Annotated in this window: 50 protein-coding genes and 2 pseudogenes (1 of these 52 running past the window's edge); 28 read left to right on the top strand and 24 right to left on the bottom strand. The window is 71.1% G+C overall.

Going from position 1 to position 57,464, the window contains the following annotated elements:
- The 3 genes from ACWCPI_RS35060 to ACWCPI_RS35050 all read right to left on the bottom strand — a co-directional run.
- A protein-coding gene (locus tag ACWCPI_RS35060) for an L-threonylcarbamoyladenylate synthase (RefSeq protein ID WP_451041996.1) crosses the window boundary here: on the bottom strand, positions 1-309 show its 5' portion. It extends 663 nt beyond the left edge of the window; 309 of the gene's 972 nt are visible here — the first part of the coding sequence; its start codon is at positions 307-309; its stop codon lies off the left edge, out of view.
- Between the two features lie 313 nt (positions 310-622).
- Positions 623-1,249 carry a GyrI-like domain-containing protein gene (locus ACWCPI_RS35055; protein WP_451041995.1) on the bottom strand — a complete coding sequence of 209 codons (627 nt, stop codon included), beginning with the start codon at positions 1,247-1,249 and terminating at the stop codon, positions 623-625.
- A 283-nt stretch (positions 1,250-1,532) separates the two neighbouring features.
- Entirely contained in the window at positions 1,533-2,690 is a 1,158-nt protein-coding gene (locus ACWCPI_RS35050) for an FAD-dependent monooxygenase (protein WP_451041994.1), read from the bottom strand.
- An 88-nt stretch (positions 2,691-2,778) separates the two neighbouring features.
- Here ACWCPI_RS35050 and ACWCPI_RS35045 point away from each other — a divergent pair, with 88 nt between their 5' ends.
- Positions 2,779-3,336 carry a TetR/AcrR family transcriptional regulator gene (locus tag ACWCPI_RS35045; RefSeq protein WP_451041993.1) on the top strand — a complete coding sequence of 186 codons (558 nt, stop codon included), beginning with the start codon at positions 2,779-2,781 and terminating at the stop codon, positions 3,334-3,336.
- Between the two features lie 118 nt (positions 3,337-3,454).
- Here the strand turns inward: ACWCPI_RS35045 and ACWCPI_RS35040 are convergent, their stop codons facing one another.
- Entirely contained in the window at positions 3,455-3,691 is a 237-nt protein-coding gene (locus tag ACWCPI_RS35040; RefSeq protein ID WP_451041992.1) for a hypothetical protein, read from the bottom strand.
- On the opposite strand from ACWCPI_RS35040, the gene ACWCPI_RS35035 reads away from it, so the two are divergent.
- Positions 3,675-5,021, top strand: a complete 1,347-nt coding sequence (locus ACWCPI_RS35035; RefSeq protein WP_451041991.1) for an extracellular catalytic domain type 1 short-chain-length polyhydroxyalkanoate depolymerase — start codon at positions 3,675-3,677, stop codon at positions 5,019-5,021. The genes ACWCPI_RS35040 and ACWCPI_RS35035 overlap by 17 nt on opposite strands.
- Positions 5,022-5,214: 193 nt before the next feature.
- Here ACWCPI_RS35035 and ACWCPI_RS35030 read toward each other — a convergent pair whose 3' ends face one another.
- On the bottom strand, positions 5,215-6,342 hold the full coding sequence (locus ACWCPI_RS35030) for an outer membrane protein assembly factor BamB family protein (RefSeq protein ID WP_451041990.1): 1,128 nt from the start codon (positions 6,340-6,342) through the stop codon (positions 5,215-5,217).
- Between the two features lie 720 nt (positions 6,343-7,062).
- On the opposite strand from ACWCPI_RS35030, the gene ACWCPI_RS35025 reads away from it, so the two are divergent.
- The 10 genes from ACWCPI_RS35025 (at position 7,063) to ACWCPI_RS34980 (ending at position 17,354) form a co-directional block, all read left to right on the top strand.
- Positions 7,063-7,230: a hypothetical protein gene (locus tag ACWCPI_RS35025; RefSeq protein ID WP_451041989.1), complete on the top strand. Its 168-nt coding sequence runs from the start codon at positions 7,063-7,065 to the stop codon at positions 7,228-7,230.
- Between the two features lie 247 nt (positions 7,231-7,477).
- Positions 7,478-8,944 (top strand): radical SAM protein, encoded by a 1,467-nt coding sequence (locus tag ACWCPI_RS35020; RefSeq protein WP_451041988.1) that lies wholly within the window; start codon positions 7,478-7,480, stop codon positions 8,942-8,944.
- A 104-nt stretch (positions 8,945-9,048) separates the two neighbouring features.
- Positions 9,049-10,932 carry a carbamoyltransferase C-terminal domain-containing protein gene (locus ACWCPI_RS35015; protein ID WP_451041987.1) on the top strand — a complete coding sequence of 628 codons (1,884 nt, stop codon included), beginning with the start codon at positions 9,049-9,051 and terminating at the stop codon, positions 10,930-10,932.
- A 50-nt stretch (positions 10,933-10,982) separates the two neighbouring features.
- Positions 10,983-11,885 (top strand): phytanoyl-CoA dioxygenase family protein, encoded by a 903-nt coding sequence (locus ACWCPI_RS35010; RefSeq protein ID WP_451041986.1) that lies wholly within the window; start codon positions 10,983-10,985, stop codon positions 11,883-11,885.
- The gene (locus ACWCPI_RS35005; protein WP_451041985.1) at positions 11,878-13,143 is read left to right on the top strand and encodes an MFS transporter; all 1,266 of its coding nucleotides are present in this window, start codon (positions 11,878-11,880) and stop codon (positions 13,141-13,143) included. Before ACWCPI_RS35010 ends, ACWCPI_RS35005 begins: the two co-directional genes overlap by 8 nt.
- Before the next feature lie 22 nt (positions 13,144-13,165).
- Entirely contained in the window at positions 13,166-14,101 is a 936-nt protein-coding gene (locus tag ACWCPI_RS35000; RefSeq protein WP_451041984.1) for an NAD(P)/FAD-dependent oxidoreductase, read from the top strand.
- Positions 14,102-14,155: 54 nt separating this feature from the next.
- Positions 14,156-15,073 carry an SGNH/GDSL hydrolase family protein gene (locus tag ACWCPI_RS34995; RefSeq protein ID WP_451041983.1) on the top strand — a complete coding sequence of 306 codons (918 nt, stop codon included), beginning with the start codon at positions 14,156-14,158 and terminating at the stop codon, positions 15,071-15,073.
- Between the two features lie 11 nt (positions 15,074-15,084).
- Positions 15,085-15,273 carry a hypothetical protein gene (locus ACWCPI_RS34990; protein WP_451041982.1) on the top strand — a complete coding sequence of 63 codons (189 nt, stop codon included), beginning with the start codon at positions 15,085-15,087 and terminating at the stop codon, positions 15,271-15,273.
- Position 15,274: 1 nt separating this feature from the next.
- Complete coding sequence (locus ACWCPI_RS34985; protein WP_451041981.1) at positions 15,275-17,164, top strand: carbamoyltransferase family protein; 1,890 nt, start codon at positions 15,275-15,277, stop codon at positions 17,162-17,164.
- Positions 17,142-17,354, top strand: coding sequence for a hypothetical protein (locus ACWCPI_RS34980; RefSeq protein ID WP_451041980.1), 213 nt, complete (start codon positions 17,142-17,144; stop codon positions 17,352-17,354). The genes ACWCPI_RS34985 and ACWCPI_RS34980 overlap by 23 nt, the downstream gene beginning before the upstream one ends.
- On the opposite strand, the gene ACWCPI_RS34975 is transcribed toward ACWCPI_RS34980, so the two are convergent.
- Positions 17,323-17,946, bottom strand: a complete 624-nt coding sequence (locus ACWCPI_RS34975; RefSeq protein ID WP_451041979.1) for a class I SAM-dependent methyltransferase — start codon at positions 17,944-17,946, stop codon at positions 17,323-17,325. The two genes, ACWCPI_RS34980 and ACWCPI_RS34975, sit on opposite strands and share 32 nt — an antisense overlap.
- Positions 17,947-18,272: 326 nt before the next feature.
- Here ACWCPI_RS34975 and ACWCPI_RS34970 point away from each other — a divergent pair, with 326 nt between their 5' ends.
- From ACWCPI_RS34970 to ACWCPI_RS34955, 4 genes are all read left to right on the top strand, one after another.
- Entirely contained in the window at positions 18,273-18,698 is a 426-nt protein-coding gene (locus ACWCPI_RS34970) for a WXG100 family type VII secretion target (protein ID WP_451041978.1), read from the top strand.
- Between the two features lie 64 nt (positions 18,699-18,762).
- On the top strand, positions 18,763-20,379 hold the full coding sequence (locus ACWCPI_RS34965) for a WXG100 family type VII secretion target (protein ID WP_451041977.1): 1,617 nt from the start codon (positions 18,763-18,765) through the stop codon (positions 20,377-20,379).
- Between the two features lie 17 nt (positions 20,380-20,396).
- The gene (locus ACWCPI_RS34960) at positions 20,397-20,846 is read left to right on the top strand and encodes a protease inhibitor I42 family protein (RefSeq protein ID WP_451041976.1); all 450 of its coding nucleotides are present in this window, start codon (positions 20,397-20,399) and stop codon (positions 20,844-20,846) included.
- Positions 20,847-20,863: 17 nt separating this feature from the next.
- Complete coding sequence (locus ACWCPI_RS34955) at positions 20,864-21,253, top strand: hypothetical protein (protein ID WP_451041975.1); 390 nt, start codon at positions 20,864-20,866, stop codon at positions 21,251-21,253.
- Positions 21,254-21,364: 111 nt separating this feature from the next.
- Here ACWCPI_RS34955 and ACWCPI_RS34950 read toward each other — a convergent pair whose 3' ends face one another.
- The 3 genes from ACWCPI_RS34950 to ACWCPI_RS34940 all read right to left on the bottom strand — a co-directional run bounded on the left by ACWCPI_RS34950 (position 21,365) and on the right by ACWCPI_RS34940 (position 24,748).
- On the bottom strand, positions 21,365-23,065 hold the full coding sequence (locus tag ACWCPI_RS34950; RefSeq protein ID WP_451041974.1) for an oleate hydratase: 1,701 nt from the start codon (positions 23,063-23,065) through the stop codon (positions 21,365-21,367).
- Positions 23,066-23,131: 66 nt separating this feature from the next.
- Positions 23,132-23,506, bottom strand: a complete 375-nt coding sequence (locus ACWCPI_RS34945) for a hypothetical protein (protein ID WP_451041973.1) — start codon at positions 23,504-23,506, stop codon at positions 23,132-23,134.
- Between the two features lie 27 nt (positions 23,507-23,533).
- On the bottom strand, positions 23,534-24,748 hold the full coding sequence (locus ACWCPI_RS34940; protein WP_451041972.1) for a globin domain-containing protein: 1,215 nt from the start codon (positions 24,746-24,748) through the stop codon (positions 23,534-23,536).
- Positions 24,749-25,739: 991 nt separating this feature from the next.
- Between ACWCPI_RS34940 and ACWCPI_RS34935 the strand changes: the two genes are divergently transcribed.
- Positions 25,740-26,732, top strand: a complete 993-nt coding sequence (locus ACWCPI_RS34935; RefSeq protein ID WP_451041971.1) for an Acg family FMN-binding oxidoreductase — start codon at positions 25,740-25,742, stop codon at positions 26,730-26,732.
- 249 nt (positions 26,733-26,981) lie between these two features.
- Here ACWCPI_RS34935 and ACWCPI_RS34930 read toward each other — a convergent pair whose 3' ends face one another.
- Positions 26,982-28,697, bottom strand: a complete 1,716-nt coding sequence (locus tag ACWCPI_RS34930) for a sensor histidine kinase (RefSeq protein ID WP_451041970.1) — start codon at positions 28,695-28,697, stop codon at positions 26,982-26,984.
- Positions 28,698-28,806: 109 nt separating this feature from the next.
- A pseudogene (locus tag ACWCPI_RS34925) lies at positions 28,807-29,088 on the bottom strand (glyceraldehyde 3-phosphate dehydrogenase NAD-binding domain-containing protein); the annotation flags it as partial.
- A 229-nt stretch (positions 29,089-29,317) separates the two neighbouring features.
- Here ACWCPI_RS34925 and ACWCPI_RS34920 point away from each other — a divergent pair.
- The 3 genes and pseudogenes from ACWCPI_RS34920 to adhE all read left to right on the top strand — a co-directional run bounded on the left by ACWCPI_RS34920 (position 29,318) and on the right by adhE (position 32,644).
- A complete protein-coding gene (locus ACWCPI_RS34920; protein ID WP_451041969.1) occupies positions 29,318-29,635 on the top strand; it encodes a universal stress protein in 318 nt (105 codons plus the stop codon).
- Positions 29,607-29,761: pseudogene (locus tag ACWCPI_RS34915) on the top strand (putative PEP-binding protein); the annotation flags it as partial. The gene ACWCPI_RS34920 and the pseudogene ACWCPI_RS34915, both read left to right, overlap by 29 nt.
- A 228-nt stretch (positions 29,762-29,989) precedes the next feature.
- On the top strand, positions 29,990-32,644 hold the full coding sequence (gene adhE, locus ACWCPI_RS34910; protein WP_451041968.1) for a bifunctional acetaldehyde-CoA/alcohol dehydrogenase: 2,655 nt from the start codon (positions 29,990-29,992) through the stop codon (positions 32,642-32,644).
- Between the two features lie 311 nt (positions 32,645-32,955).
- Here adhE and ACWCPI_RS34905 read toward each other — a convergent pair whose 3' ends face one another.
- From ACWCPI_RS34905 to ACWCPI_RS34860, 10 genes are all read right to left on the bottom strand, one after another.
- On the bottom strand, positions 32,956-33,252 hold the full coding sequence (locus ACWCPI_RS34905) for a universal stress protein (protein WP_451042034.1): 297 nt from the start codon (positions 33,250-33,252) through the stop codon (positions 32,956-32,958).
- 106 nt (positions 33,253-33,358) lie between these two features.
- Positions 33,359-33,628, bottom strand: a complete 270-nt coding sequence (locus tag ACWCPI_RS34900) for a hypothetical protein (RefSeq protein WP_451041967.1) — start codon at positions 33,626-33,628, stop codon at positions 33,359-33,361.
- Positions 33,629-33,851: 223 nt separating this feature from the next.
- A complete protein-coding gene (locus ACWCPI_RS34895; protein WP_451042033.1) occupies positions 33,852-34,544 on the bottom strand; it encodes a response regulator in 693 nt (230 codons plus the stop codon).
- Between the two features lie 330 nt (positions 34,545-34,874).
- On the bottom strand, positions 34,875-35,768 hold the full coding sequence (locus ACWCPI_RS34890; RefSeq protein ID WP_451041966.1) for a universal stress protein: 894 nt from the start codon (positions 35,766-35,768) through the stop codon (positions 34,875-34,877).
- A gap of 248 nt (positions 35,769-36,016) precedes the next feature.
- The gene (locus tag ACWCPI_RS34885; RefSeq protein WP_451041965.1) at positions 36,017-36,637 is read right to left on the bottom strand and encodes a CBS domain-containing protein; all 621 of its coding nucleotides are present in this window, start codon (positions 36,635-36,637) and stop codon (positions 36,017-36,019) included.
- Positions 36,638-36,797: 160 nt separating this feature from the next.
- Positions 36,798-37,649, bottom strand: coding sequence for a universal stress protein (locus ACWCPI_RS34880; protein WP_451041964.1), 852 nt, complete (start codon positions 37,647-37,649; stop codon positions 36,798-36,800).
- A gap of 40 nt (positions 37,650-37,689) precedes the next feature.
- Positions 37,690-38,469: a pyruvate formate-lyase-activating protein gene (gene pflA, locus ACWCPI_RS34875; protein ID WP_451041963.1), complete on the bottom strand. Its 780-nt coding sequence runs from the start codon at positions 38,467-38,469 to the stop codon at positions 37,690-37,692.
- A 53-nt stretch (positions 38,470-38,522) separates the two neighbouring features.
- A complete protein-coding gene (gene pflB / locus ACWCPI_RS34870) occupies positions 38,523-40,793 on the bottom strand; it encodes a formate C-acetyltransferase (RefSeq protein ID WP_451041962.1) in 2,271 nt (756 codons plus the stop codon).
- A 601-nt stretch (positions 40,794-41,394) separates the two neighbouring features.
- A complete protein-coding gene (locus tag ACWCPI_RS34865) occupies positions 41,395-42,591 on the bottom strand; it encodes a cation:proton antiporter (RefSeq protein ID WP_451041961.1) in 1,197 nt (398 codons plus the stop codon).
- Positions 42,592-42,594: 3 nt separating this feature from the next.
- Positions 42,595-43,074: a cation:proton antiporter regulatory subunit gene (locus tag ACWCPI_RS34860; RefSeq protein WP_451041960.1), complete on the bottom strand. Its 480-nt coding sequence runs from the start codon at positions 43,072-43,074 to the stop codon at positions 42,595-42,597.
- 574 nt (positions 43,075-43,648) lie between these two features.
- Between ACWCPI_RS34860 and ACWCPI_RS34855 the strand changes: the two genes are divergently transcribed.
- The 4 genes from ACWCPI_RS34855 to ACWCPI_RS34840 all read left to right on the top strand — a co-directional run bounded on the left by ACWCPI_RS34855 (position 43,649) and on the right by ACWCPI_RS34840 (position 50,819).
- Positions 43,649-46,489 (top strand): cation-translocating P-type ATPase, encoded by a 2,841-nt coding sequence (locus tag ACWCPI_RS34855; RefSeq protein WP_451041959.1) that lies wholly within the window; start codon positions 43,649-43,651, stop codon positions 46,487-46,489.
- Positions 46,490-46,861: 372 nt separating this feature from the next.
- Complete coding sequence (locus ACWCPI_RS34850) at positions 46,862-49,555, top strand: bifunctional acetate--CoA ligase family protein/GNAT family N-acetyltransferase (RefSeq protein WP_451041958.1); 2,694 nt, start codon at positions 46,862-46,864, stop codon at positions 49,553-49,555.
- 15 nt (positions 49,556-49,570) lie between these two features.
- A complete protein-coding gene (locus tag ACWCPI_RS34845; protein WP_451041957.1) occupies positions 49,571-50,305 on the top strand; it encodes a CBS domain-containing protein in 735 nt (244 codons plus the stop codon).
- 16 nt (positions 50,306-50,321) lie between these two features.
- On the top strand, positions 50,322-50,819 hold the full coding sequence (locus ACWCPI_RS34840) for a flavodoxin domain-containing protein (RefSeq protein ID WP_451041956.1): 498 nt from the start codon (positions 50,322-50,324) through the stop codon (positions 50,817-50,819).
- Positions 50,820-51,132: 313 nt separating this feature from the next.
- Here the strand turns inward: ACWCPI_RS34840 and ACWCPI_RS34835 are convergent, their stop codons facing one another.
- The 3 genes from ACWCPI_RS34835 to ACWCPI_RS34825 all read right to left on the bottom strand — a co-directional run bounded on the left by ACWCPI_RS34835 (position 51,133) and on the right by ACWCPI_RS34825 (position 53,315).
- Positions 51,133-51,999 carry a GNAT family N-acetyltransferase gene (locus ACWCPI_RS34835; protein ID WP_451041955.1) on the bottom strand — a complete coding sequence of 289 codons (867 nt, stop codon included), beginning with the start codon at positions 51,997-51,999 and terminating at the stop codon, positions 51,133-51,135.
- Positions 52,000-52,456: 457 nt separating this feature from the next.
- Positions 52,457-52,735, bottom strand: a complete 279-nt coding sequence (locus ACWCPI_RS34830; RefSeq protein ID WP_451041954.1) for a hypothetical protein — start codon at positions 52,733-52,735, stop codon at positions 52,457-52,459.
- A 142-nt stretch (positions 52,736-52,877) separates the two neighbouring features.
- Positions 52,878-53,315, bottom strand: a complete 438-nt coding sequence (locus ACWCPI_RS34825; protein WP_451041953.1) for a hypothetical protein — start codon at positions 53,313-53,315, stop codon at positions 52,878-52,880.
- Between the two features lie 393 nt (positions 53,316-53,708).
- On the opposite strand from ACWCPI_RS34825, the gene ACWCPI_RS34820 reads away from it, so the two are divergent.
- The 4 genes from ACWCPI_RS34820 to ACWCPI_RS34805 all read left to right on the top strand — a co-directional run bounded on the left by ACWCPI_RS34820 (position 53,709) and on the right by ACWCPI_RS34805 (position 57,182).
- Positions 53,709-54,803, top strand: coding sequence for a pentapeptide repeat-containing protein (locus ACWCPI_RS34820; protein ID WP_451041952.1), 1,095 nt, complete (start codon positions 53,709-53,711; stop codon positions 54,801-54,803).
- Positions 54,804-55,244: 441 nt separating this feature from the next.
- Positions 55,245-55,412: a hypothetical protein gene (locus ACWCPI_RS34815; protein WP_451041951.1), complete on the top strand. Its 168-nt coding sequence runs from the start codon at positions 55,245-55,247 to the stop codon at positions 55,410-55,412.
- 341 nt (positions 55,413-55,753) lie between these two features.
- Positions 55,754-56,119 carry a MerR family transcriptional regulator gene (locus ACWCPI_RS34810; protein ID WP_351095532.1) on the top strand — a complete coding sequence of 122 codons (366 nt, stop codon included), beginning with the start codon at positions 55,754-55,756 and terminating at the stop codon, positions 56,117-56,119.
- A 46-nt stretch (positions 56,120-56,165) separates the two neighbouring features.
- Entirely contained in the window at positions 56,166-57,182 is a 1,017-nt protein-coding gene (locus ACWCPI_RS34805; protein WP_451041950.1) for an NADPH:quinone oxidoreductase family protein, read from the top strand.
- The last annotated feature ends 282 nt before the right edge of the window (positions 57,183-57,464 follow it).

Below are 57,464 nucleotides of genomic sequence, written 5' to 3'. Positions count from 1 at the left end.
CGTCGCCGCGAGCGGCACACGTCGCCCGCGTTTCAGCACCAGTGTCAGCGGCCCCGGCCAGAAGCGTTCGGCCAACAGCCGTGCCGTCGCGGGCACGTCCTCGACCCAGTCGCCCAGGTGCTCGGCGCCGCCGATGTGGACGATCAGCGGATGAGTGGGCGGGCGCCCCTTGACTTGGAAGACGCGCCCGACGGCCGCGGGGTCCTCGGCGTTGGCGCCCAGCCCGTACACGGTTTCGGTCGGCAGGGCCACCAGGCCCCCGGCGCGCAGCACACCGGCCGCCTTTTCGATGTCACTGGTTGTTGCCATCACGAGCGCAATCCTCCCACTGATCCGCTCGGCCCAGGGCCGACGGCGGACCGGTGAGCCCAACCGGCTCGGGTGCGGGCGACCGGTGCGGGTGGCAGCAGACGCAGCCCGGCCGCCGCGAGGTCGCCCGGCAATGCAGGCGCCTCGACGCGGGCGGCCGTCTGGTACCGGCTGATCTCGGCTCCCGCGCCGCGAAGCGGAAGCGGCCGTACGACGGAGCCTGGAGCGCAGCACCACCGCCCCCGTGGTTCCGGCCGAGCGCTTCTACGGCCTCGCGTGCGTGCATCGGCATCACCGGACACGCCGACGTCCCTCACCCGGACTGCGCTTCCACGGGTTGCCGCAGAATCGTCCTGAGCTTGGCGGGGTCGGTCCGGCGTGGGTCGCTGAGGTAGATCTCATGGTGCAACCCCGCCTCCCGCAGGTTGTGGGCGGGGAGATAGTCGTGGTGCAGCCTGCTCAGGATCGGTGTCTCGTCGTCGTAGGGGCCGATGTGCAGAACCTGGGCGCTGGTGCCCTCGTGCAGGGTCTGTGAACGAACGGCCGCAGCAGCCGGAAGATTCTTCTTGCTCAGGACGGTGCGCTTGGCGTCTTCGATCATCTCGCCGGGGAGCCAGTCGGGCACGTTGATGAGGAGTCTCCAGTGCCAGTTGTCCTTGAGCCTGGCCAGGAAGTCGCCCATGTCGTCCGCCCACCACAGACCCTCCAGCGGGCCCACGACGAAGTCCTTGCCGAGGTCGCCTTTGCCCGCGAACTTGGCGGTGTAGGCGACCGCGTAGAGCGCCTCGACCGCCTGGCGGTACGAGGCGCTGGTGTTCGGGTCGCCGTGCCCGTCGATGGCGAGGAAACGGAGCTCGGGGATGTCGACGAGTTCCCAGTCGGTGTTCTTGGGCGCGTAGCACTGCTTGAACCGGCGCTTGACGTCGTACTTGGTGGTCATACCGAGGACCCTCCCTGTGCGGAACCGTCACCAGGGAAGCTGTCCTGCTCCGCCCTCGGCACCAGGCGGCGGGGCCTCTCGCCCGGCAGCGCCCTCGCGGCACCTTCCGACTCGCGCCACCTCCCGACGCGCCGACCGCTCGCCTCGCCCCTCTCGGGTTGCGGTGCAGGATCCATGAACCAGGCTGTGACACGCAGGTGTGAGTGCATCTCGTCATCCTCGCGGTGATCACCGTTCCACGTCCGCCGTACCGGAGATGTTGTGGGGTGGTCGGCCGGCGTGGTCAGCCCAGGACCGGAGGTGCCCAGTCGGCATGTCGCACGATGGCGCGGACGGTCACGCGGGAGGGGGCCAGCCGCAGAGCCGTGTTCCGTAGGGCGACGGCCAGGGGGTGCGTCAGCCGTTGGCCCATCCGCCCGGCTTGGCGGGCGGCGCGCGCGACTGACTGGCTGCGCGGGCGGCGCTCCCTGTCGTAACGGGCCAACGCCGATTCGATGGTGGGCTCGGTGGTGAGCGCGGAGGCCAGCGCGGCCGCGTCCTCCAGTGCCTGGCAGGCACCCTGACCGAGGTTCGGGGTCATGGCGTGGGCCGCGTCACCGAGCAGGGCGATCCGGCCTGCGGTGAAGGCGGGCAGAGGCGTCGCCAGCTCGTGGATGTCGTGGTGCAGGACGGCCTCGGGCCGGGTGGCGTCCAACAGCGTGGGGATCGGATCGTGCCACTCGCCGAACAGGCCACGCATCGTGCCAAGGGCGTCCGGATGCCGCACACCGGCAGGCGAGTTGAGGACCGCGTGCCACTCGGCCCTGCCGTCGGCGAAGACGATGTGGCCGAACTCGGCGCCCCTTCCCCAGGTCAGCTCGAAGTCGGTGTCCAACTGCACCGGACGCTCGGTGACGGCACGCAGCACGGTCGACCCGCTGTAGGCCGGGCCGGGGTGCTGAGGGAACAGCTGGGTGCGCAGTCGGCTGCCCACTCCGTCGGCGGCCACGACCAGATCCGCCTCCAAGACGCCGTCTCCCAGCGGTATGCGCACCCGGCTGGGATCGGAGCGGTCGACGCAGGCCACTTCGGCCCCGACCACCAGACACTCGGACGGCAGCGCCGCACGCAGCAAGTGGTGCAGCACGGCCCGGGGGATACCGACGATCGGCGTGCCCAGCTCGCGCGCGAGAGCGGTCCCGTCCATCCGGGCCAGCCAGCCGCCACCGGGGACACGGGTGCCCCCGGTGTACTGGGGCCGCGCGGCCTCGCGCACCGCCTCGCCGACGCCGAGGGCGTCCAGGGCCCGGATGCCGTTGGCGTGCAGGGAGATGCCCGCGCCCACGTCGGCCAGTACGGGGGCGCGTTCGACAACCGTCACCTCCCAGCCGATCAGGCGCAGACCGATCGCCGCAGCCAATCCGCCGATACCCCCGCCCACCACCACCGCGTTGCCGCCCATACCGGTTCTCCCTCGTCCACCCCGCCGAGATCCTTCTACGGATGTAGAAGAAGAGTACTCCGTGTCTCTACAGGTGTAGAAAAGGGAGATGTCCACAGACCGACGCACTGTCCTCGCCGATGCGGCCATCGACGTTCTCGCCGGGGCCGGAATGCGAGGACTGACCCATCGCGCGGTGGACCGTGCGGCACACCTGCCGGCCGGTACCACCTCCGCCTACTACCGAACCCGCCACGCACTGCTCACCGCAGTGGTCAGACGCCTGGTCGCCCTCGACCAGGAGGAGCTCCAGGCGGTCGGAGAACGGACGCCGGTGCCGCGCGACGCGGAGGAACTGGTGGGCCAGATCGCCGCCTTCGTCGAGCAACGCCTCACCGGGGAGGCGCGGCGACGCTCCCTCGCGCGCTACGCGTGCGCGATCGAGAGCGTGCACCAGTCGGAGCTGCGGGAGATTCTGACGCCGCGCCGGAACGCGGGACGCCAGGTCGTGCACGACTTCCTGGCAGCACAGGGCGTCGCTGATGCCGAGGAGCGTACTGTCACGCTGCTGACCTGCGTGGACGGATTGATCTTCGACCGCCTGGTCGGGGGTGGAGCCGTGTCGGAGCAGGAGATTCGCGGGCTTGTGGTGGCGGCGCTCCGATAGCCCGCATCGGCTGACGGCGGGCGGGCCCGTCTCGCCGGCGTCGGCCACGGCCATAAGTGGGAACAAGGACAGGTCAGTGGAAACCTCTGCAGGGTGTCGAAGCGCTTCACCTTATGGATCAAATCGGCGAGATTCCTCGGCGAACCAGAGGAGTGAAGCTTTGCTTCCACCAGGCATTGACACCGCATCCGGCGAAATGGGAGCGTCGAAGCGCTTCACCATCTGGTGTCGCTTCCTCCTCGTTGACCACTGCGACCGCCGTGCCTGCCACCTGGGTTTCGGCGGGCGCGGCCGGGAGTGTCGCCTCGGTCGCGCCGGATTCCTGAAAGGACAGCGTCATGTCCCAGAAGTCCAAGAAGAGACGCGTCAGAGATGTCCTGGTAGCCCTGCTGATGGGGATCTCACCGCTCTTCGCGGCGTTCGTACTGACCGGAGCCTCGGCCGCCACCGCGTCGGCCGCGTCACTGACCGAGGTGACCAACTTCGGCAGCAACCCCGGCAACCTGCGGATGTACGTCTACAAGCCCGACAGTGCTCCGGCACGTCCGGCGGTGCTGGTGGCGGTTCACTACTGCACCGGCACGGGGCCCGCCTTCTACTCCAACACGGAGTTCGCCCGCCTGGCCGACCAGCACGGGTTCATCGTCGTCTACCCGGACGCGAACGTCAGCGGGCAGTGCTTCGACGTCTCCTCGCCCCAGGCGCTCAAGCACGACGGGGGCAGTGACCCCACGAGCATCGCCCAGATGGTCCGGTACACCCTGCAGAACATGAACGCCGACGCCAACCGGGTCTACGTCACCGGCGCCTCGTCCGGCGCGATGACGACCAACGTCATGCTCGGCGCGTACCCGGACCTGTTCAAGGCCGGGGCGGCCTTCATGGGTGTGCCGTTCGGCTGCTTCGCCACCACCGACGGCTCGGGCTGGAACACTGCCTGCGCCACCGGCCGGATCAGCAAGACCCCGCAGGAGTGGGGCGACCTCGTCCGCAACGCCTACCCGGGGTACACCGGACCCCGGCCGCGGATGCAGCTGTGGCACGGTACCGAGGACGAAGCGCTGTACTACGCGAACCTCGGTGAAGAGATCAAGCAGTGGACCAACGTGCTCGGGGTGAGCCAGACTCCGGTCCTCACCGACTCCCCTGGGTCCGGCTGGACCCGCACTCGCTACGGCTCCACCGGCGTACAGGCGCCGGTCGAGGCGAACAGCTTCCAGGGGGTCGGGCACAGCCTGCCCGAGAGCGGTATGGCGGCCCGGGCCATCGCCTTCTTCGGACTCGACGGCTCCGGCGGCACCACCACGGGTCCGGTCCGCGCCACCGGTTCCGGCAAGTGCCTGGACGTCCCCGGCTCTTCGCAGACCAACGGCACTCAGACCCACATCTGGGACTGCAACGGCCAGCCGAACCAGACCTGGACCAGGACGCCGAACAAGCAGCTCACCGTCTACGGCGGTGCGAAGTGCCTCGATGCGGCCGGCACCGCGGCCGGCGCCAAGGTCGTGCTGTGGGACTGCAACGGCGGCACCAACCAGCAGTGGAACATCAACTCCAACGGCACCGTCACCGGCGTCCAGTCGGGCCTGTGCCTGGATGTGACCGGTGCCTCCACCGCCAACGGCGCACTGGTCGGACTGTGGGACTGCAACGGCGGCAGCAACCAGCGCTGGAACCTCGGCTGACACCACGGGCCCGAGTCCGGGAGGGCAGCATCCCGCCCCCGCCCGCACACGTGTGCCACCGGCCAGGTCCCGAGATCTTCACCCCGCACGACCACTTCCAGCCGGGTCGGACCGATGCGACGCCGGCGACGGAGCGGGCAACGGTGATCCGGACCGAAGGGTGGCCGCCCAACCCGGCGGCCACCCCCACCACTCACTGCCCGTACGCGACCAGGAGGTTGGTGGCCGGAACCACTACGAGCCCACCACCTGCGCCGAGACCGGTCAACGGCTCGGAGACGTTGTGCTCGTCGGGTTCGTTGATGGGCGCGCCGACGTCGGTGGACCACACCGGCTGACCCGTTGCGCCGTTGAGCGCCCACAACCGGCCGCTCTCCGAGCCGACGTAGACGTAGCCGTTGACGACGATCGGCGCACTGCTGATCCGGCCGTCGCCCTCGAACTTCCAGCGAGTGGCCAAAGTGCGGCTGTGCCGCTCCTGAAGGACGCCGTCGTCGACGAAGTAGCCTTGGCGTCCGTCGAAGGCCGGTGCCGGCGACCAGCCCGTGGCCTCGTACGTACCGCGGACCTTCCCGTCGGCGGCCTTGAGGACCGTGGGGTCCATCCCGGCGTCGTCGCGAACCCAGACACCGCCGTCGGCGAGAACCGGGGTGCGGCCGCCGCCGCCCGAGCAGTCCGTTTCGTGGCGCCAGAGCAGGCTGCCCGACTTGGGGGCGAAGGCGTACGTCTGCTCGCAGGCGTACGAGACGTAAACACCCTTGGCCGTGACGGCAGGCGAGCTGTTGTCCCCGTTCGTGACAGGCTGCGTCCACAGCACCGCACCGCTGGCGGCGTCCACCGCGTACAACGTGCCGCCCGACCCGGCGCCGCCCGTGTAGACCACGCCACCGGCGAAAGTGGGCGGCGAGGTGAAGGAGTGCTGTCCGGGCAGCCTGACGCTCCAGATCACCTTCCCGTCGGCCGGGTCGAACGCTGTCAGCACGCCGTCGTAGTTCTGGGCGTAGAGCCGGCCGCCACCGTAGGCGAGCGCGGACCACCAGTAGGTGCCACCGAGGTCCACGGGCGCCCAGGCGTCCTGCCCCGTTGCCGCGTCCATGGCGTACAGGACGGTGCCGTACCCGTTCGGCGAGGAAGCGGTGGCGAACACGCGTCCGTCGGCCACGATGGGATAGGACACGTCCCCGCCCAGGTCGCGCGACCACTTCCTGCCGAGCGGTGGCGCACCCACAGCAGTGTCGACGAGACTGCCGTCGTGCCGTGCGTTGATCTGATAGGTGGTCGAGACCCCGGTCTGCAGCGGTTGCGCGCCGACCGGTATCACGAGCGCGAGAAGCGCCAGTCCCGCACCTAAGAGGACAGCAATGGTTCTTCGAGAATTCACTCAGACATCCCTTTGTCCTACGGCATCGCCCAGGCGATGCGGGCGCGGACCTGCCCCGGGTTCGGTGACCGGCCCGCTTCCGTATCTGATGAACCGCCAGGGCATTCCAACCACGCTGTACATGCGCGCAGTTGAAATGCCCACGATCACCTTCCATACCCGCAACAAGGCCTGTGACGCTTCGTCGCCGCGATGTTCACCGGCCGACGCCGAGTGCCATGCGGCCGACGACGGCCGCGCAGAGCCGTGGACCGTGCCGGGGCGCGGCGGCGCGCCCAGCCGACAGACCCGGTGGCGGAATTCGGACCTGCCCGAGATCCTCGCTCGCGCCGCCGCAGAGTCTCGCGGCCGGTGAGTCGCCGTACCCGGCGGGCAGCCCCCTCCGCGGCACCGCGGCCCACCGCACGCCTGGCCGGAACACACACCGCACGCAGGCATTTCCAGGGTGTCCGGCGTGGCCCCGGGCGGCGTGCATCACGCGGTTATCGCGGGCCAATCGGCAGATGGAGGGGAGCGCCCCGGGAGCTGAATGATCAATTCAATCCGGGGTGTCGATGATAAACGTGGTTCTTCCACAGTGGCCGGTTGAAGTCTCATTCGGAGGACTTAGCTTCTGCTTCAGTGGGACGCGTTGTGTGTCGCACCTATGGAGGAGGCCACATGGCCGAAGTCAAGAAGGTCGCCCGCCCCGCGGTCACCGCGTCGTCCCGTCCCTGCGCGTTCGTGTCGCCGGACAAGGGCAACGCCCCGACCATCACGCCCGCACGGAAGCAGGCGGAGGTCGTCTCGACCCCCGCTGAACAGCGGAAAGAGTGTGCGTCGGCCTAAGGGCTGAGGTTCCCCCCGGGGCCCGCCCGCAGGCCGGGCCCCGGTCTGTCGCGCGAACCGGACCCAGGGCCGAAGAGCGCGAGGCAGCTCCGCATCGGAAGTCGTGAGACGCAGGGAGAATACGTCAGCCATGCAGAATTCCGTCTATCAGTCCTCGCGCTACGTCCGTACCCTGCGCGCCGCGGGCGACCGTGATTTCACTTCATTCGGAGGTCGGCTCGATTCCTACCAGGGCGACGACCGAACCATGGCATTTCATTCACTCTTCGGTAATGCGCGGCTGATCGACCGGGACATCGTCGAAATCCTCAAGGAAGCCTCCCAGGGCATCAGCTGGGACCGGCTTCGGGAACGCGTCGACGAGGACTCGCTGCGCGACCTCGTCGAGGCCCGGTTCCTCGTCGAGGCGGGGCACGACGAGGCCAGGGAGATCGACAGCCTGCTGCAGAGCCGGCAGAACGCGCTCAGCAGCGGCGTGTTCCACTCCTCCATCCAGCTCGTGCTCACCAACGCCTGCAACTTCTCCTGCCAGGGCTGCTTCGCGTACAACTTCGACGGGGGCGTCGAGGAGCGCAACACCTCCGGTGAGTCGGTCAAGCCCGGGCCGGTCCTGGTCGAACTGCGCCGATCCCGCGAGGACACGGGCACCCAGCACCAGGACTCGGGCCCCACTCTCGCCGCAGGCGACTGGAACCACGGCTCGGACTCGGCCCGCAACCCCTCCATGCACATGTCCCGCGAGGTCGCCGAGAAGACCATCAGGGAGGCCATCGAGCTGCGCAAGGCCAACGGCGGCGGCCATCTGACGGTGTCGTTCTTCGGCGGCGAGCCCACCCTCGCGCGCGGCACCATCCTGCACGTGCTGCGCACCTTCGGCGACAGCCACGACGGGGTCACCCTCTCCTACGACCTCACCAGCAACGGCTCCCGCATCGACGACGAGCTGCTGGCGGCACTCGCCAGGCACCGCGTCGACACCACCGTGTCCATCGACTACCTGGTCCCGGAGACCGGCGAGTTCCGCGGCGGGCAGCAGCAGCGCACCCCCTGGGCCGTCGTCCGCAAGGCGATCCTCGACATGAAGGCCGCGGGTGTCCCGGTCAGCATCACCACGGTGCTGTCCCAGTACACCTGGGACAAGTGGGGCACCCCGCTGATCGACTTCGTCGCCGAGGCCGGCCTGGACACCCTCGACGTCATCGTGTCGTTCCAGGCGAAGGAGTTCTTCGACCGGCACAGCCCGCACGACGTGGCGCAGCGGCTGCTGGCCGCCGTCGACTACGGGCGCGAGCGCGGCGTACAGCTCAGCGGCTACTGGTACCAGACCTTCCAGATGATCATCGACGAGGCCAAGTGGGCGGAACAGGCCGACTACAAGACCTGCCCGGCGGTCGGCCGCCAGCTCTCCATCGAACCCAACGGCAGCGTCTTCGCCTGCAAGGCCACCGCCCGCAAACTGGGCACCATCGACGACTGGCGCGGCGTCTTCTCCTCGCCCGCCTACCAGGACTACGGCATGCGGGCCTACACCAACGGACCCGGCTGCCAGGGCTGCGAACTGCAGGGCACCTGCTCGGGCGGCTCCGCGGGGGCGCTGGAGGAGGAGAACGGCTCGATCCAGGTGATGTCCCCCGGCTACTGCGCCTACATGCGTGAGGTGGTCCAAGGCCTCCTGGAGCGCCATCACGCCCAGAGCCTCGCCACCCTCTCCTGACCCAGGCCCCTCGACGACCCCGCACCGGCCCGCTCCGCAGCGGGCCATCGAGCCACGACCCGGACCCGTCGCACCGGTCCGGGCCAGGAAGGGTGACTGGTTCCATGGCAACGATCGGTTTGCACTTCGGCCATGACGCGGGCGCCGCGCTCACCGACGCGACGGGCTACCGCGTGATCGAGGCCGAGCGCCGCCTGGGGCTGCGCCATGTGTGTGGTGGCAACGGCGGCTTCCCGCAGGCCGCCGCCGACTGGCTGGCGGAGCTGAGGGAGCGGGCGGCGAGCCCGGTGACCCGGATCGCCGTGGCCGACTGGTACACACCGATGTGCCAGGTGCTGCCTCCGTCGCTGGTCGAGCTCGTCAACGAGGACGCCCGCTGGACGGCCACCGGCGGCACGGGTCTCGCCGACGCGGTGACCCGGGTGATCAAACCCCTGGACTGGCCGCTGGCCGAGGGCTTCGGCGACATCACCCTGACCGCCGTGCGCCACCACTACGCGCACGCCGCCCTCGCCTACTACACCTCCGGCGCCCGCAAGGCCCTGGTGCTGGCCCTGGACGGAACCGGCAACTACGCCGAGTGCGGCATGGTGTGCCTCGGCGACGGCAACCAGCTCACCCCGGTGATGTCCTTCACCAACCGCACCGGACCGCGCTTCGGCCTGGTCTACGAGGCACTGGCCCGGCGCATCCACGGCAGCCAGTTCGACACCGGAAAGCTGCTCGGGCTGACGGCCACGGGGGAGACCGACGCCTCGCTGCTGCCGGTGCTGCGCGCCATGCTCGTCCCGCAGTCCACCCGGCGCACCTCGCCGGACCTGTACGAGCAGCTCGACGAGCGCCGGCTCGCCGGCACCGCGTTGCGCTACGCCGACACCTGGTGGGAGTACGACCCCCACAGCGGCGGCTACCTGGACGCGGGCCTGGCCGACTCGTCGGACGAAGACGTCGTGCACTCCTTCGGCTCCGTCTTCCCCGACGAGATCCGCACCGCGGCCGGCCACACCGTCGAGGTCGGGACCTCCCCCGACGAGCGGGTGTGCAGGGACCTCGCGGCCACCCTGCAGACCGCCGTGGAGCAGGACCTGACACGGCTGGTCACCGGCATCAGCCGACGCTTCCCCAGCTACTCCACCCTCTGCTACGCCGGCGGCTGCGCGCTGAACATCACCGCGAACAGCCGCTTGGCCGAGTGCGGCCAGTTCACCCGGGTGCCCGTGCCCACCTGCTGCGACGACTCGGGGATCGCGCTCGGCGCAGCGCTGGCCGTCGCCGAACCGGCCGACCGCCCCGCCATGGCGAGTCGCTCGGGATGGGCGTCGCTGGCCTACGCCGGACCGCCACTGGCGGGCCTGGAGCCCGCGGAACGCGCTGACACCCCACCGCTCGACGCCCTGGCACGGCGACTGGACGACCTCGGGTTGTCCCTGCGCAGCCCGGCCGACGACGAGGAGTTCCTCGCGGCGGTCGCCGAGCTGCTCGCCGACCGGCGGTGCGTGGCCTGGCTGGAGGGAGGCATGGAGACCGGACCGCGGGCACTGGGCCACCGCTCACTGCTGGTCTCGGCACACTGGAGCGGAGCCCGCCGGTACGTCTCCCAGACGATCAAACAGCGGGAGTGGTTCCGACCGGTCGCGCCGATCTGCCCCGAGGAGGTCGCCGACCAGTACTTCACCGGACCCCTCGACCACACCGAGACCATGCTGTTCGCGGTGCGGGTGCGGCCCGAGCGGGCCCGGCAGCTCGCCGAGGCACGGCACATCGACGGTACGGCCCGCCTGCAGACCGTACGGCCCGACACCCAGCCCCTGCTGCACCGGCTGTGCCACGCGGTCGCCGCCCGCACACAGCTGCCCGTGCTCATCAACACCAGCGCCAACGGGGGCGGCCGGCCCATTCTCAACCACCTCGACGAGGCACTTCAGTTGCTCACCGGGACCGAACTCGACGCCGTGGTGCTGCCCGAACGCCGCCTGATCATCGAGTGACGCCCGCCGCCCACCCCGCATCCGCTCCCCGCCCGCACAGGAGAGTGCCCGTGGCCGCCACCCAACTGCGAGACATCCACAAGACGCAACCGCTGCGAGTCCTGTCCGCCGCCGACTGGGACCACTGGATCGACCGAGGCTATGTGATCGTCCGTCAGGCCGTCGCGCCGCAGACCGTCTCCGCCCTCACCGAGGCCCTGTTCGCCTTCCTCGACATGCGCCCGGACGACCCCTCGACCTGGAGCTCGCCGCACACCGGCAACGACCGGCTGCCCGGTCACAGCGGGCTGGTCGAGATGTACAACCACCAAGCACAGTGGGACATCCGGCAGACCCCGCGGGTGTACGAGGCCTTCGCCGACATCTGGGACCGCACCGATTTGTGGGTCACCATCGACTTCGCCAACGTCAACCCCCCCAACCGCGGACCGCGCGCCTTCGACGGCTTCATCCACTGGGACGTGGACACCTGCGCCGACCCGCTCCCGGTGAGCTGCCAGGCGGTGCTCTCGCTGACCCACGGCGACGAGGAGATCGGCGGCTTCCAGTGCGTCCCGGAGATCTTCACCGAATGGGACAAGTGGGTCAGCGGCCAGCCCGCCGACCGTGACCCCTTCACCCCGGACATCACCGGCTACTCGATCACCACCCCGGAGGTCGCACCCGGCGACCTGATCATCTTCAACAGTCTGCTGCCGCACGGCGTGCACCCGAACGACTCCGAATCCCGGGTGCGCATGGCGCAGTACCTGACCATGGCACCCGCCTGGGAGGACCACACGGAGCTGCGCCAGGCCCGAGTGCGGTTCTGGCAGGACCGCATCCCACCGCATCCCCCCGAGGGCGGGGCGCGCAAGGACGAAGCCGACCTGTACGGGCCGGCCGAGCTCACGGATCTGGGCGAACGGCTGCTGGGGCTGCGCACGTGGAGTGAGGGGAGCGTTGTTGCCTAGCACCATCCGCTCCGGGACCCGCCCGGCCCGCCGGGTGGACCTGGGACGCCCCTTCCGCTGGCTGTGGGCCTCGGCGGTCGCCTCCAACGCCGGCGACGGCATCACCCGCACGCTGCTGCCGCTGCTGGTGGTGGCCCACCACCCCGACCCGGCGGCGGTCGCCGGGCTGACCGCCGTCAACATGCTGCCCTGGCTGCTGTTCGCGCTCCCCGCGGGCGTCCTCGTGGACCGGACGGACCGGCGCCTGATCGTGCTGGGCAGCAACCTGGTCCGTGCGGCCGCGCTGCTGGGCGCGGCCCTGGTGCTCGCCGACGACCGCCCACTGGTCCTGCTGTACGCCCTGGCGTTCGTGCTGGGCATCGCCGAGACCCTCGCCGACACCGCCGCCCCCGCGATGCTCCCGCGTCTGGTCGAGGAGCGGCACCTGGAGCGCGCCAACGGCCGCCTGTCGGCAGCGCAGATCGTCCTCAACGAAACGATCGGCCCCCCCGTGGCAGGCTTGCTCATCGGCCTGACCGCCGCCGTGGCGCTGGCCACCGGGGGAGTGCTGTACGCCGTGGCCGCGCTGCTGCTGCTCGGCCTGGCGCCGCTCGCCCGCACCGCCCGCGAGGCGGAACCCGGCGAGCCGGCCGGCGGAGTGCTGCGCGACATCCGGACGGGACTCCGCTTCGTCCTCGGCCATCGCACCCTGCGCCTCACCCTGGCGGCCAGCGCCCTGTACGGCGTGGTGTTCTCAGCCACCTTCTCGATGCTGGTGCTGCTCAGCGACCGCACACTGGGACTGGACGAGACCGGGTACGGACTGCTGCTGGCGGCCGGTTCGCTGGGCGCCGTCACCGGCAGCCGGCTGGCCCCCTGGGCCGCCGACCGGCTGCCCACCCTCCGACTGGCCCGGTGGTCCCTGGTGGCGTCCGGCGCCGCGTACGCCGCACTGGGCCTGATCCGCCACCCGGTCCTGGCCGCCCTGGCGCTCGCCGTCAACGGCGTCTTCATGATGGGCTGGAACATCCCCGTGATGTCGCTGCGCCAGCGGCTCACCCCGGAACACCTCCAGGGCCGGGTGATGAGCGTGTCCCGGCTGTGCGCGTGGGGCGGCATGCCGGTCGGCGCGACACTCGGTGGACTGCTCGCCGAGGCCCTTTCCGTACCCGCGGTGTTCCTCGTGTGCGGGAGCGTCCTTGCCGTGGGCGCCCTGCTGCTGCTCGCGCCGCTGCGCGAGACCCCCGCTCCTCCCGCCGACCAGCCGACAGCGCAGTGACCTTCTCGACAAGGGGTGACCATTGGACGCACAGCTCTACGACACGGTGATCGTCGGAGGCGGCCCCGCCGGCCTCAACGCAGCCCTGTACCTGGGCCGCTCACGCCGCCGTGTGCTGCTCATCGACTCGGGCGACGCCCGCAACATGGCGGCGGGCGTCATCCACAACGTCCTCACCAACGACGGGGCGTCCATCGCCGATTTCCGTGCCCGCTCCCGTGCTCAGCTCACCGCCTACGACGTGACGTTCCGTGACGACGAGGTGGTGTCGGCCGCGAGCGACGGCGATCACGTGGTCGTCACCACCAAGGAGTCCGGCACCTTCCACGCCCGCACCCTGCTGTACGCGGCCGGAGTGCGCTCGGTGCTGCCTTCCGTGCCGGGCCTGGCCGACCTGTGGGGCAGGTCGGTCTTCGAGTGTCCGTACTGCCATGCCTGGGAGGTACGCGAACGCAGCTTCGCCGTCTACGGCGGGACCGTGCCCGGCGAATGCCTGGCCGCGACCCTGACGGTGTGGTCCGACGACATCACCTACCTCACCGATCGGCGCGAGCTGCCCCAGGACGAGCGGGACCGGCTCGCCGCGGCCAAGGTCGCCGTCCGCACCGACACGGTCAGCGAGTTCAAGCCGCACCCCGAAGGCGTGGAGGTCGTCTTCGGGGACGGGCGGTCCACGACGTACGGCGCGCTCTTCCTGCACCTGGACATCGAGCCCCGGGTGGCTCCGCTGCGCCCCTGGCTGCAGGCCGCCGACCTGGAGTCCGTCCAGACCGACGACCGTGGCCGCACCAGCCTGCCCCGCCTGTACGTGGCCGGGGACCTCGGCCGGAACATGCAGCAGGCCGCGATGGCCGCCGCCAGCGGAGGGCTGGCCGGCATGGCCATCAACGCCGACCTCATCCGCGAGGACCGCCCCGGCTCCCTGCCCGAGCCGCCGCCTGCGCTTCCTGCCCGCTGAGCCCTGCACCCCCTCGACAGTCCACCACAGCGCACCAACGGGAGCACCTACGCGATGACGTCACCCCGCGCCGAGTTCACCCCGCACATGGAGCACTACACCTTCGTCCTGGAGGACCAGCCCTATCTGGGCTACTTCCAGTACGGCAACGAGAAGACACCCGTGTACACCACCGACCGGCACGGCTTCCGGGTCACCCCGGGCACCGGCGGCCTGCGGGCGACCGTAGGCGACGACCGCCCCGACGGCCCGGCACGCGTGCTCGCGGGCAGCTCCGCGGTGTTCGGCGTGGGCGCCACCAGTGACGCGGCCACGATCACCGCGCGCCTGTGGAACGAACACGCGCCCCGGCTGCCCTGGCTGAACATCGCGGGGCAGAGCCACAACTCCGCCCAGGAGCTGCTGCTGTTCACCCTCTTCCGGCACGAACTCCCGCCCCTGGAGGACATCGTGCTGGTCTCCGGGGTCAACAACCTGGTGCTCAGCAGGCTGCCCGAGGAGCAGCAGGGCCGCCACGGCGCCTTCTTCGACTGCGGCCCCGCCCCCGACGTGGTGCCCCCGCCCGATCAGCGCGTGGCACACGCCACGGAGTTGACGATCCGTCATCTCGGCGGGTGGAAGCTGCTGGCGGACGCCCTCGGGGCCCGACTGACCTTCGTGCTCCAGCCGCTCGCGCCCTGGGTGCGCGAAGACCCGCTGCCCCGCGAGAAGCAGCTCTTCGAGGAGCTGGACGAGGTGTCCAACTTCCGCCGTTTCCACAACGACATCTCCACCATGGCGGTCGGCCGCGACTACGCCCGCCGGCTGGCCGACGGATGCGCGCGCCTCGGCGTGCCCTTCCTGGACATGAACGTGGCACTGGGCGAGGCCGCGGGGCCGCGGGACTGGCTGTTCATCGACCGCGTGCACTGCACCGACCTCGGGTACGACCTGGTGGCCCGGCAACTGGCGGACCGACTCGACCTGGCGTGAGGAGACCCCCGATGCGTGACGACAGCAAGCCGACACCCGCGCCGGCGGTCCGCCGCCTCGCCTCCTGGCTCCGCGACCGGGCCCGCTCAGGCGCTGCTCCCAGCGCACCGACGGACGACCGGGCGGCCGACGAGACACCGCCGCCGCCCAGGCTGCGGCCCCAGCCGGAGGACGACGCCTCCGTCTACCCGCTGTTCTGACATGCGGCCCGCCAGGGGTACCGCGCGTGCCGACCGTCACGGCACCGGCGGGCCGGACCGCCCGGTCCTGGGCATCTCCGCCTACTACCACGACAGCGCCGCGGCCCTGGTGGCCGACGGCACCCCGCTCGCGGCGGCGCAGGAGGAGCGCTTCACCCGGCGCCGCCATGACTCCCGGTTCCCCGCGCACGCGGTCGCCTCGTGCCTGCGCGAGGCAGGGCTGCGCCTCGACGACGTGGCGACCGTGGCGTTCTACGAGGACCCGGCGCTGAAGTTCCGCCGGGTGCTGGCCACCTGGCTCGCCACGGCCCCCCACGGTTTCCCGGTGTTCCGCCGGGCGTTTGCGCAGTGGGCCGGCTGGAAGCGGCGCGCCCTGGACGACGTGAGGGCGCGGCTGCGGGAGCTGGCGCCGGGGCGGACACTGCCGCCGGTGGTGCCCTACCGGCACCATGCCTCACACGCCGCCTCGGCGTTCTTCCCCAGCCCCTACCCATCGGCTGCGGTGCTGTGCGTCGACGGTGTGGGGGAGTGGGCGACGACCACGCTGTGGCACGGCCGGGGCACCGATCTCGTCCCGCTCGCGGAACTGCGCTTCCCGCACTCGCTCGGCATGCTGTACTCGGCGTTCACGTACTTCTGCGGCTTCAAGGTCGACTCGGGGGAGTACAAGCTGATGGGCCTCGCGCCCTACGGGACGCCGCGCTACGCGCCGCTCATCCGGGAGCGGCTGATCGACGTCAAGCCGGACGGCTCCTTCCGCCTGGATCTGCGCCACTTCACCTTCCAGTACGGGCAGACCATGGTCGGCCGGGCCTTCGAGGAACTGTTCGACGGCCCGCGCCGAACACCGGAAAGCCCGCTCACCGAAAGGGAGTTCGACCTGGCGGCGTCCGTGCAGCAGGTGACCGAGGAGGTGATGCTGAGACTGGCCCGGACGGCGCTGGAGCGCACCGGGGAGCGCCGGTTGTGCCTGGCCGGCGGCGTGGCGCTCAACTGCGTGGCCAACGGCAGGATCCTGGCCGACGGCGGCTGCGACGAGGTATGGGTCCAGCCGGCGGCCGGAGACGCGGGCGGAGCCCTCGGAGCGGCCCTGGCCGAGTCTCACCGCCGGGGAGCGCCGCGCGCCCATGTCGCCCGAGGCACGGACGCCATGGCGGGGGCGCTGCTCGGCCCCGCCTTCCCCGACCGCGAGATCGAACGGTTCCTGACCGGACGCGGATGTCCCGCCGTACGGCTGGCGGAGCGGGAGCTCGTGGAGCGCGTCGCGGCGGAGCTCGCTCAGGGCAGGGTGGTCGGCTGGTTCCAGGGGCGGATGGAGTTCGGGCCACGGGCTTTGGGCAACCGGTCGATCCTCGCCGACCCCCGTGATCCCGCCATGCAGTCCACGCTCAACCTCAAGACCAAGTTCCGGGAGTCCTTCCGCCCGTTCGCGCCCGCGGTGCTCGCCGAGGACGCCAAGGACTGGTTCGACCTGGCGCAGGACAGCCCGTACATGCTGCTGACCGCGCAGGTGGCCGCGGCCCGGCGGCAGGAGTGCGCGACGGCCGACGGCGTGACGGGCCTGGAGCTGTTGCGCGTCCCGCGTTCCACGATCCCGGCGGTCACCCACGTCGACGGTTCGGCCCGAGTGCAGACGGTGACGGCAGAGCACAACGCGCGGTTCCACGCACTGCTCAGCGCCTTCCGGGACCGCACGGGCTGCCCCGTCCTGGTGAACACCTCCTTCAACGTGCGTGGCGAGCCGATCGTTCGCACCCCGCAGGAGGCGTACGCCTGCTTCATGCGCACCCGGATCGACCTCCTGGTCCTCGGCGACCATCTGCTGGACAAGCGGGACCAGCCCGAGTGGCGGGAGGAGGCCGACTGGCGTGCCGCGATCCCGATGGACTGAGCGGCTGCGCCACCTGGGCCTGGCCGCGCTGTACTTCACGGTCGTCACTCCGGCGGGGCTGTGCGCACGGGCGGTGCGGGACCCGCTGACGCGCTCCTGGCACGACCGCAGGACGAGCTACCTCGAACCGGCTCGTTCCCACGGCCGCTCCGCGACGCTCACGGGCCGCCCGGGCTCGTCGCCGAAGTGAGCACCACCCGCCGTGTGCCGAGGACGTGGACCCGGGAATCGGCGTCGGTGAACCCGCAGGCCGTCGCCCAGGCGCTCGCCTCCTGAGCGGTGCGGGGCAGCGGTACGTCGGCTGCGAGGAGACGCGAGAAGCGTCCCGAAGGCCGGAAGTGCGTGGCCAGAGGCAGGGTGAAGCCCACCCGGCCACCGGGACGCAGGGCACGCCGCCAGTCGGCCGGCGCCCGGCTCCCCAAGAAGTGCAGCGACGAGGCGCACAGCACGACGTCCAGCGAGTGCTCGGCGACGGGCAGCGGCACCGCGTCACCGGCCCGCCAGTCGATCGCCGCGTCAGGAATCAGGCCGGCCGCGCGGCTCCTGCCCACCGAGATCATCCGGGTGGAGAGGTCGACGGCCAAGACCGGAGGGGCGGTGGAGGGCCGGCTTCGCGCGAGGTGCAGGGAGACGGCGCCCGCCCCGCACGCCACGTCGGCAACCGCGTCGTCAGGCCCAGGCCCCACCCATGCGATCAGGGCTCGCGCGATCTCGTCGTGGTGCCGGTGATCGTAGCTCTCGGCCAGATCGTCGAAGGCCCCGGCCGGCGTTGCGCTCTGCATGCGGCCCGATCCTAGTGGGACTCAACTGCCGTGTGCCGCCTGGACCGTGGCGCGGGCCGGGGCCGACCGCCGCACGGCACCCGGCGGTGGCGGCGGCGCTGATCCCCGGGCTGGGCGGCAGGCCCTTCGGTGGGGGAACGGCGGACGCCAGGGGGTGAGCGCCACCGGCACCGAGTACGCCGCGAACAGTCCCCGCGTCTGCGTGTTCGCCAGGTGGCCGTGGTCATCGACCCGCTGTTGTGCGCAGAGGCGGTGAAGGTCGTTGCGTTCATGTCATCGCCCCCTGCTACATTGCGCCCTCAAGATCGGGAAAACGGGGGCCGGACATGACCGCGCAGGGGCACGCCGGGGGCTATCGCCTTCAGACGAGCGCGATGGACAGCGAGGCGCAGACACTCGACACGGCGGGTGACGACGTCGGCGCCATCGCCAGGGCGGTCAAGGACACCGCCTGCTACACCTCGGACGCACTCGGCGGCTCCGACGCGGGCCCCGCCTACAACAACTTCGCCGGGGACTGGCAGGCGGAGGCCAAGGTCCTGGAGAGCGCCCTGCACGAACTGGCCGACAAGGTGCGGACGTCCAAGGCGAACTACCAGGGCGCCGAGCACGCCACCGTCCGGGGCATGAGCGCGGCCGGCGGCGAGGGCGTGACGACGATGCCCGCGCCCACGGGTAGTGCTCCCGCGCCGGGCCACCGCACCATGCCCGCGCCCGGCACGCCGCCGCGCGGCCTGTCCGACTTCGGCTGAGCGCCCTTCGTACCCCGTACGGGTCCACACCCCTGCCCTCACCACGACAGAAGGCCGCACCGTCATGCCCGACGCAGGCGAATCCACCACCGACCGCCGCCAGAAGCTCGCCGAGTACCACGAGTCCATCTCCTCGGCCGACAGCAAGAACGATCTGATCGGGGCCATCAACAACGCCCTGGGCGTCTCGGCGCCGGTCGGTGAACCCGGGATCCTCGAAGGGCTCGCCAAGACCTACCGCAAACAGATCGACGACGTCGCCGACGTGCACCGGCGGGTGCAGAAGGTCGCGGGCGAGGGCCTGCCCGACGCCTGGGTGGGCAGTACCGGGGCGCGGGCGTCCGAGGTGGTGATGGCGGCGGCCCGCTCCGCCGAGCAGATGGAGCAGGCGTTCAGCGGTGCGGCCGGCGCCCTGTACCGCTTGGCCGACGCCCTGACCGACGCCAAGGTCCAGGACAAAGGCGGCCGCGAGCAGTTGCGCGAGGCACTCGGCATGCTAGGCGGTGAGGACGGCTTCTTCGACGACATGGTGGAGAAGGACGCCGAGGAGGCGGAGCGGCTGCGGGCCCGCAGCATCGCGGCCGCGGGCGCCAAGGCGTTGCACACCGCGGCGGAGGTGGCCGACGACGCGGCGCGGGCCGCGGCGCGCGACCTCAACAAGCTGGCCTCCGAGGCCCGTGCGGGCCAGATGAAGACCGACAACATCTCCGCAGCGGACCGCCTCGTGCTCGCCGACATCGCGGGTACCGGCGGCCCGGCGGAGATGAACGAGTTGCTGACCGCGAACGACCTGGAGCGCTCGGGCCGCGCGATGGAGCGCCTCGACGCCCGCGAGGAGGCCGAGTTCGAGCGGATGCTCGCCGAGGCGAAGACCCCGCAGGAACGCGCCTACCTGGTGAAGGCGCTGGCCGCCGGATACGACGTCAAGGAGGTCGGCGAGTTCCGCGACAAGATCCACGGCAAGGACGCCGACTGGCTGCAGCGGCACTTGACGCCGGTCACCACGGCCGGGGACAGCATGAAGGACGAGGGGATCAACACCAGCGGCCCCCACGAGGGTTCCAACCACAACACGGACCAGCAGACGTTCAAGGGCGAGAGGTGGTCGCAGGAAGGCAACACCTGCGTGCCGTCGACCGTCGTCACCGGGCGCGCCATGGTCGATCCGGTGTACGCCCTCGAACTCACCGGCGGCCCGTCCGGGCAGGAGGACGACCCTGCCGCCTTCCGGGAGCGGCTGCGCGACGAGCAGCTGCGGATGCACGACGAAGGCGACGGCAACGACGAGTACGACTTCCCCTTCGGCACGACACCCGACGGCATGGACAACGAAGGCAAGACCGAGATCTCGAACAAGGAGATCAGCCCGCACACGGGCGGCGAGTACGAGTTCCAGGAGATCCGGAGCGCGGACGACCGGCGGGACGCGCTGCCCGACATCCAGCGGGCCGTCGCCGAGGGCAGACCGGTGCCGATCGGCGTCGAGGGCAAGGACGAGGACGGCGACCGGGTCGGCCACTCCATGATGATCATCGGTCAGGAGGGCGACATGCTGCAGGTCTACAACCCGTGGGGAACGACAACATGGGTCAGCGAGGACGACTTCGTCAACGGCAACATGGGCAAGGCCTCCGACAAGGATCTGCCCGACGCCTACGGCGTCCACCTGCCCGCCCAGTGAACGGAAGGCCGATCCCCGTGAAGTTGAGCCACCGCCTGTCCACCGCCCTGGCCCTGCCGCCGGCCGTGATGTTGGCCGTGATGCTGTCCGGATGCGGCCTCTTCGGCCCCGAGACGTTCGAGGCCGACGAGCAGTCCATCGAAGTGGACGCCGGCGACACGTTCGAGCTGACGCTCCCGGCCAACCCCTCGATGGGCCAGGACTGGAGCATCGTGGCCCCCGGTCCCGACCGGGACACGGTGCGCCAGGAGGGCCGCCGCAAGGACGACTTCGGGGGCGACAGCGGTGTCGACGGGGGTGGTGACGGTACGCAGACCTTCACCTTCGAGGCCGTTGCCGCCGGCACCACGAAGATCAGAATGAGCTACTGCGTGCTGGGCGTCTGCCCCGAGGGCGACGACCGCACCGCGACGGGCAGCCCCGGCAACGACCCGGCGTACTTCATCTACACGGTCACCGTGCGCTGACCGGAACGGAAACACCGATGAATTCCAGCAAGACCGACGAAGAGTCGGCGCAGACCGACGTCGCCATGCTCCTGCGTTACGGCATCGGCGCCCTTGGCCCACGTCGCAGCGCCCTGTTCGGCGACGGAGCCGTGGGCGCCGCGGTCACGCTCGACCGACTCGGGGTCCGGCCCCGCTCGGTGGCGTTCCTCGGCAGAACCGTCCGCAGCGGTGGCACCGGCTACACCGCCCGGCTGCCCGAGCTGCTGCCCGATCCGTCGGCCTCGGACCTGGTGCGCGGCTGGCTCGACGCGGCCGCGTCGGTGGCCCGGCCCGTGGAGGGCGACGAGGTCGTGGCCCGCTGGCTGGAGGCGGTCGCCGAACTCATCGGGCTGCGCCGCACCACGCGGGAGCGCGCCGCCCGCTGAGCTCGGCTCACCAGAGGGTGTCCCGGGCGGCACCTTGTCCGCACGGCGGCGCCGGGGCTCGAACGAGCGGCCGCGGTGGCGCGGCCGGCCGTCACCTGATCACGCTTCGGGTCACCGGCGGTGCATGGTCTCCAGGGCGGCGGCCAGCACGTGGGGATCGTGGTGGCCTCTGTAGACCTGGGGCGGTTGCCTGTCGAGGTGCAGGAGGCGGGCCACCGCTGTCCAGGCGGTGCGCACCGAATACTCGACGGTGAAGACGACGTCGTCGGGCACCTCGGCGAACTGGCCGATGAAGGCCAGGTTCACCGACCCCTCGGGTACGACCTTCGGCCGGTCATCGCGGCGGCGGGCCAGGAACTGGCTGGTGATGTACGGCATCAGGCAGGGAACGACAGTAGACGTCCTCAGCACGCGGTCCGCGAGCGACTCGTCGAAGGGGAGGTGGTGCAGGACCTCGTCGAGGATCTCCCGGCCGGAGCACATCGTCATCGGCTTCGGCGTGTGGTTGCCCTCGCGGCCGGGGTGCAGGGCGTATCCCCACCAGACCGAGACGTCCTCGGGCTGGTCGCGGTAGACGGGCTGGCGGTTGGCCACGAGGGTGAGCAGCCAGTTGGAGTCGGTGAAGGTCATCAGACCGCCCCTGCCGGTCTCGCGCCCGCTGAACTCCTCCAGCGCCCTGAGAAATGCCGGGTCCTTCGTCGTCACGGTGAACGACTCCCAGCGTGACTCCTTGACGCGCTTGTCGAAGGCGGCCGGGTCACCGAAGTCGTCGCGGCCGCGTGCGAGGCGGTGCCAGAGCAGCCAGGCGTCGGAGCGGTGGGGACGCGGGGGCGGTGCGGTGGTGTGCGAGCCGAGGGTCGCGGCGTCGGTCATGGAGCCGTTGGTGACCAGGACCAGGTCTTCGGGTGCCACCTCGATCTGCTCGTCACGGCCGCTGTGGGACAGGTGGATGCGCTCAACCCGCGTACTGCGGCGGCCCGGTGCGAGCCCGAGGTCGGTGACGCGGCATCCGGTGTGGACGGTGACGCCCCGTTCGCGCAGCCAGATGGTCAGGGGCCGCACGATGGAGTCGTACTGGTTGTAGCGGGTGTGATGGATGCCGGACAAGGACGAGATGTCGGGGAGGAGATGGACGAAGCGCTTGAGGTAGCGGCGGAACTCGATGGCGCTGTGCCAGGGCTGGAAGGCGAACGTGGTGCACCACAGGAACCAGAAGTTCGTCGTGAAGAAGTGTTCGCCGAAGCAGTCGGTGATCCGCTTGCCGTCCAGGTGCCCCTCAGGGGTGGCCAGGCAGCGGACCAGCTCCAGCCGGTCGCGCTCGGAGAATCCCATCGAGCGGGTGTCACGGATCTTCCCGTCGCCGTCGACGAGGCGGGCGATGTCGTCCCAGGCGAAGTCCTCGTGATCGGCGAGTATCTCCTGCGTCACGGACACCGAGGGGTCGTCGAGGGTGGGGATGCCGGACAGCAGGTCGTACGTGCAGCGGTACTCGGCCTCGAACATTCGTCCACCGCGCATGGTGTAACCGGCGTCGGCCGTACCGCCCGCGTCCAGGCTGCCACCGATCCGCCGCTGCTCCTCGAAGAGGTGGATGTCCGCTCCGTCGAATCCGCCGTCGCGGATCAGGAACGTGGCCGCGGCAAGCGCCGCGATTCCACTGCCCACCAGGTACGCCTTCGCCATCACACAACTCCTCGTTCCATACGGTCGGTGACAACCGCAGGTCTTACTGTTTCCGGTGTCCGGGGCGCCGTCAGTGGGCCGTTGGTCACCGGCCTGGGCCGGACGGCCCCATGGGAGACGCCGCGGCATGGGCGGGCAGGGGCCGACGGCCCGGCCGGTGGACCGTCACCGACGGGGCCGTCTCTCGTCGTGGACCTATGCGGACTGCCGACCGCCACGCCACGGCGGTGCCGCCGCCCGGTGGCCGTCGTCCCAGGCGTGCGCGGCCTTGCGGGTCTGGTGGCGCAGCCGGTCATGCAGTTTGTCGACGACCTCCCGGCCGGTGGCCTCCTCGGCGAGGACGACCACCTGTCGGCCACCGACGCGCAGATCGGCCGTGGCCGACCAGGGGTGTTCCGCGGTGTGGGAGGCCGCCCACACGATCCGGACCTCGCCGGTGACGACGGGCAGCCCCGGCCGGTTCACGGCGGCGTCGATCTTCGTACGGGCGTAGTCGAGCGTGTCCTCGTCCACCGGGCCCTCGGAACGCAGCCGCACGGTGGGCGCGGCCTGGGCCTTGTCGCTGGTCATGGTGATTCCCTTTCTCGAGGGCAGATTTCAGGCGGTGGGGCCGGGCAGCCAGAGATCGGGGCCGAAGACCTCGTAGCGGATGCTGCGCGCCGGGACGCCGGCGGCCAGCAGCTGCCCGCGTACCTCCCGCATGAACGGCAACGGGCCGCACAGGAACACGGTGGCGTCGTCGGGCAGTTCGATGCCGTCGAGGTTCATCAGGCCCTCGCGCGCGTCGGGTTCCTGCGGGCCGGGCCGCTCGTACCAGAAGACCCCGCGAGCGCTCGGCAGTCGCCCGAGCAGCTCACGTGTCTCGGTGCGCAGGGCGTGGTCGGCGGGGGAGCGGTCGGCGTGCAGGACCAGCACCGGCCGGGACGAACCGAGGGCGGCCAGATGGGCCAGCATGCCCGTCATGGGGGTGCCGCCGATGCCCGCGGAGACGAGTACGACCGGAGTGGTGGCGTCGGCCGGGTCGTCGAGGAAGACATCGCCGAAGGGTGCGGACAGCGTCAGGGCGTCGCCCTCCCGCACCTGGTCGTGCAGCAGGTTGGAGACCTCGCCGTCCGGCAGGCCGGAGGCGCCGGCGACCCGTTTGACGGTGATGCGCCGCAGATCCCCGCCCGGGTCGCAGGACAGGCTGTACTGGCGCAGTTGGTGCACCCCGTCGGCCATCAGCACCCGTACGCTCACGTACTGGCCCGCCCGCGCCCGCGGTGCCGGCCGGCCGTCAGCCGGTCGGAGCAGGAAGGACACGACGTCCGGGGTTTCGGTGCGGCGCTCGACGACCGTCCACTGCCGCCAGATCTTGCCGGGCTCCACGCCCGCGTCCTGGTACAGGCGGGCCTCACGGCCGATCAGGGCGCCCGCCATCAGCCAGTACACCTCGTCCCAGGCGGCCGCCACCTGAGGGGTGACCGCGTCGCCGAGGACCTCGGCTATCGCGCCGAACAGGTACTTGTGCACGATCGTGTACTGGTCGTCGGTGACGCCGACCGCGGCGTGCTTGTGCGCGATCCGCTCCAGCAGCGCGTCCGGGCGGGTGTCCGGATCGTCGAGCAGCGCGGTCGCGAACCCGGCGATGGAGCCGGCCAGCGCGCGGCGCTGTGTCCCGCCGGCCTGGTTGCCGCGGTTGAACATCCCGTCGAGCAGCTCCGGCCGGTCGCGGAACATCGCGCCGTAGAAGCGCGTCGTGATCTCGTCGAGCGCGCCGGCCACGACAGGCAGCGTGGCACGGACCACGGCGGCGGATTCTGCGGACAGCATGGAGCCTCCCGGGCAGGGGGTGGGGTGGGAAGAGCGCCGCATCGCATCGGGCGGCACCTTCTGTGTAGCAGGCGTCCGACCACGTTTCGGCGCTGTTTCACGGCGATCGGCCAAGTGAGGCCGAACGGCCCCGCCGGTTCAGGACCATCGGTCCCACGACCTGGTCCGGCGAGGGGCCGCCCGGCACCGGGACGACCTCCTGTCGGCCCTGTCCGGCCCGGGTGCCGGGACGCAGCAGCACCGGCGCGGGCGGACCCCCGCGTAAGGCCGCCGAGGGACGCCGCCCGTCCCCGGGGCGGACAGGGCCGGGGAGCCGGTCTCGGGAAGGCCGACGGACGCGTCGGCCGAGGCGGCGAAGGACGCCGAGTCGCTGCTCCTCGGCTCGCGAGGGCCGGGCCGGGCGGGGCCGGGGGGTCCTCGCCGGGTCCGGACGAGCAGGCAGGACCCCGCGGGCATCCCGTCAGCCGCCCCGCGTGCCGGCGCTCGGTGCTCGGCCTCGACACCGGCCACTTCGGTGATGCGGTGATGCGGTGATCGCTTTCGCCTTCGGGGAGGCCGCCACCGCGGGGCCGTGCCGAAGGCCGTGCACGGCTGGAACCGGCCGCCCTCCATCGCCTACGGCCTGCCCGCCGAGCCCGAGCCCGAGCCCGAGCCGGACGTCGAGCCGAGTCGACGGGTGCCGCAGCCCTGGGCGATGTCTCGCGGGAGACGCCGAGGACGTGGTCGGCCGCCGGGACCGCCGCGGGGAGCTGCCTGGTCACGGACGGCACGGCCGCGATGCCCGTGCCTGACCGCGGGCGCACCGCGGTGGCGGTGCGAGAGGGGCCGGTCGGCCCCGGTCCAGGGACGATGGGGGCCTTGCAGGTCTCGTCGCGGCGTGATGTGTGGAGGTAGGGACATCTGCGGAGGGCGGGAGCGCGGGCCGGTTCGCCGGTCGGGGTACCCGGCGGTCCGGATCCGTGTCCGACCGGCGCCGTGTGAGGAGGATGCCATGGCAGAGCGACCACTCGACGAGAAGACCGTGACCCTGTTGGTGGCCGAGGCCACCGCAGCGCCGTCCATGCACAACGCGCAGCCGTGGCGCTTTCGCCACCTGAGCGGCGAGCGTGTGCTGCTGCTGCGGGCCGACCCCGGGCGGGCCATGCCGCGGTCCGATCCCGACAACCGGGCGCTGCACATCGGGTGCGGGGCGGCACTGTTCAACCTGCGCGTCGCGGCTGCGCACGCGGGCCTCGTCCCGGAGGCGACGCTGCTGCCCGAGCCCGACGACCCGCTGCTGCTCGCCGCCGTCCATCTGGCCGATCCGCCCGAAAACACACAGGACGAGGAACTGACGCGGCTGCACCCGGCGATCCGGCAACGGCACACCAGTCGCCATCCCTTCTCCGAGAAGGACATCCCCGATGACGTGCAGGCCTCCTTGCGCAACGCCGCGGCGCAGGAAGGAGCCGTGCTGCTCTTCCCCGGTGCCTGGCATGCCGAGACCGTGCTCGACCTGGTCAGCGACGCCGAGAGCCGCGACACGCTGGACACCGACGCCAACGAGGACCTGGTTCGCTGGACCCGGCTCGGGCCGGAGGCGGACACCGCGGTCGACGGCGTCCCCGAATACGCCTTCGGTCCGCGCAAACGGGACGGCAAGGCTCCCGTACGGGACTTCGCCGGGCGTCGGCCGGTAGCCGACCGTGGCACCACCACCTTTGAGCACACACCGCACCTCGCCCTGCTGAGCACCCCCGGCGACGGCCGCGCCGACTGGCTGCGCGCCGGTCAGGCCCTGGAACGAGTCCTGCTGGAGGCCACCCTGGTCGACCTGGCCACCTCCCTGACCTCCCACGCGCTGGAGGACCGCGAGCTGCGCCTGCTGGCCCGCGACCCGGCAGCAGGCACCGGGCAGGTCCAGATGGTGCTGCGGCTCGGCTACGGGCCGAGAGGCCCGGCCACACCCCGCCGTCCGGTGAGGGACGTACTGGAGATCGCATGACGTGCACGGCCGTCCGGGGGCCTCCTGGCCCCCTACAGGCCGAGTTCGAGCCGCGCGGCTGCCCAAGCGGCGCCACCGGATCTACCGACGCCGCACCGCCGGACCCGTGATCGTGGCCACCCTGGCATCGACTGGGCCATGCACCGCAACCGCGACAGCCGGCTCGCAGCCGCGACAGCCGGCTCGGCGCCGGTGCACCGCACCGGAGGTGGGAAGGCGCCCGGTGGCAGGACGGCGCCCGCCCTCCAGTCAGTGCGTCCCGACCGGGGCCCGCCAGGTCAGCGTGGTCCCACCGCCCGGCGGGCTGGTGAGATCGAACGCTCCCCCCAACTGCTCGGCGCGCTCGGCGAGGTTGCGCAGGCCGCTGCGGCGCCCTTCGGGCGGGATGCCGACGCCGTCGTCCGTGACGGTGAGGGTCACTTCGACGGCGTTCGTCTTCAGACTCACGTCCACTCGGCTCGCCCTGGCGTGGCGGGCCACGTTCGTCAGCGCCTCGGACAGCACGGCCACCACGTGGTCGGCGATCTCCGGGGGCACGTTGGTGTCCAGCAGACCCTCCATCCGCAGGCCGGGGGCGAAACCGAGAACCGGGGCCGCTTCCCCGGCGGTCCGTGCCGCGCGGGAGCGCAGCGTCTCCTTGCCGCTGGTCTCCCTCGCGCGCAGCCCGAAGATCGTCGACCGGATGATCTTGATGGTCTCGTCCAGATCGTCGACCGCCCGCAGCACCCGCTCGGACGCGTCGGGGTGGTCGATGAGGCGTCCGGCGCTCTGCAGCGTCATCCCGGTGGCGAAGAGCCGTTGGATGGCCAGGTCGTGCAGGTCCCGGGCGATGCGGTCCCGGTCGGCGAGCAGCGCGATCTGCTCCGCGTCGGCCCGTCGCTCGGCCAGTTCCATGGCCACGGCCGCCTGCCCCGCGAAGACCATCAGCGGCGCGGTCTCCGCCTCGGTGAAGACGGTGCGTCCGGCCGCCCGTACCAGCAGCAGCACACCCCGGACTCCGTCCCGGGTGCCGATGGGTACGGCCACGGCGGGGCCGAGCCCCGTGAACCGCGGCGGACCGGCCGAGATACGCGCGTCGCTCGTGACGTCCGCGCTCGTCACGGGCTCGGCGGCGGAGAACGCCGCGCCGACCAGGCTGCCTTCGACCGGCAGCACCAGGCCGCGGTGCGTCTCCGCCTCCTGTCCGATGGCCAGCTCCACGGCCAGGGTGTCGGTGTTCGGTACCGGCACGGCGACCGCGGCCAGTTCGGCACCGGCGATCTCCCGCGCCCGCTCGGCGATGACACCGAGGACCTCGGTGCCCGGGCTGCCGGACATCAGACTGTGGGTGATCTCCCCGCTCGCGCGCAGCCAGCGCTCGCGCCGGGTGGACTCCTCGTACAGGCGGGCGTTGTCGATCGCCACACCGGCCGCCACGGCCAGGGTCGCCAGGACCGACTCGTCCTCCTCGTCGAACTGCCCGCCGCCGCGCTTCTCGGTGAGGTAGAGGTTGCCGAAAACATGATCGCGGACTCGGATCGGAACGCCGAGGAAGGTGTTCATCGGGGGGTGGTGCGGTGGGAACCCGTACGAAGCAGGGTGGTCGGAGAGCTTCGCCAGTCGCAGCGGCTCCGGGTTCCTGATCAACTCGCCGAGGATGCCGTGCCCGGACGGAAAGGGCCCGATCTCGGCGATCTGCTCCTCGGTCACGCCGACGGTGAGGAATTCCGACAGCCGCTTGCCGTCCGGTCCGATGACCCCGAGGGCCGCGTACTGGGCTTCGACCAGCGTGGCCGCGGCTTCCACGATGCTGCGCAGGGCCTGCTCCAGGTCCAGTTCGCGGCCCACCGAAAGGACGGCCTCCAGCAGACTGTGCACCCGGTCCCGCGTGCCACGTGCCGCGTCCAGCCGGGCCTGGAGCTCTTCCAGGAGCTCGTCCAGCCTGAGCTGGGGCAACCGAACGTGGCCGTCGTTGGCGCTCTCCACCGCTTCCTCCGTGTGCGCTTCCCCGTGACTGGGGCAGGAACGGCAGACCGTTCCCGCGACCTCACCGTATCCGGACGCGGCTGTCCGGTGGAACGGAACGGGAGCCGGGGAGGCCGGCCCGGTTCAGGGCGGCCGGGTCGCGCTCGGCGGTCACGGCGATGCGGTGGCCGTCGACCGTGATCGAGGTGTCGTCGTGCTCGACCGTGCGGGCCAGCCTGCCGTACGTCGAGTCGAAGGCGAGCAGGTGGGCGAGTGCCGCTGGGGAGGTGACGTCGCTGACCGCCACCACCTCGACCGGCGTGCCGGTGCCCGCCTCCGCGCGCTCCAGCGCCAAGCGCAGATGGTTGCGCCCGATACGTCCGAATCCGTTGATTCCGACCCGCACGGTCATCTTCGTCGTCCCTCCCGGGGCCGCGGTGGGGCCGAGCGGGTCCCGGCCGGAGGGCCGAGTGGCCGTGGGACAGGACCAGCGGTCCCTGGGCCCGTGGACCGTTTCGTCGCGACCATCGAAGCGGGGGGCCGGCGGATCCGCGTGGTCACCAGGAGGTGGCGCGCGGATCCGCCGGATTCCCGGGCCGCCGGCGTGCCGAGGCCCGCGCAGGAAGTGACCCCGTACGGAGGTGCCTCCATGCTTTCCCCCTCGTCGTCGGCTCGACGGTTGCGCCGAGAGTCGTGCCGCTGCTGACCGGGCTGCCCGCGAGGCTCAGCGTCGAGGTCTGCCGTTGCGCCTGGTCACCGCCTGGATCCGGCGGCCGGTGGACGTTCCCTCCGCCCAGGAGTCGGCAGCCCACAAGCGGTGGGCGCAGCAGCTGCTGAGCGAGGCCGGGCAGGATCTCGTGGCGAAGTATCCGGATGTGCCGGTCGCCGTCGAACGGACAGCCGATATGGCGTCCGGGGCGTTGCTGAAGAGTCTGCGGCGAGCACGGCGGAGACCCTGACTCGGTGCACTTCTTCCACGGCGCGGGCCTGGACCATGTCTCCTGCTCCCCGTTCCGCGTCCCGGTCTCCCGCCTGAAGCGGGCCGGGCGGCACTCCCGGACACCGAGGGCAGCGACAACCGGTGAGGACCCGGTGGCCGCTCCGGCGTCGCCGGCGGAACTTCCGCGGCCCCGGGGCCGACCGGCCCTGGATCTGCGGGCCGGTCGGTCCCGAGGGGGGACCCCTCGGCACCTGGGAGCGAGCGCCTCACCGAGAGACCGTTGCATGGGGAGCGGTACCGATCCCCCCCTGCCGCTCCCTCCACCAATGCCGGAGCCACCGCTTCGGCATGCCTGTCAAGGAGGCGTATTTACATGGCCCGTGAGGACGACCGCAGCCGGACCACCGCCCGGCAGAGCGGACCTTCAGACACCGCGATCACCGTGGACCGGCTGGTCACGAACGGGCTCAAGGCGCTGGCCGACTACGAGCCGCTGACCCAGGAGCAGGTCGACCACATCGTCAAGAAGGCTTCGGTCGCCGCCCTGGACCAGCACACCGCGCTGGCCCGGCTCGCGGTGGAGGAGACCGGACGAGGGGTCTTCGAGGACAAGGCCGCGAAGAACATGTTCGCCTGCGAGCACGTCACCCACAGCATGGGCCACATGAAGACCGTCGGTGTGATCGCCCGCGACGACATCGAGGACATGGTCGAGATCGCGGAACCGGTGGGCGTGGTCGCCGCCGTCACCCCGGTCACCAACCCGACCTCCACCACGATCTTCAAGGCGCTGATGGCGCTGAAGACCCGCAACCCGGTCGTCTTCGCCTTCCACCCCTCCGCCCAGCGCTGCAGTGCGGAGGCGGCCCGCATCGTGCGGGACGCCGCCGTGGCCGCGGGCGCGCCCGAGCACTGTGTCCAGTGGATCGAGACGCCGTCGGTGGAGGCGACCAGGACGCTCATGCACCACCCTGGTGTCTCCCTCATCCTCGCCACCGGCGGCAACGCCATGGTCAAGGCCGCCTACTCGGCCGGCAAGCCCGCCCTGGGCGTGGGCGCCGGCAATGTTCCCGCCTACGTGCACAGGAGCGCGAAGCTGGGCCGGGCCGTCAACGACCTGGTGCTGTCCAAGTCGTTCGACAACGGGATGATCTGCGCCTCCGAGCAGGCCGTCGTCCTCGACGACGAGATCTACGACGCCGCCCTGGCCGGGTTCCGCGCTCTGCACGCCTATGTGGCGACCGCCGAGGAGAAGGCGAAGCTGGAAGCCTTCCTCTTCCCGGCCGGCAAGGCCGCGGGCGGCGGCTGCGAGCCCAAGGTGAACTCCGCGGCCGTCGGGCAGAGTGCGGCGTGGATAGCCGAACAGGCCGAGTTCACCGTCCCCACCGACACCTCGATCATCCTGGTCGAGGCCGGGCGGGTCGGCCCCGACGAGCCGCTGACCCGCGAGAAGCTGTGCCCGGTGCTCGCCGTGCTGCGCGCCGGCTCCGAGCAGCAGGGCTTCGACCTGGCCGCCGACATGGTCGCCTTCCACGGCCAGGGCCACAGCTCCGTCATCCACACCGAGGACCGCGAGCTCGCGGAGGCGTACGGCCGTCGTATGAAGACCGTCCGTGTCATCGTCAACTCGCCCTCCTCGCAGGGCGCCATCGGCGGCATCTACAACGGCCTGCTGCCGTCGCTCACGCTCGGCTGCGGCTCCTGGGGGAGCACCTCGGTGTCCAACAACGTCTCCGCCGCCCAGCTGCTGAACGTCAAGCGGGTCTCCACCCGTCGCAACAACCTGCAGTGGTTCAAGGTCCCGCCGAAGATCTACTTCGAGCCGCAGGCCATCCGCTACCTGCAGGCCATGCCGGACGTCCACCGCGTCACCATCGTGACCGACGCGACCATGACCCGCCTCGGATTCGTCGACCGCGTCAGCCGCGTCCTGCAGCGCCGCGGTGAGCCGGTGACCGTGCAGATCATCGACAACGTCGAGCCGGAGCCGAGCATCGACTCCGTTCAGCGCGGCGCCGGCCTCATGCGGGACTTCCGGCCGGACACGATCATCGCGCTGGGCGGCGGCTCGCCGATGGACGCGGCGAAGGTGATGTGGCTGCTGTACGAGCAGCCGGACATCGACTTCGCGGACATGCGGCAGAAGTTCTCCGACATCCGCAAGCGCGCCTTCCGTTTCCCGACGCTGGGCAGCCGGGCCCGCCTGGTGTGCGTGCCCACCACGTCGGGCACCGGAGCGGAGGTCACGCCGTTCGCGGTCATCTCCGACCCGGCGACCGGCAAGAAGTACCCGCTGGCCGACTACGCGCTCACCCCGAGCGTGGCCATCGTCGACCCCCTCCTCACCACCGCGCTGCCCCCGGCGCTGGCCGCCGACAGCGGCTTCGACGCCCTCACCCACGCCATCGAGGCGTACGTGTCCGTGTACGCCAACGACTTCACCGACGGCCTCGCGCTGCACGCGATCCGGCTGATCTTCGAGCACATCGAAGCGGCCGTGAACGACCGCGACGGCTCGGCTCAGGCCCGGGAGAAGATGCACAACGCCGGCACCATCGCGGGCATGGCCTTCGGCAACGCCTTCCTCGGCATCGTCCACGCCATGTCCCACACCCTCGGCGCCACCTTCCACATCGCCCACGGCCGCACCAACGCGGTCCTGCTGCCGCACGTCATCCGCTACAACGGAACCGTCCCGACCAAGCTCACCGGCTGGCCCAAGTACGAGAACTACCGGGCTCCCGAACGCTTCCAGGACATCGCCCGCACCCTCGGCCTGCCCGCCACCACGGCGCAGGAGGGTGTGGAGTCCCTCGCCCTGGCCGTGGAGCGGTTGCGCGACGCGGTGGGTATCGAGCCGTCGTTCCAGGCCCTCGGCGTCGGCGAGCGCGCTTTTCTCGACGCCCTGCCCCAGCAGTCCCTCAACGCCTACGAGGACCAGTGCGCGCCCGCGAATCCTCGGATGCCCATGCTCGACGACATGCAGGACATCATGCGCACGGCCTACTACGGCCCGGCGCACCGCTGACCGGACGCGGATGAGACGGACCGGGGTGGGTCGGAGGCGGAATGAGGGGCGAACGGCGCCGGTCGAAGGAGCCGGGTGCCGTTGCCATGATCTGATCCCGTCCGACCCGGCCCGTCCCCTGCCGAGACCGCGGCCTGGGTCCGACCGCCTCTGAGCGCGGTCCCGAGGCAGACAGCAGGAAGTGGCCGAGGGCGTCGGGAAGGTCGCCGGCCATCGACAACGCCCGTTCTGTTCCGGCCGAGAGCCTCACGAGCGTGGACGTACGGCCCCCCACTTGCCGGCACGCGCGACGGCGCCCCGAGGGGTCGGCGTCACGCGTGCGGTACGACGGCGACAGGGCAGCCGGTGGGGTGGAGCACAGCATGGGCCACAGGCCCGATGTGGACGCCGAAGTGACCGTCTCGTGTGCGCCGCCCCACGACGACGAGTGCGGGGCCGGTCGACGCACGTACGAGTTCGCCGGCGGCCCGCCCTTCGGTGACGGTCTCGGTCAATGCGTGCACGATCCGCAGCGGGGCTCCTCGACGCAGGGCTTCCCGGGCCGCCCGGTGCCCTGCTGACAGACTCTCCGCTGATCCGTCGACTCCTGCGGTGACGTGCCGAACCACGATGGGTACCTCCGGCACGGGCGGGTCCGGCCGCTCACTCGTAGCCTCGTGCGGGGACCGCCTGGTGCGCGGGGACCGCAGTGCCCCTCCAGGGGCCCGGCCGGCCCTACTGTCCGGCGACCGCTGCCTCGACAGGCGGACGCACTCCGAGCCCGCCCTGCTCCTGCATCGCCAGCAGTGCGAGCGTCGACTTTTCCTCGGTCGCCGTCACATCGCTCGTCGAACCGACCGACGCTCGCTGACGGGCCAGGCGGTCTTGCGCCGCCCGCTCCGCCAGCACGTCGAGCACGGCGCTGACCACGAACGCGACCGCAGCGGAACTCACCAGAAGAACGGCGGACAGCCGCCACAAGCCGGGAGTCGGTGACGTACTCACGGTGTGCCTCCTTCCGTGGTGCTCTTGCCCTCTTCATCGAACCTCGGCCCCGGTCAGGACACAGGATGCCGAAGGGCTTCGACCTGCTGCCGGATGGCCCACTCGTGGGGCCGGGCGCCCCTGGGCCAGGCCGGCGCACGGGGACCACGCCGGAGCCGACAGGCCCGCACGCCGTTCCCTCAGACACGCAGCCGACCATGCGTATGGGACGGGCCGCCGGCGATCAGCGCCCTTCCTGCTTGAGCCGGTCCTTGGCCTGCGTCGCGATCACCGCTGCCTGGATGCGCCGCTCGACACCGAGTTTGGCCAGCAAGCGGGAGATGTGGTTCTTGACCGTCTTCTCCGCGAGGTAGAGGCGCTGACCGATCTGCCGGTTGGTCAGGCCCTCGCCGATCAGGGCGAGAATCTCCCGCTCGCGGTCGGTCAGGCCCGGCAGCGCGTCCGGTTCCTGCTCCTGCTCCTGACCTCCGCGAAGCCGGGCCATCAGCTTGGTCGTGGCGCTGGGATCGAGCAGGGACTGCCCCCGGGCCACCGTGCGGACGGCCGACACCAGGTCCGAACCCTGGATCTGCTTCAGGACATACCCGGACGCGCCCGCCATGATCGAGTCGAGCAGGGCCTCCTCGTCGTCGAACGAGGTCAGCATCAGGCAGGCCAGCTCCGGCATGCGCGAGCGCAGCTCACGGCACACGGTCACGCCGTCGCCGTCGGGCAGTCGGACGTCCAGCACGGCCACCTGCGGGCGGAGCGCCGGCACACGCGCCAAGGCCTGCTCGACTGTGCCGGCCTCGCCTACCACGGTGATGTCCGGTTCGTCGTTCAGCAGGTCGTGCACCCCCCGGCGTACCACCTCGTGGTCGTCCAGCAGGAAGACCCGGATGGGGGCATCGGGACCGGGCTGCTCGCTGACCGCCATCAAATACTCCTCGCTCATGCGCTCCGTGCCGACACCCACTCCAGGACGGGGTCGGCCTTCATGAGGAGATCCTTCTCGAATCCGGGCACGACGAACAGGGCCGACCGGCCCAATTTCGCGCGGGGATCCGCGGCGGCCGACGATCGTCGTCGCCGTCCCTGTGTCCGTCGGCGCGGGTGGCGGTCGGCACTGTCGTGTATACGCATCCGGTGCGCTGCCCGCGTCCTGCCGGTCGGCGTCTTGGTGGACGCGGTCGGCGCGCTGCTGTCGCGGACCCCGGCCGCCTCTCCAGCAGGGGGCGGGCCGATCAGGCGCGGCCGGGTGCGGGAATCACTCGTGCGGCACGATCGCGACAGGGCAACGGACGTGGTGGATCACGGCGTGCGCGACCGGCCCGGTGTGCACACCGATCCTGGCCGGACGGATCCGGCGGCCGACGGCGAGGAGCCCCGCATCCTGCGCAGCGTTCAGGAGCTGCTGCGCCGGACGCCCTTCCTCAACCAGTTCGTGGACCTCGACCGAGGGAAACTTCGCCCGCCACGGCGCGAGCACGGCGTCCAGCGCCCGCACGGCGGCCTGCCCGACTTCCCTGCGCGCCTTCGCCTCCAGCGCACGGGGAACGTACGGGAGCTGCCACGTGTGCACGACCCGCAGGGGAGCGGCACGCAGCGCCGCACTCTCGAAGGCGAACCCGAGCAGTTCCTCACCCGGACTCGCCGGATCCACGCCGACCACGACGGCTCGGTACGGCGTGTGCGCCGACGCCCGGTGCTCGGCATCCTGCTCGTGCTCGTCCTCCAGCGTCTGGTCGGCCCTCACGAGCACCACAGGCCGCGTGACATGAGCCACCGTCGCCAGCGCCACCGAGCCGGCCAGGAACCCGCCGAAGCCGCTGAACGCCCGGCTCCCCAGGACCAGCAGCTCGGCCTCGTCGCCCGCCGCGACCAAGGCGTCGGCCGCGGGCCGGGACATCTGGTCGGAGCTCACGAACACCTGCGGATAGCGTTCGTCGAGCCGGTCCCTCGCTTCGCGCAGGATCCGCCGCGCCCAGTAGCGCGGTGCCTCCAGCTCCGGCAGTTCCGACTCGTCGGGCGGCGCGCCGCCCTCCCAGGCGTGCACCAGGCGCAGCGGCACGCCGCGCCTGAGCGCCTCGCGGGCCGCCCAGTCGGCGGCAGCGAGGCTCTCACGCGAACCGTCCAGACCCACGACCACAGGACGAAGCACGGCCAACACCTCCCTGGTGGATCCCCGGCTTCCGATGCGGGGCTCTCCACTAACAGAATCGCCGGGCAGGTACGGGCCCGGCAGGGGCCGACGGGGTGCGCACCGGGGCCGAACGGCCCCTTTGCCACCGGTCGCGCGGCCACGCGGCGAAGCGGCCACGCGGCCGTGAGGGGGAGACCGCGTGGCAGAGCGGACCCGATTCGGACGAAGAGCAGCGACGGACGGGACCGCGGACTCGTCGAGGTACTTCATCGGTGCGTGGGATCCAGCCGGATGTCGACGACGCCCTCCACCGCACGCACGGCGCGTGTCACGAGGGGCACGAACGCACGGTCGGCCAGGGGACCGCCGAGGGTGACCACACCGTCGGACACGGTCACGCTCAGATCCCGCGTGACCGGCAGCTGGGTGAGGACGCCGTGCCGGATCTCCTCGGCGATCTCCTCGTCGGAGCGGAGGAAGACCTTCAGCAGATCGCTGCGGCTGACCACGCCTTGCAGGACGCCGACGGCATCCACCACGGGCAGGCGCTTGACGTGCCGACGGGCCATGATGCGCGCAGCCTCGGCGAGGGAGGCGTCGGCGTGCACGGTCACGGCCGGGGTGCTCATCAGCTCGCCGGCGGTCACCCCGGCGGCCTTCTCCATCTCCTTGAGATCGCCCATGTCGGTGTCCCGGAACTCCTCCTTGGGCAGCAGGTCGGCCTCGGAGACCACGCCGACGACCCGTCCCTCGCCCTCCAGCACGGGCAGCGCGCTGACCTTCCACTGGTCGAACAACTCGACGATCTCCTTGAAGAGCGCCTTCCCACCGACGGCGACGACGGTGTGCGTCATCACATCGCTCACGGTGTACGGAGATTCAGTCATCGCGACCTCCAGCATGTCGTTCCTCAGGTGCGGACAACCGTCAGGCGCCCGCCGTCACCCGGCGCGGGCACCGACCGGCCCCGGCAGCTTGCCGCCGAGACGGTTCCTCCTCGGGCAACGCCGGGCCGGACCGACGACGTCGACCGTTCGCGCGAGGCCCTCAGGTGAGAGAACCCTTGTTCCATCCGGCCGGCACGATCACGACCGGGCAGTGGGAGTGATGCAGCAGGGTGTGGGTGACCGGCCCCAGGTGCACCCCGGGCCGATGGGGGTCGCGGTGTGCGGCGATGACGACGATGTCGGCCTCACGGGTGGCCGTCAGGAGTGCCTGCGCCGGCCCGGTACGCACCGTGCGGGTCTCGACGCCGACGTGCGGGTATCGCTCCGCCAGCTCGGCCAGGGTGAAGCGGGGTACCGCTTCCTCGCTCCGGGTGCGCCGCGCGTGCTCCTGCTGGCCCGGGCTCGTCGCGGGCACCAGTGACGGCAGTTCGGGGGAGAGGTGCCTGTGCGTCCAGGCATGCACGACGCTCAGCCGTGCCGTGCGGCGTTCCGCCTCGGCGAATGCGTAGGCCGCCGCGTCGGCGTCGGCGTCGCTCTCGATGCCGAGCAGCACCGTGCCGGACTCCCCGGACGGCTGGTCGCCCCGTACGACGAGCAGAGGGCTGCGGGTGTGCGCGGCAAGGCGCAGGCTCACCGAACCGAACAACCTGCCGGTGACGCCGCCGAGCCCCCGGGTGCCGACCACGGTGAGTTCGGCGTCGCTTCCTTCGCTCACCAGCGCCTGCGCGGGGCTCCCCTCGACGGCCGAGGCCACGATCGGCAGTCCGGGGCGCCGTGCGCGCACCCGGGAGGCGGCCGAGGCCAGGACCGGTCCGGCCTCGTCCCGGTCGGGCACGGCGTACACGATGTGCAACGCGGTGCCGCGGCGCTCCGCCTCCTCGGCGGCTCGGTCGAGCGCCCAGGTGGCGGCCAGGGAACCGTCCACTCCGACGGTCACATGACGAGTGGTCATTTCTTCTGCGCTCCCTCGCGGATTCTTGGTGCACTCCAGGTCAAAGAGCCCGCAGGCCGTGCTCCCGGAACTGCTCGCGCACCCGATCGGTGAGCTCCGAGGTCGGGGTGGGCGTGTCGCGCAGGGGGAAGGGAATCCCGAGGGCGTCGTACTTGTGGGCACCGAGCTTGTGGAACGGCAGGACGTCCACGCGGTCGACGCTGCCGAGGCCGGCGAGGAATGCGCCGAGTCCGTCGACGGCCGCCGGGTCGTCGGTCCAGCCGGGGACGAGGACGTAGCGGATCCACATCGGGATGCCGAGCCGGTCCAGTCGGGTGGCGAAGCTGAGCGTGGGGGCGAGTTCGCCGCCGGTCAGCTTGCGATAGGTGTTGACGTCGAAGGACTTGACGTCCAGCAGCACCAGGTCGGTGTCGGCGAGGAGTTCGTCGGTGGCGCGGGCCCCGAGGAAGCCGGAGGTGTCCAGGGCGGTGTGCAGCCCGGCTTCCTTGCAGCGGCGCAGGACGGAGGCGGTGAAGGCGGGCTGGAGCAGCGCTTCCCCGCCGGTGAGGGTGACTCCACCGCCCGCCGCGGCGATGAACGTGCGGTACTTGTCGATCTCCGCCATGACGTCGTCGACGCTGGTCTCCCGCCCGTCGCGCATGTGCCAGGTGTCCGGGTTGGCGCAGTACAGGCAGCGCAGCGGGCAGCCGCTGAGGAAGAGCACGAACCGGGTCCCGGGACCGTCCACTCCGGTGGACAGGTCCCAGGAGTGGATCCGGCCCGTCACCCTGCCGGCCCCGGTCACCCGGCGGGCCCCGGCCGCCGGGTCGGGTCCGGTCATCCGGCCGCTCCCTGTCGCTCGGTCTGTCGTCATCGCCATCACGGCCCGCTCGCTCACAGAGATCCGTGGAAGGTGCGGCTGATGACGTCGAGCTGCTGCTCACGGGTCAGCCGGACGAAGTTCACGGCGTACCCGGAGACCCGGATGGTCAGTTCCGGATACTTCTCCGGGTGCTCCATCGCGTCCTCCAGCACCGCCCGGTTCAGCACGTTGACGTTCATGTGGAAGCCGCCGGCCGCCATGTAGGCGTCGAGGATGCCGACGAGGTGGCCCGCGCGCTCCTCGGGGGCGTGGCCGAGCCCCTCGGGTGTGATGGTGGTGGTCAGCGAGATACCGTCGCGCGCCGCCTCGTACGGCAGCTTGGCCACCGACAGGGCCGAGGCGGCCACCCCGTGCCGGTCGCGGCCGTTCATGGGGTTGGCGCCGGGCGCGAAGGGCTGCCCGGCACGCCTGCCGTCGGGGGTGTTGCCGGTGTGCTTGCCGTAGACCACGTTGGAGGTGATGGTCAGCACCGACTGGGTGTGCTCGGCGTTGCGGTAGGTGGGGTGCTTGCGCACCTTGGCCATGAACGACTCCACGAGGTCGACGGCGATGGCGTCGGCGCGGTCGTCGTTGTTGCCGTACGCCGGGAAGTCGCCCTGGGTCTCGAAGTCCACGGCCAGCCCGGTCGCGTCACGGAACACCCGCACGCGCGCGTGCTTCACCGCGGACAGACTGTCCACCGCCACCGACAGCCCGGCGATCCCGCACGCCATGAAGCGGTGCACGGGGTGGTCGTGCAACGCCATCTCGATGCGTTCGTAGGCGTACTTGTCGTGCATGTAGTGGATGACGTTGAGCGTGTTGACGTACGCCTCCGCCAGCCAGTCCAGCATCCGGTCGTACGCCGCCGACAGCTCGTCGTGATCCAGGTACTCGCCGGTCAGCGGCGGCATCTCGGGCCCGATCTGCTCGCCGGTCATCTCGTCCCGGCCGCCGTTCACCGCGTACAGCAGCGCCTTGGCCAGGTTGACGCGCGCTCCGAAGAACTGCATCTGCTTGCCCACCGCCATGGCGGACACGCAGCAGGCGATGGCGGTGTCGTCGCCGGTGCGCGGCCGCATCTGCTCATCGGACTCGTACTGGACGGCGCTGGTGTCGATGGAGACCTGCGCGCAGAACTCCTTGAAGCCGGACGGCAGCCGGGGCGACCACAGCACGGTCAGGTTCGGCTCCGGGGCGGGCCCGAGGTTGTACAGGGTCTGCAGGAAACGGAACGAGGTGCGGGTGACCAGCGGCCGGCCGTCGGTGCCGATGCCGCCGATGGACTCCGTCACCCAGGTCGGGTCGCCGGAGAACAGCGCGTCGTACTCGGGGGTGCGCAGGAACCGTACGATCCGCAGCTTGATCACGAAGTCGTCGATCAGCTCCTGGGCCCGGGTCTCGCCGATGGTCCGCTCCTCCAGGTCCCGCTGGAGGTAGACGTCCAGGAAGGTGGAGGTGCGGCCCAGCGACATCGCGGCGCCGTTCTGCTCCTTCACCGCGGCCAGGAAGCCGAGATAGAGCCACTGGACGGCCTCGTGTGCCGTGACGGCGGGGCGGGAGACGTCGCACCCGTAGGAGGCGGCCATCTCGGTCAGCTCGCCCAGCGCCCTGATCTGCTCGGCCAGTTCCTCGCGGTCGCGGATGACGTCCGGGCCGGAGGGCTGTGCGTCCAGCCGAGCCCGCTCGGCACGCTTGGCCTCGATCAGCCGGTCGGTGCCGTACAGCGCGACGCGCCGGTAGTCGCCGATGATCCGGCCGCGGCCGTAGGCGTCCGGCAGTCCGGTGATGATCCCGGCCTTGCGGGCGGCCCGCATCTCGGGGGTGTAGGCGTCGAAGACTCCGTCGTTGTGGGTCTTGCGGTAGGTGCCGAACACCTTCGTCACGAAGGGGTCGGGCTCGTAGCCGTACGCCCGCAGACCGTTCTCCACCATCCGCAGGCCGCCGTTGGGCATGATCGCGCGCCGCAGCGGGGCGTCGGTCTGAAGGCCGACGATCAGCTCCCGGTCCCGGTCGATGTAGCCGGGCCGATGCGACGTGATCGTCGACGGGGTCGCGGCATCGACGTCGTGGATGCCCTTCGCGCGCTCCTCGGGGAACAGTGCGCTGACCTTCTCCCAGACGGCGCGGGTACGGTCCGTGGGACCCGCCAGAAAGCCCGAACCGCCCTCGTAGGGCGTGTAGTTGGCCTGGATGAAGTCACGCACGTCGATGTTCTCGCGCCAGCGTCCCCCCGCGAAGCCACGCCACGCGTTCGACGCACTCACGGTGGTTTCCACGCCTGTCGGGGCCACGGTCGCCATTACTGCCTCCGGATCGCTCGCGACGCCGTCCGCAGAGGGGCGCGGACGGGCTCTGCTGTCGATGCTCGTCCCATGCCGGTACGCCGGACAGGGTCTGCGGGGAGCCCTCCGCGCTGCCGTCCGGCCCTCATCGAGCCGGCCGCCTGGACCGATGCGCCCGATGTGGCGGGGCCGTTCGGCCCCTTTTCACCCAAGGCCGCGCAACGGCGGCGCCGGGCGGGTTTCTGCCCGCTGGACAAAGATCACCACCGTGCGCCGGAGCCTCCCGAGGAGGAACCCCCGGCACGCCCACGACGATCCCGCGCTGCCCGAGCCCGTGGACCGGACCCGGGCGCCGAACGAACGGCTCCGCCCCGGGGACCTCCAGCCCCGTTGCCCGGGCCACGCAGCCCCTGCGACGCCTGGAGGGTGAAGCGGGACAGAGCCGGTGGTCGTCGGAACCCGGGGTAGGGCGGGTTCGAGCGCACCGATGTCCGCCCCGCAGGATCCGTCGCGGGCGCGGCGGTTGCGCCGGGCTGCTCCTCGGGTCGGTCGGCCGGGCCCCGCGGCATCACGCACCCCCCCGGTCGCCGTGGTGCGGAGAGCGAGGAGCGGGCGAGCGTCACCGAGGGCGCCGGTCGCGGGGCCCTGCGCCGGGTCCGGCGACCGGGACGGGCAGTGCGGCGGCAGGGCGGGCAGGGGCGAAGCGGGTGAGGATGGGCCCGCAGACGGCGAGGAGCATCACATACGTGGTGACCAGGGCCCCGAGCCGGTCCTGCGCGGGACCGGCCAGGCCGATGATGACGACGGAGAACTCGCCTCGGGCGATGAGCGCGGTCCCGGCCCGCACCCGGCCGCGGCGGCCCGCGCCGTCGCGGCCGGCGGCGTACCAGCCTGCGGCCAGCTTGGTGGCCACGCCCACCAGGGCCAGCGCCGCGGCGGAGGGCAGCATCGGCAGCAGACCACCGGGGTCGACGGACAGGCCGAGGGCAAGGAAGAAGACCGCCGCGAACAGGTCGCGCAGCGGGCTGAGGACGGCCCGGGCCCGATCGGCGGCGGTGCCGGTCAGCGCCAGCCCGATCAGGAAGGCCCCGACGGCGGCGGAGACATGGATGGTCTCGGCCAGCGCGGCGACGATCAGGGTGATGCCGAGAACCCGGAGCAGCACCTGCTCCTGGTCGGGGTGGGACAGGATCCGGCCGACGTGATGCGCCCACCGGCCGGAGGCTGCGATCGCCGTGACGACCGCGCCCGTGGCCACCAGCACGGCGAGCAGCGCCTGCCACCAGGTGCCGCCGGAGGTGATGACGGCGAGCAGGGGCAGGTAGGCGGCCATGGCGAAGTCCTCCACCACCAGCACGGACAGCACCGCCGGGGTCTCCCGGTTGCCCAGCCGGCGCAGGTCCGCCAGGAGGCGGGCGACGATGCCGGAGGAAGAGACGTAGGTGGCGCCGGCGAGGGCGAGAATCCCCGAGGCGTCCAGGCCGAGCAGCCATCCCGCCACGGCCCCGGGGGCCGCGTTGAGGACGAGATCGACGACGGCGGACGCCCGGTGGCGGTGGAGGCTGGCGGTGAACTCCCGGACGGTGAAGTCCAGGCCGAGGACCAGCAACAGCAGGATCACACCGATCGAGGCACCGGTGTCGACGAACTCCCGGGCCGCCGGAACCGCGGCGAGGCCGCCGTCGCCCAGTGCCAGACCGGCCACCAGATACAGCGGCACGGGGGAGAGACCGAAACGCCGTGCGGCGGCGCCGAGCACGCTCAGCGCGGTCAGGATGACCCCGAGCTCCAACAGCAGGGCGACGGGGGTGTGCACCGGTCAACCCTGGACGAGGCGCCGGACTCCGGCGATGCCCTCGCGGGTGCCGATGACCACCAGCACGTCTTCGGCCTGCAGAGGCTGTTCCGGCCCGGGCGAGGCGATCACCTCCTCGCCGCGGACGACGGCCACGATGGAGGCGCCGGTGCGGGTCCGGGCCCGGGTGTCCCCCAGCGCACGGCCGGCGAACGGGCTGCCGGGGCGCACCTCGACCTGCTCGGCCCCGAGTCCGGGGACCTCGCGGGTCAGGTCGGCGAACCGCTCCGCGATACGCGGGGCACCGAGGATCTCGGCGAGGGTGTCGGCTTCCTCGCTGGTGAGCCGGAGCACCGGGCGGGCTTCGTCGGGATCGTCACCGGGATACAGCACCAGCTCGAAGTCACCCGAGCGCTGGGCGACGACCCCGACCCTGTCACCGTCCTGGGTGACGAACTCGTACCGCATCCCCACTCCGGGCAGCAGTACCTCGTCGACGTCCATTGGGATCACCCCGTCAGCCATGAATCCGATACCGGTGCGGTCCGCAGGCACGGCCCGCCGTGCAGAGATGTTCGCCAGGCGCCGTCAGGTTCAGCAGCATCGGCGCGCCGCCGCGGCCCGGCCTGCTCCGTACGGCCTCACGGCAAGTGTCCCGATACGGCAAGTGTCCCGATCACCGGGACGGCGTCGGCAGGGCCGATCGGCCCCTCGGACAGTCCGAAGGTCATCCGGCGGTGACCGCAGTGGCGATGCCGGGGGCCTTCGGTCCTTGAGGCAACAGGCTCGGACGGCGGTGCGTCGGCACGACGGGCTGACGCCGGCCCGCCGCGTCGCCGGGACCCCTTCTCCCACCACGGTCATCGCGGCCACGTCGCGGAGCGAGGGCCGGACGGTGCGCCCCTCGTGGACCGTCCGGCCCTGTGCCGAGGGCTTCAGGGCCGCGACAGTGAGGCTGGGGGAGGGAGGCGGAGGCCGGCGCAGGCGAGGGCGCCGTCGCCCGCTCAAGCACGGCTGCTCGCATCCGCGTCGGGTGGCGCCACGACCGGCACACCCCTTCGGGCCACGGGGAGGAAGCATGGACGCACCGGCCACGGCTGACACGGCACAGGCAAGTCCCGCAGACGAGCGCTCCAGCGGCGTACCGGAAGCCTTTCGACTGCAATCCGCGCAGGTGACGGCCATGCTCGGGGTTGCTCCGGCCTTCGGCCTGAGCACCGAGGAGGCCGTGGCGCGGGCGTCGGCCTGTGGACCGAACCAGCTGGCTGAACCGGCCCGGCGCCCGGAATGGCTGAAGTTCCTGGACCAGTTCCGCAACTGGCTCATCGGCATCCTGCTCATCGCGGCCGTGGTGGCCGGCGCCATCGGTGACATCGAGGACGCGCTGGTGATCACGGTCGTCGTGCAGATCAACGCCTTACTGGGCTACCTGCAGGAGCGGCGCGCCGAGCGCAGCCTGGATGCACTGCGCCGCATGCTGGCGCCCACCGCCAGGGTGCGCCGCGACGGAAGGGAACAGGTGGTGGAGGCGCTCACCCTGGTGCCCGGGGACATGGTCCTGCTGGAGGCCGGCGACCGCGTACCGGCGGACGGGCGCCTGACCGTCGCGGAGTCGGTCGAGGTGGCCGAGGCGGCCCTGACCGGCGAGTCCCAGCCCGTCGCCAAGGACGTCGCACCGGTCGACCCCGCCGCGGCGGCCGAGGTGCCGCTCGCCGAACGCACCAGCATGCTGTTCATGAACACCGCCGTGACCCGGGGGCGGGCCGAGATGGTGGTCACGGCCACCGGGATGGGCACCGAACTCGGGGCGATCGCCGAGGAGTTGCGCACCGGCACGGAACCGCCCAGCCCCCTGCAGGTGCAGTTGGACAGTCTCGGCCGTCGGCTCGCGCTGCTGAGCGGTGTCGCGGTCGCCGTCTATGCCCTGACGGCGCTGGTCCGCGGTGAGTCACTGACGGACATCGCGCTGCGGGCCGTGGCCCTGGCCGTCGCCGCGATCCCCGAAGGGCTGCCCGCCGTACTGGCCCTGACGCTGGCGCTCGGTGTGTACCGGATGGCCCGGCGCGGCGCCATCGTCAAACGCCTCGCCTCGGTGGAGTCCCTGGGCTCGGCGACGGTCGTGTGCAGCGACAAGACCGGCACCCTGACACTCAACGAGATGACCGCGCGGGCCCTGTGGACCGGCGGGAGGTTCTACGACGTCACGGGCGAGGGGTACGGGAGTGCGGGCGCCGTATGCCGTGCCGGGACGACGCAGGCCGCCGACGGTCTGCTGGAGGCGGTGCTGCCGTTCGCCCTGTGCAACGACGCACGCGTGAGCGACGACGGTTTCGTCGGCGATCCGACGGAGGCCGCCCTGGTGGTCCTCGCGGCGAAGGCCGGAGCGGACGCCGACGGGCTGCGCGCCGAACTCCCGCGCGTGGGCGAGCTGCCCTTCGACGCCGCCACCAAGTACATGGCCACCTTCCACACCGAACCCGACGGCCGCACCCGCATCCACGTCAAGGGCGCCGTCGACGTGCTGCTGGACCTGTGCTCCGATGTCCGCACCGAGGACGGCGTGCGGGGCCTCGACGACGAATGCCGCGCCGACATCCTCACCGTGACGTCGAAACTGGCCGGCACCGGACTGCGGGTCCTGGGAGCGGCCACCGCCGTCCTGGACGCGATACCGCCCGGGCCCACCAGCATCGTGACCGGATCACCGCCCGGGCCCACCAGCATCGTGACCGGAACACCGCCCGGGCCCTCCAGCATCGTGGCCGGATCACCGCCCGCCTCCACCGCACCAGCCCGTCCCGCGCCGTCCGGGCTGACACTGGTGTCGATCGCGGGGATCGCCGATCCACCCCGACCGCAGGCACGAGACGCGATGGCGCTGTGCCGTACGGCCGGGGTCGCCGTCAAGATGATCACCGGTGACCACGCCGACACCGCGGCGGCCATCGCGCGGGAGCTGGACATCTCCGGAGACGTCGTGACCGGCGCCGAGCTGGACCGGATGCCGGAGGACGAACTCGGCGCGCGCGCCGACGAGATCGGTGTGTTCGCCCGCGTCGCCCCCGAGCACAAGGTCGCGATCGTGCGGGCCCTGTCGAGCCGGGGCCACATCGTCGCCATGACCGGTGACGGCGTCAACGACGCGGCGGCACTGCGGGCCGCCCACATCGGCGTGGCCATGGGCAACACCGGTACGGACGTGGCCAAGGAAGCCGCCGACATGGTCCTGACCGACGACGACTTCTCCACGATCGTGCGAGCCGTGCGCGAAGGACGGGCCATCTACGACAACATCGTCAAGTTCGTCCGCTTCCAGCTGGCCACCAACATCGGCGCCATCCTGACCCTGCTGGGCGCCTCCCTGGCCGGCCTGCCCTCCCCGCTCACGGCGGCCCAACTCCTGTGGATCAACATCATCATGGACGGACCGCCCGCGATGGCCCTGGCCGTCGACCCCGCCCGCGACGACGTGATGCGCCATCCACCGCGCGACCCGAAGGAGCGCATCCTGGACGCCCGCCGGCTCCTCGCCATCGGCCGGGCCGGCGCCGTCATGGCTCTGGGCACCGTCGCCCTGTTCGCTCTCGCCCGCTCGTACGTCGACCCGGACACGGCTCTGACCATGGCGTTCACCACGTTCGTCCTCTTCCAGCCGTTCAACGTCCTGAGCGCACGCGCGGACGACGGCCCCCTGCTGGGCCGCCACCAGTTGCGCAACCGCACCCTGTGGCTGTGCCTGGGCGGCGTCCTCGTCGTGCAGGCTCTCGCCGTGCACCTGCCGTGGGCCCGCACGGCCTTCGGCACGGTGCCACTGACCGCGGCCCAGTGGGCCGTGTGCCTGGCCACCGCCTCCACGGTCCTCCTCGCCGAACTGGCGCTGCGCTGCGCGCGGTGGGCTCTGCGACCCAAGTCGGTCTGAGCGTCGTCCTGCTGCGGCAGCCGGTCCACCATCATGATCAGCGACACGCCAGCCACGCCCGCGTGCTCCACGACCCGCGCAATCGGATACGCGGCCACCGTCGCCCCGGCCGGCAGGCCCCCCTCGGCCACGCACGCCGGTGACCGAGGAGCACTCCCGGATCAGGTATCGGACGGCGCCCCCTCACACCCCGGCCGGCCGCGTCACCGACCCACCGGACGGCACAGCCGGCCCGCTGCGACGAGTCCGGCTTGGGTGCAGGGCCCGCGGATCAGGGCCGACCGGCCCCGGGTTCGTCCCCGTACAGCCCATGGGACGGCCTGCTCGTCCGCCGGATCCTCGAAGTGTCACGAGGTTGGGAGGAGACCCGTCATGACGAACGACGTCCTCGGCCCACGCACCGCCCACGCCCTGCTGGCGGACGGCACGACCGTGTGCATCCGCGCCGTGGAGCCCGGCGACCACGAGCAGGTGCAGGGGCTGTACGAGGAGATGTCCCCGGAGAACCTGAGGCTGAGGTTCTTCGCGGCGAGCCGACGTTCCGCAGCCGCGGCCGCCGACCGTGCCTGTGCTCCGCCCCGTCCCGGCTACCGGGCACTGCTGGCCGAGACACACGGTCGGCTGATCGGCCTCGCCGAGTACACCGTCGTCGACGGCACGACCACCGCGGACATCTCCGTGGCCGTGGCCGACGGACTGCACCACCGCGGCGTCGGCACCCTCCTCGTCGAACACCTGGTCTCGGCCGCCCGCGCGGAGGGCGTCGCCACGTTCACCGCCGACGCGCTCAGCGAGAACCACGAGGTGCTGAAGCTCTTCGCCGACCTGGGCCTGCGCACGACCCGCCGCTTCGAGGGCCCGGAGGTACGGTGCACCGTCGAACTCGGCGAGGACGACACCTACCTCGCAGCCGTCGAGGCCCGCGGCCGGGCAGCCGCCGTGGCCAGCCTTGTCCCGCTGCTGCGGCCGGACACCGTCGCCGTCGTCGGCGCCGGGCGCAAGCCCGGTTCGGTGGGGCGGGCCATCCTCCACCACCTGCACACCGGCGGATTCACCGGGCGGCTGTTCGCCGTGAACCCCCGCGCCTCCGCGATCCTCGCCGTGCCCTCGTACCCCTCGGTCGCAGCGCTCCCCAGGACACCCGACCTCGTGGTCGTCGCGGTGCCCGGCGCAGCGGTCCCGGCCACCGCCGAGGAGTGCGGCAAGGCGGGCGTACGAGCCCTCCTCGTCGTCTCCGCCGGCCTCGACGGCGACCAGGCCGCCGCACTCACGGCGGCGTGCCGCAGGCACGGCATGCGGCTCGTCGGGCCGAACTGCCTCGGCATCACCAACACCGACCCCAAGATCGCCCTGGACGCCACGTTCGCGGCCGGCCACCCACGTCCCGGCACGGCTGGCGTGGCCGTACAGTCCGGAGGCGTCGGTATCGCGCTGCTCGACGGGCTGTCCCGGCTCGGCATCGGCGTGTCGTCCTTCGCCTCGCTCGGCGACAAGTACGACGTCAGCGGCAACGACATGCTCCAGTGGTGGGAGAGCGACGGCACGACCGACCTCGCCCTGCTGCACCTGGAGTCCTTCGGCAATCCGCGGGCGTTCTCCCGTACCGCTCGCCGCGTCACCCGCCGCATGCCGGTGCTCACCGTCGACGCGGGCCGCACCGAGGCGGGCCGTCGTGCCGCCGCCTCGCACACCGCGGCCGCCGCCACCCGCACCATGACGCGCCAGGCCCTGTTCACCCAGGCGGGCATCACCGCGACCCGTTCGGTCGGCGAACTCCTCGAAACGGCCGCACTGATGCACGCCCAGCCGCTACCGGCCGGCACCCGGGTCGCGATCGTCACCAACGCGGGCGGCGCAGGCGTCCTGACTGCCGACGCCTGCGCGGAGGCGGGCCTCGTCCTACCGCCGTTCCCGCCCGAACTGGTCGACGACCTGCGCGCCGTGCTGCCTGCCGGTGCCGCCGTCGGCAACCCCGTCGACACGACCGCCGCGGTCACTGAGGAGCAGCTCAGCACCTGTGTGGACAGGATCGTCGGCCACGGCGCAATCGACGCCTTGCTGCTGGCCCTCGTCCCGACCGCCGTGGCCGCGGCAACCGGCGACAACCTCGTCAGGGCCCTCACCGGCGGCCCGGGCCGCCGGACACGACCGGTCGCGGCGATACGGCTCGAACAGGACCTGCCCGTCACGCTGCTGCCCGCCGCCGACGGCGGCACCATCCCGTCGTACGCCGAGCCCCAGGCGGCCGCACGGGCCCTGGCCCACGCGGCCCGCCGCGCCTCCTGGCTGAGCCGCCCGCCGGGTACGGTCCCCGACCTCGACGAGGTCGACACGGCTCGCGCCCACCAGGTCGCCGAGACGTTCCTGGCCGACAACCCGGACGGCGGCTGGCTCGACCCGCGCACCTGCGCCGCCCTCCTTTCCTGCTACGGCATCCCGCAGCTCGGGTGGGCCTGGGCCGAGACCGAGGACGACGCCGTCCTCGCAGCCGAGCGGCTGCGCGGCCCCGACGGCCGGGTGGTGATGAAGGCCCACTGGCCGGGTCTGGTGCACAAGAGCGAGCAGCGCGCCGTCCACCTCGACCTGCAGGGCGATGCCCAAGTGCGCGCCGCCTTCCGGGACTTCGACATGCGGTTCGCGGGCCTGCTGACCGGCGTGGTCGTGCAGCCGCTCGCCGCGCGCGGCACCGAACTGTTCGCCGGAGTCGTCCAGGACGAGGTCTTCGGTCCGCTGGTGCTGTTCGGACTGGGCGGCACCGCGACCGAGGTACTGGGCGATCACGCCGCCCGGCTCGCCCCGCTCACCGACCACGACGTGCACGACCTGATCACCGCGCCGCGCTGTGCGCCGCTGCTCTTCGGCGAGCGCGGCAGCGGTCCGGTCGACCTGGAAGGCCTGGAGCAGATGCTGCTGCGGCTGTCCCGGATGGCGGCCGACCTGCCGCAGCTCGCCGAGGCCGACTTCAACCCCGTACTCGCGACACCGGGCGGAGTGTCCGTGCTCGACGCGCGCGTACGCCTGCTTCCGCGCCGGCCGCAGGACCCGTACCTGCGCCGACTCCGCTGAGAAGGGAAGATGGACATGAAGCACAACAAGGTCGGTTCCGTGATGACCCTGGACGTCGTCCGTGCCGCGTACGGCACCCCGTTCAAGGAGGTGGCCCGGATGCTGGCCGACCACCGGATCAGCGGGCTGCCGGTCGTCGACGAGGACCAGAAGGTGCTCGGGGTGATCTCCGAGACGGACCTCATGGTCCGGCAGGCGCAGGCCCCGGACCCGTTCGAGCCGCCGAAGCGTCGCTTCCGCTTCTCCGGGCTGACGCGTACCGCCCGCAGGCAGGCCGCAAAGGCCCGAGCTCGCACTGCCGGACAGCTGATGACCGAACCGGCCGTCACGGTGCGCGCCGACGCCACCATCGTGGAGGCCGCCCGGACCATGGCGCAGCGGCGCATCGAGCGGCTGCCCGTGGTGGACGAGGAGGAACGGCTCGTCGGGATGGTGACCCGGCGCGACCTGCTCCAGGTCTTCCTGCGACCGGACCGGGAAGTCCGCCAGGAGGTGATCGACGAGGTGCTGGTCCGCACGCTCTGGCTGGCGCCCCGGACGGTCGACGTCTCCGTGGTCGAAGGAGTCGTCACGCTCACCGGCCCGATGGAGCGCAAGAGCGAGACCGAGATCGCCGTGTCCATGACCCGCCAGATCGACGGCGTGGTCGGCGTGGTCGACAAGCTCACCTACCGGCTGGACGACGCGCGTCTCCAGCCCCATGCCCAGGCACTGCACGGCGTAGCCGACGACTGGCTGCGCAAACTGTGAGAGGAGGCGGACCATCATGCCCACCAGCGTGCTGGTCGCCTACGGGTCGACGAACGGATCAACCGCGGAGATCGCCGAGGCTGTCGGCGAGGTCCTGCGCAAGGAAGGGCTGACGGCCGAGGTCCGGCCCGCCCAGTCCGTGGCGAGCCTCGCGTCGTACGACGCCGTCGTGGTCGGAGGCGGGCTGTACGCCGGGCGCTGGCAGAAGGACGCCCGCCGCTTCGTCCGCCACCACCGCCGGGAACTGGTCGAACGCCCGCTCTGGCTCTTCAGCAGCGGCCCGCTCGACGCCTCGGCTTCGGAACGGGACATCCCGCCTGCGCCCGGCGTGAAGAAGGCGATGGACCGGCTCGACGCCCGGGAGCACATCACCTTCGGCGGCTGCCTGCGCGAGGGCGCGAAAGGATGGGTCGCCCGGATGATCATCCGCAAGGGACAAGGCGGCGACTTCCGGGACTTCACGCAGATCGAGGAGTGGGCGGGGCGCATCGGGAGGGAGCTCACCCGAGAATGATCGGATTCGGCGCGGCGAGCGGTACGGCTGCTCGTCGCGCCGGGCCACGCCCGACGGTTCGGCTGCCGCGCGCCTTCCTCGAACCCTGCTTGCACGCAGGAGACCTCCACCGCACCGGGACGGCCCGCACCGACCGGCACCTCAACGGCTCGAACACCAGCCCTCGCCGGCCTCGAATCAACCCACACCAGCACGAGCACCCAGCAGTTGAATCACGCCATCCCGCGCGGCCCGACATCAGGCGGCCCGAGCCCGGTCCCGCATCTCGGCGAGCGCCGGGAACCCGGGCGCGCCCTGCCCGGCCGCCACGCTCTCAGGCCGTCCGGATCCGGTCCCGCACCTCCGGCCGCGCCTCGAACCCGGCCGCCTTGTACGTGGCGACGCCACCGACGTTGGAACTCGGCGTGCACACACGCACGCTCGACGAGCCCATCTCCCGCAGCGCGGCCGCCCCTGCCAACGTGATCGCCCGGCCGTAGCCACGACCGCGGTGGTCCTCGTGCACGCCCATCGGCTCGACCAGCCCCGGCTTCCCCGGGCCGGCCGACCACACCGTCACCACCGCCGCCAGATTGCCCTGCCCGTCATAGGCGCCCAGGCAGCGGGCGTCCGCGTAGAACGGTCCCGCCGACATGGCGTGCCAGTACGCGCGCGTCGGCTTCGAGGTGTTGAACGCCGACCGAAGGACGTCGGCGAAATCCTGCGCCTGCTCCGGGCCGATCGCCCTGATCCGCACGCCGGGCTCCTCCACCGGCTCCGCGAGGCCGCGGAAGAGCGGCGTCCACGGCTCGTCGACACCCCAGCCCTCCTTGGTCAACAGGTCATGGAGCAGCAGGCCCTGCGGCGCCTCGACGGACACCGTTCCTTCCGGCAGCACGCCGCGCTCAGGCAGCGAGAAGTCCTCTACGAGCCGCCGCGCCAAGGCCTCATCATGGAAAGCGTCCGGAGCGACCGTCATCCGCACCAGCGTCGGCGAATCCAGCATCCCCACCGCGAGGATCCGCCCGTCCCGGCTCCAGGTCCGGACCACCGCGGCCGTCTCCGCCGATCCGAGCCGGTGGTTCCAGCCGATGTCCCCCGAATGCAATTGCATCGGCGCTGCGTCGTACTGCCACTCCCGCAGCGCGGCCATGGCCTCGCGCACCCCGTCGTTCGCGGGAGTTCCCAGGGCTATCGTCATAGCCGGGATCAGACACCCCGACCCGAAGGCCCGCAACCGATTAACGAGTTGAGGCGTGAGGGCGGATGAGGGTGTGGTCCTTTCCAGGGGTCGGCGGTGCTCAGCTCTGACTCCCGGCACGACCGCCTCCGTGGCCCGCCGCCCAGGCCAGAGGCTTCCCCGGAGGCGCTCCGGCAGAGCAGACCGAACGTCCCCGTAGGGCCGGTTCGCGGCCGATCACGTTGCCGGAGTCCACGGGAGACGATCGGGGCCCCCGGCCCGACCCTGGTTTGACCTTCACCTTGGGGGAGGCCACAGCATGAGTGGGGCCTGGTGATGCGCTCGGCATGAGGAGGAGTGAGCATAAGGTTGCTGACCATCGGGGCGTTCGCGAAGGCTTCCCGATTATCGCCGAAGGCGCCCGTCTTCGGGTGGAGCGCTTTGCGCGTCGGCCGCGTGAGCCGCAGGCGCAGACTGATCAAGCCGGAGGTTTCACCCAGGGAGCCAGCCGTTCCCCGGCTGCCAGATTCTCGCGCCAGTACCGGAAGACGGTTCCACGGACGATGTCGAGGTGCATGGCCGCGACCAGGCCGGAGGCGAGACTCGGCCCGCCCGCATCGGCCTCGAAGGCAATCAGTACGGGCGGCGTCTCACCGACCTGCCGGGCAACGAGTCGGACCTCGTCAGGCGTTGGCGCACGGAACAGCGGGTCCTGGAAGGCGGCCGGGCACATGACGAGGACCGGGTCGCTGAACACCAGCTCCAGACCGTGGGCGTACGAGATGTCGTGCCCGGCGCCCAGACGCAGCCGGCCAGGGTCCCAGGCGACGATGTCCCAGTCCCACCATGCCCCTTCGGGAAGCTCGATCGCGGCCTGTGGCCCGCCCTGGACCGCGCCGTCAATCGGGAATCACCAGGCCGAACTCACGCAGTCGCGGAAGGCAGACAGCCAGGCACGCCTCCAAAGAGACGGCGTCCGTGCGTACCAGGAGATCATCCCGAAACGGGGCTCCGTTCGCGACCAGGGTCCAGGGTTTCGTCCCGTCACGCATGCGCTCGGCGTCGACCTTGAACAACACCGTCACACCCTGCTCCGCCAACGACTCCATGACCGGCGCTACGTCCAACGCATCCCCACCCCCTGCCTGAAATCGAACAGGCAGAAGGCTACATCGGCCTCTCACCCAGGTTCGAGCAAGCGCTGCGGGATTCTCAGACCCTGATGGGCGAACAGACGTGTTCAACGCGGGCGGATCGGCCTTGGCGTAGGCGTCGACGACCACATCGATCAGCTGGTCGTAGTCCGGGCCGGTCTTGCCCTCATAGGCCGCGGTCATGCGGCCCCGCTCGTCCCAGTTGAGAGTCTCCTGCAGGCGAGTGGACGGCCCCTGGGCCGCAGGACGCCGTGATGTCCGGTCGACCTACGGGGCACGAGGGAGGCGACGGTGTGTCAGGTGAGCCCGGCCGGAGGGGTGTGGGCCTCGGAAGCCTGACCGCTCTCCGCAGGTACACAGCCGAGAATGCACCCGGTCCGTCCTTCGGGTTCCTTCACGGTGTGGCAGCCACTCGGACACAGGTCCATCAGGTGCCATGGGCAGATGAGGATTACCCCTCGCCGTGGGCGACACCAGCGTGCCACCCACCGTCGGGAGGCGCTCCGGCGACGTGCAGGGCGCCTGTCAGGTGAAGACCGTAGTCCGGACCGCAGTCGGGAGGGGCGGACGGCCCTGGTGGTGGCCGCCCTGCCCGGTCTGACGGCTCTTGTGGCCTTGTTGTTCACGTGGATGTCAGTGGGACAGACGCGAACTGAGCTGCGGATCGCCGAACAGGGGCAGATCACCAACCGCTTCAACAACGCGGTAGAGCACCTGGGCTCCAAATCCGTGGACGTGCGCCTTGGCGGGCTCTATGCCTTACAGCGGATCATGCAGGACTCCCCCCGGGACCAGCCCGCCATCGTGGAAATCCTCTGTGCGTACGTGCGGCAGAACGCGCGCGTTCCTGCAGGTGGCTTCGACAAGATCAAATTGGATGACCTCCTGGATGACCGAAAGGATCCGCCGCCTACTGACATTGCCGCCGTGATGACTGTGCTCAACAACAGATCACCCGATCATGATGGCAAAATCCAGCTGAATCTGTCCGGGATTGAGCTCCGCCACTTGGGCTTGGGAGGGGTGTTCAGGCAAGCAACTCTGGGCGGCGCCGACCTCAGGAGCGCAGGACTGTTCGGTGATCTGCGCGACAGCTATTTCAACGACGCAAACCTGTCTCATGCCCTTGTCGACGGCGCCAACTTGCTCCGGGCCTCTTTCCAGTGGGCGACCCTGGAGAATGCCCTGGTGACTCGGGCGAAGCTGGCCCGTGCAGATTTCACCGAGGCGAACCTGCGTAATGCCGATCTGAGTGGCTCTCGTGCCTATGCGAATGACCTTTCCGAAGCGGTGTTCTTCGGTACGGACATGAGGGACGCGTGGCTTGATGGGGCCAAACTGACCGGTGCCGTCTTCGTTGAAGCCGACTTGAGTGGAGCGGATCTCATCGGGGCGAATCTGCAGGGGGCGCGGCTCAGCGCTGCCGACGAACGCCTGGAAGACGTACTGGGTGTCGAGCTGGACCCGGATACTCATGCGTCCTTGCGTAATGCCGATCTGACAGAAGCGGATCTCAGGGGCGCCGACTTGCGGGGGGTGGATATAAGCGGTGCGGACCTGACCAGGGTCGATCTACGAGGAGCCAAGCTCAGCGGGGTGAAGCTGACTGGAGCCACACTGACCGGCGTACGAGGACTGCCACGATCACTGCTCTCGCAGACCAAGTCGTGATCACCACTGCTCCGCGGTGTCCTCGTCCCGGTTTGGCGACCCGCTGGCATCGGCCCGGCCCTGTGGAGCCCGTCGGCCAACCCTCCCGGCGAAGTCCCGGCCAGCGACAACGAGAAGAACTGCACCGGGCCGCGGCCGGCGACGTCTTGGACGTCACCTCTCGGGTGACCGCAAGGGACATGGCCAGAGCATCCGCAGCGACAACCGGGTCGACCGCACGAAGCACGAGGTCGAGATCTTCTACAAGGAAGGGGACGGCGAGACCCGAACCAGGACGTCGCCCGCTCCATGCCCGCCTCCACGTCCAGCTCATGCGCCCCCTTGGTGCTGATGTATCCCTTCGATACGTCACCCGAACGGCTGGTTTTCCGGTGATGGGATTCTCGGCGATCGCGCGGGCGCCCATGCTCGACAAGTCAACCGGAACCTCTGGGAGGTCACATGCGGTTTCATCGCGCCCTCACCCTGGTCGCCGCCGTGTTGCTCGCCGTCCTGGCGCCCATGGGGATGGCGCCGACGGCGAGTGCTGACCCGCTCATCCCGACTCCGAACCAGGCCAAGTGCATCTTGGAGAACCCCGACAAGGTGTTCCAGTGTCTGCACCTGTAGCGACGTACTGACTAGGCAGATCAGCCCGGGGGAGGGGTCGTTGACGGCGACTGCGGTCGCCTGCAGTGGCGCCTTTCCCCGTGCGGACAGTTCCTCGCCCCATGCAATGACGACAGACTGTCGGCGGAAACGTCGTCTTTCGGGGATTCGAGTGATCCAGCCGGGCGCCCGGGCGGCATCTGGTGATGAGCCGTTCGACCGCCTGCCTCCGACCGCAAGCAGGCAAGGCGGTAACGGCGTTAGGTGTTGCGGGACATGAGGTTGTTGACGCCAGAGCAAGTCTTCAACTCGTCACAGCGAGTGCCGGAAGACTGCGGTGCTCCTGGACGTTGGCTACAGGTATGAAGATCAGCGAGGCTTCCAGAGTCAGCGGTGTGAGTGCGCGGTCGTTGCGGCACTACGAGGACGAAGGCTTGATCGTCCCTGGTCGTTTCAGCAATGGGTTCCGTGACTACTGCCAGTCCACGATCGATCGGGTGCTCGTCATCCGGTCGCTGCTGGAGTCCGGACTGCCCGTGAGGTTGATCAGGGAAGTCCTGCCCAGCCTCGCTGACGGATCCGATGCCGGCACTGAGGTGGTGCGTGCGGAGTTCCTGCACGAGGTGCAGGGCTATCGCGATCGGCTCGCTGCTCGCATTGCCGTTCTCAGCGATCAGCAGGCGGCACTCGACGCCTACCTGAGAGAGGCCCGCCGTACTGATCTCTGACGGCCGCTTGACCTTGACGTAAGTGTGAGGTTCCTACGGTCGGTTCATGGAGATCGACGAGCAGCAGAACGCCGCCGAGCAGACCGTGCGAGCACTGGTCCAGCACTCGCACCGTGGGCCGAAGGATCTGACTCTCACGACGGGTCATCGCCGCCCTACCCCTGGGCCCGGCGAGTACCTGATCCGCGTCGGCGCGGCTGGGGTCAACTTCGCCGATGTCATGCAGACCCATGGCACCTACGGAGGAGGTCCGCAGGCACCCTACGTGGCGGGCTTTGAGGCGGCCGGTGAGATCGTGGGGGTCGGCCCGGACGTCGAGAATCCGCTGGCGCTCGGCACCCATGTCGTCGGAGCCGGACCGGGCGCCTTTGCGCAGTACATGACCATGCCGACCACGGGTGTGCTTCCCGTGCCGTCCGGCTGGAACGACGCCCAGGCTCTCGGCCTGGTGCTGAACTGGGCCACCGCGTTGGCGGCACTGAAGCCGTTGGGCGAGATCAAGACGGGTGAGGCGGTGCTCGTTCATGCCGCGGCCGGCGGCGTCGGGCAGGCTGCCGTCCGCCTCGCCCGCCACTACGGTGCACGGGTGATCGCCACGGCCTCGCCGGAGAAGCACGACACCGTCAAAGCCGTCGGCGCCGACGAGGTGCTGGACAGCCGACGCCCCGATCTGGCTGAGGAGATCACCCGCCTGACCGGCGGGGTCGACCTGGTCCTGGAATCGGTGGGCCAGGCCACGTTCGAGGCCAGCCTGTCGGTTACCAAGCCCTTCACCGGACGCATCATCGTGTTCGGAGCCGCTTCCGGTGACGCCACTCTGACCACGCACGACCTGGTCTTCACCCACCAGGTTCAGATCAAGGGCCTGCACATCGGCGCGCTGGCGGTCGCGGCCCCGTCCCTCTACCAGTCGTTGCTCGTAGAGATCGAGGCCCTCATCGCCCACGGCGTCTACCCACCCGGCACACCCCACGTGCATCCCCTGGCCGAAGGACCGGCAGTGCTTCAGCAACTCGAAGCGGGCCAGACCCGGGGCAAGCTGGCCCTCGATCCCTGGCGCTAGGAACACCCTGTGCTTCACCGCGGCGCCGGCCATCGGCGACGAGCTCTGACGTCGTCGCCAGGATCGAGGCACTCCGCCGTGCCGAGAAGTGGTCGGCCTCCCGGATCGCATTTGAGTAGCAAAATGAGTCCTCCCGGGGCCATCGCCGGGGGAGGACTCATGCCGCTGCTCAGCGCGGGGCGTTGCTGCTAGGCAGTTTCGTTTGGATCAGTCGGTCGTTGGTCTGGGTGTGCCGTTAACAGATGCGCAGTGGGCGCGGATCGAGCCGTTACTCCCGGACCG

The organism is Streptomyces sp. NPDC001920, from assembly GCF_053594495.1.
The sequence above is the reverse complement of the archived record's forward strand: the minus strand, read 5'-3'. Positions and strand labels throughout refer to the sequence as shown.

Coding starts and splice junctions, on each gene's coding strand:
- ACWCPI_RS35055 (WP_451041995.1), bottom strand. CDS start 1,249: ATGACCACCAAGTACGACGTCAAGCGCCGGTTCAAGCAGTGCTACGCG.
- ACWCPI_RS35050 (WP_451041994.1), bottom strand. CDS start 2,690: ATGGGCGGCAACGCGGTGGTGGTGGGCGGGGGTATCGGCGGATTGGCT.
- ACWCPI_RS35045 (WP_451041993.1), top strand. CDS start 2,779: ATGTCCACAGACCGACGCACTGTCCTCGCCGATGCGGCCATCGACGTT.
- ACWCPI_RS35035 (WP_451041991.1), top strand. CDS start 3,675: ATGTCCCAGAAGTCCAAGAAGAGACGCGTCAGAGATGTCCTGGTAGCC.
- ACWCPI_RS35025 (WP_451041989.1), top strand. CDS start 7,063: ATGGCCGAAGTCAAGAAGGTCGCCCGCCCCGCGGTCACCGCGTCGTCC.
- ACWCPI_RS35020 (WP_451041988.1), top strand. CDS start 7,478: ATGGCATTTCATTCACTCTTCGGTAATGCGCGGCTGATCGACCGGGAC.
- ACWCPI_RS35015 (WP_451041987.1), top strand. CDS start 9,049: ATGGCAACGATCGGTTTGCACTTCGGCCATGACGCGGGCGCCGCGCTC.
- ACWCPI_RS34995 (WP_451041983.1), top strand. CDS start 14,156: ATGACGTCACCCCGCGCCGAGTTCACCCCGCACATGGAGCACTACACC.
- ACWCPI_RS34990 (WP_451041982.1), top strand. CDS start 15,085: ATGCGTGACGACAGCAAGCCGACACCCGCGCCGGCGGTCCGCCGCCTC.
- ACWCPI_RS34985 (WP_451041981.1), top strand. CDS start 15,275: ATGCGGCCCGCCAGGGGTACCGCGCGTGCCGACCGTCACGGCACCGGC.
- ACWCPI_RS34975 (WP_451041979.1), bottom strand. CDS start 17,946: ATGCAGAGCGCAACGCCGGCCGGGGCCTTCGACGATCTGGCCGAGAGC.
- ACWCPI_RS34970 (WP_451041978.1), top strand. CDS start 18,273: ATGACCGCGCAGGGGCACGCCGGGGGCTATCGCCTTCAGACGAGCGCG.
- ACWCPI_RS34965 (WP_451041977.1), top strand. CDS start 18,763: ATGCCCGACGCAGGCGAATCCACCACCGACCGCCGCCAGAAGCTCGCC.
- ACWCPI_RS34955 (WP_451041975.1), top strand. CDS start 20,864: ATGAATTCCAGCAAGACCGACGAAGAGTCGGCGCAGACCGACGTCGCC.
- ACWCPI_RS34950 (WP_451041974.1), bottom strand. CDS start 23,065: ATGCCGCGGCGTCTCCCATGGGGCCGTCCGGCCCAGGCCGGTGACCAA.
- ACWCPI_RS34945 (WP_451041973.1), bottom strand. CDS start 23,506: ATGACCAGCGACAAGGCCCAGGCCGCGCCCACCGTGCGGCTGCGTTCC.
- ACWCPI_RS34940 (WP_451041972.1), bottom strand. CDS start 24,748: ATGCTGTCCGCAGAATCCGCCGCCGTGGTCCGTGCCACGCTGCCTGTC.
- ACWCPI_RS34935 (WP_451041971.1), top strand. CDS start 25,740: ATGGCAGAGCGACCACTCGACGAGAAGACCGTGACCCTGTTGGTGGCC.
- adhE (WP_451041968.1), top strand. CDS start 29,990: ATGGCCCGTGAGGACGACCGCAGCCGGACCACCGCCCGGCAGAGCGGA.
- ACWCPI_RS34895 (WP_451042033.1), bottom strand. CDS start 34,544: ATGGCGGTCAGCGAGCAGCCCGGTCCCGATGCCCCCATCCGGGTCTTC.
- ACWCPI_RS34885 (WP_451041965.1), bottom strand. CDS start 36,637: ATGACTGAATCTCCGTACACCGTGAGCGATGTGATGACGCACACCGTC.
- ACWCPI_RS34880 (WP_451041964.1), bottom strand. CDS start 37,649: ATGACCACTCGTCATGTGACCGTCGGAGTGGACGGTTCCCTGGCCGCC.
- pflA (WP_451041963.1), bottom strand. CDS start 38,469: ATGACCGGACCCGACCCGGCGGCCGGGGCCCGCCGGGTGACCGGGGCC.
- pflB (WP_451041962.1), bottom strand. CDS start 40,793: ATGGCGACCGTGGCCCCGACAGGCGTGGAAACCACCGTGAGTGCGTCG.
- ACWCPI_RS34860 (WP_451041960.1), bottom strand. CDS start 43,074: ATGGACGTCGACGAGGTACTGCTGCCCGGAGTGGGGATGCGGTACGAG.
- ACWCPI_RS34855 (WP_451041959.1), top strand. CDS start 43,649: ATGGACGCACCGGCCACGGCTGACACGGCACAGGCAAGTCCCGCAGAC.
- ACWCPI_RS34850 (WP_451041958.1), top strand. CDS start 46,862: ATGACGAACGACGTCCTCGGCCCACGCACCGCCCACGCCCTGCTGGCG.
- ACWCPI_RS34845 (WP_451041957.1), top strand. CDS start 49,571: ATGAAGCACAACAAGGTCGGTTCCGTGATGACCCTGGACGTCGTCCGT.
- ACWCPI_RS34840 (WP_451041956.1), top strand. CDS start 50,322: ATGCCCACCAGCGTGCTGGTCGCCTACGGGTCGACGAACGGATCAACC.
- ACWCPI_RS34835 (WP_451041955.1), bottom strand. CDS start 51,999: ATGACGATAGCCCTGGGAACTCCCGCGAACGACGGGGTGCGCGAGGCC.
- ACWCPI_RS34825 (WP_451041953.1), bottom strand. CDS start 53,315: ATGACCGCGGCCTATGAGGGCAAGACCGGCCCGGACTACGACCAGCTG.
- ACWCPI_RS34815 (WP_451041951.1), top strand. CDS start 55,245: ATGCGGTTTCATCGCGCCCTCACCCTGGTCGCCGCCGTGTTGCTCGCC.
- ACWCPI_RS34810 (WP_351095532.1), top strand. CDS start 55,754: ATGAAGATCAGCGAGGCTTCCAGAGTCAGCGGTGTGAGTGCGCGGTCG.
- ACWCPI_RS34805 (WP_451041950.1), top strand. CDS start 56,166: ATGGAGATCGACGAGCAGCAGAACGCCGCCGAGCAGACCGTGCGAGCA.